Source organism: Moorena sp. SIO1G6 (assembly GCF_010672795.1).
In the GTDB taxonomy this organism is placed as follows: Bacteria; Cyanobacteriota; Cyanobacteriia; order Cyanobacteriales; family Coleofasciculaceae; genus Moorena; species Moorena producens.
In genome coordinates this window covers 1-57,671 of sequence record NZ_JAAHFZ010000022.1, presented here as the reverse complement: position 1 = coordinate 57,671, position 57,671 = coordinate 1, and the positions used below count along the sequence as shown (strand labels likewise).

The 57,671-nt window shown below is 43.6% G+C and carries 48 protein-coding genes, 1 tRNA gene and 1 pseudogene (1 of these 50 running past the window's edge); 28 read left to right on the top strand and 22 right to left on the bottom strand.

Annotated features, from left to right (window positions below; all coding sequences use genetic code 11):
- Positions 1-1,468 carry the 3' portion of a S8 family serine peptidase gene (locus F6K63_RS20860; protein ID WP_008185725.1) on the top strand. The gene continues 212 nt to the left of window position 1, outside the view, so 1,468 of the gene's 1,680 nt are visible here — the last part of the coding sequence; its start codon lies off the left edge, out of view; the stop codon is at positions 1,466-1,468.
- 166 nt (positions 1,469-1,634) lie between these two features.
- The gene (locus F6K63_RS20855) at positions 1,635-2,921 is read left to right on the top strand and encodes a tetratricopeptide repeat protein (RefSeq protein WP_229419060.1); all 1,287 of its coding nucleotides are present in this window, start codon (positions 1,635-1,637) and stop codon (positions 2,919-2,921) included.
- Between the two features lie 85 nt (positions 2,922-3,006).
- Here F6K63_RS20855 and F6K63_RS20850 read toward each other — a convergent pair whose 3' ends face one another.
- Positions 3,007-4,242, bottom strand: coding sequence for a methionine gamma-lyase family protein (locus tag F6K63_RS20850; protein WP_287313040.1), 1,236 nt, complete (start codon positions 4,240-4,242; stop codon positions 3,007-3,009).
- 76 nt (positions 4,243-4,318) lie between these two features.
- On the opposite strand from F6K63_RS20850, the gene F6K63_RS20845 reads away from it, so the two are divergent.
- Positions 4,319-5,140 (top strand): acyl-CoA desaturase, encoded by an 822-nt coding sequence (locus tag F6K63_RS20845; RefSeq protein WP_287313039.1) that lies wholly within the window; start codon positions 4,319-4,321, stop codon positions 5,138-5,140.
- Between the two features lie 333 nt (positions 5,141-5,473).
- On the top strand, positions 5,474-6,211 hold the full coding sequence (gene rpaA / locus F6K63_RS20840) for a two component system response regulator RpaA (RefSeq protein WP_008185733.1): 738 nt from the start codon (positions 5,474-5,476) through the stop codon (positions 6,209-6,211).
- A 135-nt stretch (positions 6,212-6,346) separates the two neighbouring features.
- Here rpaA and chlP read toward each other — a convergent pair whose 3' ends face one another.
- Positions 6,347-7,582 (bottom strand): geranylgeranyl reductase, encoded by a 1,236-nt coding sequence (gene chlP, locus F6K63_RS20835; protein WP_008185738.1) that lies wholly within the window; start codon positions 7,580-7,582, stop codon positions 6,347-6,349.
- Positions 7,583-7,950: 368 nt separating this feature from the next.
- A complete protein-coding gene (locus F6K63_RS20830; protein ID WP_008185740.1) occupies positions 7,951-9,771 on the bottom strand; it encodes a serine/threonine-protein kinase in 1,821 nt (606 codons plus the stop codon).
- A gap of 1,151 nt (positions 9,772-10,922) precedes the next feature.
- Between F6K63_RS20830 and F6K63_RS20825 the strand changes: the two genes are divergently transcribed.
- Complete coding sequence (locus F6K63_RS20825) at positions 10,923-11,921, top strand: glycosyltransferase family 2 protein (RefSeq protein WP_008185744.1); 999 nt, start codon at positions 10,923-10,925, stop codon at positions 11,919-11,921.
- 79 nt (positions 11,922-12,000) lie between these two features.
- On the opposite strand, the gene F6K63_RS20820 is transcribed toward F6K63_RS20825, so the two are convergent.
- Positions 12,001-13,239 carry a DUF445 domain-containing protein gene (locus tag F6K63_RS20820; RefSeq protein WP_008185745.1) on the bottom strand — a complete coding sequence of 413 codons (1,239 nt, stop codon included), beginning with the start codon at positions 13,237-13,239 and terminating at the stop codon, positions 12,001-12,003.
- 478 nt (positions 13,240-13,717) lie between these two features.
- Here F6K63_RS20820 and F6K63_RS20815 point away from each other — a divergent pair, with 478 nt between their 5' ends.
- Entirely contained in the window at positions 13,718-14,812 is a 1,095-nt protein-coding gene (locus F6K63_RS20815; RefSeq protein ID WP_008185747.1) for a RuBisCO accumulation factor 1, read from the top strand.
- Positions 14,813-14,915: 103 nt separating this feature from the next.
- Here the strand turns inward: F6K63_RS20815 and F6K63_RS20810 are convergent, their stop codons facing one another.
- The 10 genes from F6K63_RS20810 to tig form a co-directional block, all read right to left on the bottom strand.
- Positions 14,916-15,563: a class I SAM-dependent methyltransferase gene (locus F6K63_RS20810; RefSeq protein WP_287293620.1), complete on the bottom strand. Its 648-nt coding sequence runs from the start codon at positions 15,561-15,563 to the stop codon at positions 14,916-14,918.
- A 52-nt stretch (positions 15,564-15,615) separates the two neighbouring features.
- Positions 15,616-15,909, bottom strand: a complete 294-nt coding sequence (locus F6K63_RS20805; protein WP_287293623.1) for a hypothetical protein — start codon at positions 15,907-15,909, stop codon at positions 15,616-15,618.
- Between the two features lie 22 nt (positions 15,910-15,931).
- Positions 15,932-16,015, bottom strand: a tRNA-Leu gene (locus tag F6K63_RS20800).
- Entirely contained in the window at positions 15,994-16,863 is an 870-nt protein-coding gene (locus tag F6K63_RS20795) for a M48 family metallopeptidase (protein ID WP_287313038.1), read from the bottom strand. The genes F6K63_RS20800 and F6K63_RS20795 overlap by 22 nt, the downstream gene beginning before the upstream one ends.
- A gap of 190 nt (positions 16,864-17,053) precedes the next feature.
- Positions 17,054-17,410 (bottom strand): HesB/IscA family protein, encoded by a 357-nt coding sequence (locus tag F6K63_RS20790; protein ID WP_070394331.1) that lies wholly within the window; start codon positions 17,408-17,410, stop codon positions 17,054-17,056.
- Positions 17,411-17,663: 253 nt separating this feature from the next.
- Positions 17,664-18,776, bottom strand: coding sequence for a tetratricopeptide repeat protein (locus F6K63_RS20785; RefSeq protein ID WP_287313037.1), 1,113 nt, complete (start codon positions 18,774-18,776; stop codon positions 17,664-17,666).
- Between the two features lie 530 nt (positions 18,777-19,306).
- The gene (locus F6K63_RS20780; protein ID WP_044493593.1) at positions 19,307-20,146 is read right to left on the bottom strand and encodes an alpha/beta fold hydrolase; all 840 of its coding nucleotides are present in this window, start codon (positions 20,144-20,146) and stop codon (positions 19,307-19,309) included.
- 134 nt (positions 20,147-20,280) lie between these two features.
- Positions 20,281-21,627, bottom strand: a complete 1,347-nt coding sequence (clpX, locus tag F6K63_RS20775) for an ATP-dependent protease ATP-binding subunit ClpX (RefSeq protein WP_008185758.1) — start codon at positions 21,625-21,627, stop codon at positions 20,281-20,283.
- 13 nt (positions 21,628-21,640) lie between these two features.
- On the bottom strand, positions 21,641-22,333 hold the full coding sequence (gene clpP, locus F6K63_RS20770) for an ATP-dependent Clp endopeptidase proteolytic subunit ClpP (protein WP_008185759.1): 693 nt from the start codon (positions 22,331-22,333) through the stop codon (positions 21,641-21,643).
- Between the two features lie 314 nt (positions 22,334-22,647).
- Complete coding sequence (gene tig, locus F6K63_RS20765) at positions 22,648-24,084, bottom strand: trigger factor (protein ID WP_287313036.1); 1,437 nt, start codon at positions 24,082-24,084, stop codon at positions 22,648-22,650.
- Positions 24,085-25,185: 1,101 nt separating this feature from the next.
- Here tig and F6K63_RS20760 point away from each other — a divergent pair.
- The 8 genes from F6K63_RS20760 to F6K63_RS20725 all read left to right on the top strand — a co-directional run bounded on the left by F6K63_RS20760 (position 25,186) and on the right by F6K63_RS20725 (position 33,499).
- Positions 25,186-26,223, top strand: coding sequence for an aspartate-semialdehyde dehydrogenase (locus F6K63_RS20760; RefSeq protein ID WP_044493596.1), 1,038 nt, complete (start codon positions 25,186-25,188; stop codon positions 26,221-26,223).
- Positions 26,224-26,366: 143 nt separating this feature from the next.
- Positions 26,367-27,251 (top strand): 4-hydroxy-tetrahydrodipicolinate synthase, encoded by an 885-nt coding sequence (gene dapA / locus F6K63_RS20755; RefSeq protein WP_044493598.1) that lies wholly within the window; start codon positions 26,367-26,369, stop codon positions 27,249-27,251.
- Positions 27,252-27,601: 350 nt separating this feature from the next.
- Entirely contained in the window at positions 27,602-29,362 is a 1,761-nt protein-coding gene (locus tag F6K63_RS20750; RefSeq protein ID WP_008185769.1) for a ribonuclease J, read from the top strand.
- A gap of 905 nt (positions 29,363-30,267) precedes the next feature.
- The gene (locus F6K63_RS20745) at positions 30,268-30,645 is read left to right on the top strand and encodes a Mo-dependent nitrogenase C-terminal domain-containing protein (protein ID WP_008185771.1); all 378 of its coding nucleotides are present in this window, start codon (positions 30,268-30,270) and stop codon (positions 30,643-30,645) included.
- 60 nt (positions 30,646-30,705) lie between these two features.
- On the top strand, positions 30,706-31,476 hold the full coding sequence (locus F6K63_RS20740) for a hypothetical protein (protein ID WP_008185773.1): 771 nt from the start codon (positions 30,706-30,708) through the stop codon (positions 31,474-31,476).
- Positions 31,477-31,634: 158 nt separating this feature from the next.
- Positions 31,635-31,886, top strand: coding sequence for a hypothetical protein (locus tag F6K63_RS20735; RefSeq protein ID WP_008185775.1), 252 nt, complete (start codon positions 31,635-31,637; stop codon positions 31,884-31,886).
- 54 nt (positions 31,887-31,940) lie between these two features.
- A complete protein-coding gene (gene mltA / locus F6K63_RS20730; RefSeq protein WP_287313035.1) occupies positions 31,941-33,116 on the top strand; it encodes a murein transglycosylase A in 1,176 nt (391 codons plus the stop codon).
- A gap of 164 nt (positions 33,117-33,280) precedes the next feature.
- Entirely contained in the window at positions 33,281-33,499 is a 219-nt protein-coding gene (locus F6K63_RS20725) for a hypothetical protein (RefSeq protein ID WP_008185779.1), read from the top strand.
- Here the strand turns inward: F6K63_RS20725 and F6K63_RS20720 are convergent.
- Positions 33,496-35,142, bottom strand: a complete 1,647-nt coding sequence (locus tag F6K63_RS20720; RefSeq protein WP_008185781.1) for an ABC transporter substrate-binding protein — start codon at positions 35,140-35,142, stop codon at positions 33,496-33,498. The genes F6K63_RS20725 and F6K63_RS20720 overlap by 4 nt on opposite strands.
- Positions 35,143-35,700: 558 nt before the next feature.
- Here F6K63_RS20720 and F6K63_RS20715 point away from each other — a divergent pair.
- From F6K63_RS20715 to F6K63_RS20705, 3 genes are all read left to right on the top strand, one after another.
- Positions 35,701-36,867: a DUF6745 domain-containing protein gene (locus F6K63_RS20715; RefSeq protein WP_008185782.1), complete on the top strand. Its 1,167-nt coding sequence runs from the start codon at positions 35,701-35,703 to the stop codon at positions 36,865-36,867.
- Positions 36,868-37,151: 284 nt separating this feature from the next.
- Positions 37,152-37,946: an RNA methyltransferase gene (locus tag F6K63_RS20710; RefSeq protein WP_287313052.1), complete on the top strand. Its 795-nt coding sequence runs from the start codon at positions 37,152-37,154 to the stop codon at positions 37,944-37,946.
- A gap of 232 nt (positions 37,947-38,178) precedes the next feature.
- A complete protein-coding gene (locus F6K63_RS20705) occupies positions 38,179-39,651 on the top strand; it encodes a serine hydrolase (protein WP_287313034.1) in 1,473 nt (490 codons plus the stop codon).
- Positions 39,652-39,683: 32 nt separating this feature from the next.
- On the opposite strand, the gene obgE is transcribed toward F6K63_RS20705, so the two are convergent.
- Both obgE and F6K63_RS20695 read right to left on the bottom strand, forming a co-directional pair.
- Positions 39,684-40,733: a GTPase ObgE gene (obgE, locus tag F6K63_RS20700; RefSeq protein ID WP_008185790.1), complete on the bottom strand. Its 1,050-nt coding sequence runs from the start codon at positions 40,731-40,733 to the stop codon at positions 39,684-39,686.
- A gap of 146 nt (positions 40,734-40,879) precedes the next feature.
- Positions 40,880-41,581 (bottom strand): Mo-dependent nitrogenase C-terminal domain-containing protein, encoded by a 702-nt coding sequence (locus F6K63_RS20695; protein ID WP_008185791.1) that lies wholly within the window; start codon positions 41,579-41,581, stop codon positions 40,880-40,882.
- A gap of 135 nt (positions 41,582-41,716) precedes the next feature.
- Here F6K63_RS20695 and F6K63_RS20690 point away from each other — a divergent pair, with 135 nt between their 5' ends.
- Positions 41,717-42,097, top strand: a complete 381-nt coding sequence (locus F6K63_RS20690; protein ID WP_131827148.1) for an EamA family transporter — start codon at positions 41,717-41,719, stop codon at positions 42,095-42,097.
- 339 nt (positions 42,098-42,436) lie between these two features.
- Entirely contained in the window at positions 42,437-43,327 is an 891-nt protein-coding gene (locus F6K63_RS20685; protein ID WP_044493600.1) for a WecB/TagA/CpsF family glycosyltransferase, read from the top strand.
- A 413-nt stretch (positions 43,328-43,740) separates the two neighbouring features.
- On the opposite strand, the gene F6K63_RS20680 is transcribed toward F6K63_RS20685, so the two are convergent.
- Positions 43,741-43,938 carry a hypothetical protein gene (locus F6K63_RS20680; protein ID WP_287313033.1) on the bottom strand — a complete coding sequence of 66 codons (198 nt, stop codon included), beginning with the start codon at positions 43,936-43,938 and terminating at the stop codon, positions 43,741-43,743.
- 518 nt (positions 43,939-44,456) lie between these two features.
- On the opposite strand from F6K63_RS20680, the gene F6K63_RS20675 reads away from it, so the two are divergent.
- Both F6K63_RS20675 and F6K63_RS20670 read left to right on the top strand, forming a co-directional pair.
- Entirely contained in the window at positions 44,457-45,188 is a 732-nt protein-coding gene (locus tag F6K63_RS20675; RefSeq protein WP_287247386.1) for a hypothetical protein, read from the top strand.
- A gap of 380 nt (positions 45,189-45,568) precedes the next feature.
- Entirely contained in the window at positions 45,569-46,510 is a 942-nt protein-coding gene (locus F6K63_RS20670) for a glycosyltransferase family 2 protein (RefSeq protein ID WP_287313032.1), read from the top strand.
- A gap of 18 nt (positions 46,511-46,528) precedes the next feature.
- On the opposite strand, the gene F6K63_RS20665 is transcribed toward F6K63_RS20670, so the two are convergent.
- From F6K63_RS20665 to F6K63_RS20650, 4 genes are all read right to left on the bottom strand, one after another.
- Positions 46,529-46,672 (bottom strand): hypothetical protein, encoded by a 144-nt coding sequence (locus tag F6K63_RS20665; RefSeq protein ID WP_154659833.1) that lies wholly within the window; start codon positions 46,670-46,672, stop codon positions 46,529-46,531.
- A gap of 81 nt (positions 46,673-46,753) precedes the next feature.
- The gene (rpsU, locus tag F6K63_RS20660) at positions 46,754-46,954 is read right to left on the bottom strand and encodes a 30S ribosomal protein S21 (RefSeq protein ID WP_008185800.1); all 201 of its coding nucleotides are present in this window, start codon (positions 46,952-46,954) and stop codon (positions 46,754-46,756) included.
- 688 nt (positions 46,955-47,642) lie between these two features.
- Positions 47,643-47,945, bottom strand: a complete 303-nt coding sequence (rbp, locus tag F6K63_RS20655; protein WP_008185801.1) for an RNA-binding regulator — start codon at positions 47,943-47,945, stop codon at positions 47,643-47,645.
- Between the two features lie 205 nt (positions 47,946-48,150).
- Positions 48,151-48,450, bottom strand: coding sequence for a hypothetical protein (locus tag F6K63_RS20650; RefSeq protein WP_287247379.1), 300 nt, complete (start codon positions 48,448-48,450; stop codon positions 48,151-48,153).
- 833 nt (positions 48,451-49,283) lie between these two features.
- Here F6K63_RS20650 and F6K63_RS20645 point away from each other — a divergent pair.
- The 7 genes and pseudogenes from F6K63_RS20645 (at position 49,284) to F6K63_RS20620 (ending at position 57,563) form a co-directional block, all read left to right on the top strand.
- On the top strand, positions 49,284-49,430 hold the full coding sequence (locus tag F6K63_RS20645) for a hypothetical protein (protein ID WP_287313031.1): 147 nt from the start codon (positions 49,284-49,286) through the stop codon (positions 49,428-49,430).
- Between the two features lie 185 nt (positions 49,431-49,615).
- Complete coding sequence (locus tag F6K63_RS20640; RefSeq protein ID WP_287247377.1) at positions 49,616-50,056, top strand: transposase; 441 nt, start codon at positions 49,616-49,618, stop codon at positions 50,054-50,056.
- A pseudogene (locus F6K63_RS37350) lies at positions 50,029-50,194 on the top strand (IS66 family transposase); the annotation flags it as partial. The gene F6K63_RS20640 and the pseudogene F6K63_RS37350, both read left to right, overlap by 28 nt.
- A gap of 951 nt (positions 50,195-51,145) precedes the next feature.
- On the top strand, positions 51,146-52,108 hold the full coding sequence (locus tag F6K63_RS20635; protein WP_287313030.1) for a glycosyltransferase family 2 protein: 963 nt from the start codon (positions 51,146-51,148) through the stop codon (positions 52,106-52,108).
- Between the two features lie 96 nt (positions 52,109-52,204).
- The gene (locus F6K63_RS20630) at positions 52,205-53,644 is read left to right on the top strand and encodes an oligosaccharide flippase family protein (RefSeq protein WP_287313029.1); all 1,440 of its coding nucleotides are present in this window, start codon (positions 52,205-52,207) and stop codon (positions 53,642-53,644) included.
- A 402-nt stretch (positions 53,645-54,046) separates the two neighbouring features.
- Positions 54,047-55,372 (top strand): O-antigen ligase family protein, encoded by a 1,326-nt coding sequence (locus tag F6K63_RS20625; protein WP_008185811.1) that lies wholly within the window; start codon positions 54,047-54,049, stop codon positions 55,370-55,372.
- Between the two features lie 154 nt (positions 55,373-55,526).
- Complete coding sequence (locus F6K63_RS20620; RefSeq protein ID WP_287313028.1) at positions 55,527-57,563, top strand: GumC family protein; 2,037 nt, start codon at positions 55,527-55,529, stop codon at positions 57,561-57,563.
- The last annotated feature ends 108 nt before the right edge of the window (positions 57,564-57,671 follow it).

Below are 57,671 nucleotides of genomic sequence, written 5' to 3'. Positions count from 1 at the left end.
GGCCGCTATCAAGAATCGGACAGTAACTCCTGCGGGAGTATTTTATCGCAACACCCCCGCAAAACCGAATACCCATGTTGATGAACATGCGGCTATGGTAGCAGCTGTGATGATTAGTCGAGACAAAGCCTTTCGGGGAGTAGCACCTGGGGCAAAACTCTACGCTTCAGCAGTTGGTTCCCTGTCTAGGAGTGGACAACCGGAAGAGTGCCTCGCGGCTCAGCATATTGCTCAGCAAAATGGCTCCGATGTGCGGGCAATTAATTTTAGTTTTGGTGAATCCCTACAGCGGGACCCGAGGGAGGAAGCGGTGCTGGATGGCAATGCGCTGTTAACTCTATGTATCGATTGGTCAGCTAGGGTGCATGACGTCTTGTATGTGATTGCTGGCAACCAAGGCAAAGGGGGCATTCCGATCCCCACAGATAATTTTAATGGTATCAATGCAGCATACACAGCCAAGCGTCAGGGAGTTTTTAATAAGGTAGACTTTGCTAACTTGAGTGCTTTACCAGTTGGTATTGGTCGTCGTCTGATTCGGCAAGAAATTAATGTTGGTTCTCGCCGCTCGATTAATTTGGTAGCTCCTGGCAACAAGATATCGTTGTATGACCTCAAAGGTAAAGTGACTAAGGTCAGTGGTACCAGTTTTGCTGCTCCCCATATCACTGGTGTTGTAGCATTGCTACAGGAATTTGGTGATTCCGCTTTGCGCAAGCTGCGCTCAAGACAACAAAAACTATTCTTGATGCAGTCCCTCAGAGCGGAAACCCCCAATACCGGGCTGCATCGCTTGTGGATGAATTGGAGTACAGATTCCCGACGCCATGAAGTAATGAAGGCAGTGTTGCTTAATTCTGCTGACAAAATTCAAGATCTCGGTGATGGGATGCTACTAGGCATGAGCCGCACGATTCGGGCAAAGGATAATCACCACTGGTTAGAGTCTGATGCTTACCAAGACCCCAAAATTCCTCTGGATATGCAGATGGGGACAGGACATCTAAATGGGTTTCGAGCTTACCAGCAATTTAAACTCGGCCAATGGAGTCCCAGTGGCATTGGAGTGCCACCAGTGGGTTGGGATTACCGTACTGTGGAGAAATCATCTGATCGGGACTATGTGTTAACAAAACCCTTAGCAGAAGGAAGTTTTATCTCTTTAACTCTGGCTTGGGACCGTTTGGTAGAGTTAGAGGATGACAATAATAATGATGCTTATGATCTTGGGGAGAGTTTTAGCGATCGCGGTTTGAATAATCTTGACCTCTATTTAATGCCAGTCGGAGAAGAGGACATTACCAAAAGTGTCTGTGCTTCTATCAGTGAAGCGGATGCTGTGGAACATATTTTCTGCCAAGTCCCTGCTCAAGGTCGCTATAAAATTCGGGTTCAGTATCAACAACAGGTTAATCAGCCGTCTCAAGCTTATGCTTTAGCTTGGTGGACAGTTCCAGATCCCAAATGATAGGCAACAGAGGCAAGAGGGCTAAGCTGCTAGCTTTGAGCAAAAACTTGGCTCGAAAAATAAAAACTTGATTGGGGATTCATCCCATGGTGCCCTTACGGGTCAGATCTCAAGATTGAAGGCGCTAGAAGCTAAAGTTACAATCTAGCTAAAGTAGGAATGGTAGTTGATTCACAATAGAGTTGGAATGGAGGAAGAGTTTTACTACCGAGGAATAGATAAAATTCGTCAAGGAGACTTGAACGAAGCAATCGAGGAATTTGACAAAGCCTTAGAGATTAATCCGAACTTCGCCGAAGCCTACTATAAACGAGCTATGGCTCGCTTTGACTTAGGGGATCAACAAGGCGCGCTTGCCGATTATACTCAGGCTTTACAAATCAATTCTGAAAGTATTGAAGTTTATTTCGGGCGGGGTTTGGCTCGATTGGCACTGGGAGATGCCACTGGAGCAATAGAAGATGCCAATCAAATACTTAAGATTAATCCTAATCAGCCTGCAGCTTGTAAGCTTCAAGGTAGTGCCTACCGTAAGTTAGGAGATAATCAGGCTGCGATCGCATCATTTAAACAAGCAGCTCAGCTCTACCTAGACCAACAAGATAAATTAAATTGTCGTCGTTGTCTTGAGAGTATCAATCAAATTCAACAACAGCAAATACTAGCTTTAGGTCGAGCCCAGACTAACGATTTTTGCCATCAAGCAATAAATAAAGTTAACACAGGCAAGTACCGAGAAGCCTTAGAGGATTTCAACTGGCTCCTTGAGGTTGACCCCAAAAATGCCCAAGCTTATTGCTATCGAGGTATTGTTCACTGCAAACTCGGTGATTACAGGAGAGCCATTCAAGACCTTGGTCAAGCTATGGAACTAAATCCCCAAGATGCTCAGGTTCGTTACCATCGAGGATTAGTACGAATTGAATTGGGAGATTACCGGGGAGCTATTGATGACTTGACCAAGTTACTACAAAGTAATCCGGAAAATCGGGACGTCTTAATCCATCGGGGTAATGCCTATATCCAGATGGGAGACTATCGCCAAGCCATCGAAGATTATTCCCGAGTTATTACTCTTAAACCCAATGATGCTCAATCATATCGTTATCGGGCAACCGCTCGTGAAAAGTTTGAAGATCTACGGGGAGCATTTGAAGATTATCAACAAGCGGCAAACCTGTATTTCGATCAACAAGACTGGACTAATTATCGGAAACTGCTCGATAAACTCAAACAGCTACAGCCATTACAACTGACCGAGGGGTCGAGCAATCGAGAATCACAAGCACCATCAAATATCAAACCTAGTAGGGAGTTGCAACAAAGACTACTAAGACTGGTAGGAGGACAATCCGATATCGCCACACGCCTACTTGACTTGGCTAAGGGAAAATACCCAGGGATGCCAGAAAAATGGTATTGGGAGAAGGTGATCAAGGATTTAGAACGATAGCGCTATAATAATTGAAATATTGATAAAACTAGCGACAATTAATCATTCAGCTTATGCGCTACAGATGGTGCTACTTGAGGTGCTATCAGCTATCAGCTGTTGCGATTGCTTCAATGGCAGCTTCTAATGCGATCGCAATATGAGTCCAATGGGTTCCTCCCTGACAAAACACAATATAAGGCTCCTTAAGCGGACCATCGGCAGAAAATTCTGACGTACTGCCATCAATAAAAGTCCCCCCAGCCATCACTAACTGACTCTCATAACCCGGCATTGCGGCTGGGACAGGGTCGAGGTAGGAACCTATCGGAGAATGCTGTTGTATCCCTCGACAGAAAGCGATTAATTTTTCCGCTGAACCCAACTCAACTGCTTGAATTACATCCCGACGGGGTACCATCGGTGGGGGATTGACAGGATAACCAAGTTGTGCTATAGTATGAGCGATTAAATGACTCCCTTTGAGGGCTTCACCAACCATTTGGGGAGCTAGGAATAATCCTTGAAACAGCAATCGATTTTGATCGAAAGTTGCCCCACCTGAACTACCAATCCCTGGAGCAGTCAGACGACAGGTAGCCGCTTCAACTAAGTCAGCTTTTCCAGCTACATAGCCTCCAGCAGTAGCAATCGTTCCCCCAGGATTTTTAATCAAGGAACCCGCCATCAAATCTGCACCTACTGCTGTCGGTTCTTGCTCTTCTACAAATTCCCCGTAACAGTTATCGACAAAACAGATAGTATCAGGATTTTGTTGTTTGACAAGCTTGACAATTTTTTCTATTTCTGATATTGAAAGACTCTTTCGCCAAGAATACCCACAGGAACGCTGAATGAAAACCAGGCGGGTATTCTCTCCCACCGCTGTTGCCAAAGCTGACCAATCCAAACTTCCCTCACTAGTTAGGGACAACTGGCGGTAACGAATCCCAAATTCTAGTAGGGAACCTTGACCATCACCTCGTAAACCAATCACCTCTTCCAAGGTATCGTAAGGGGCACCGGCAATCGCTAGCATTTCATCACCAGGACGCAGTACCCCAAACAGGCAAGATGCGATCGCATGGGTTCCGGAAACAAATTGTACCCGTACAGCTGCAGATTCAGCTCCCATGACATCAGCAAACACCATGTCGAGAGTTTGGCGTCCTAAATCATCATGTCCATAGCCCGAAACACTAGCAAAGTGATGCACTCCTACACGATGTGCTCGAAACGAATCCAAGACCTTTTTGAGATTTTGCTTGACGGCGGTGTCAATACCATAAAAGATCGGAAATAGTGCTTTTTCTGCTGCTTGCAGCCGTTGAGAGCTGTTCATTCCCAAAATTCGCGCCTCGAAATTTTAGATCAAAGAGAGCGGGTTTTTACAATTTGTATCCTATTAGACTTACTGCATGACAATTGCTACTTCAGATAATCTTCGTTTAGATTGGGTCGTTATATCTTATATGGCCTTTATTCACCTAGCAGCGCTGTTTGCCTTACTTCCGAGCAACTTTAACTGGACAGCAGTGGGCTTAATGATCTTTTTCCACTGGGTGACAGGGGGCTTGGGAGTAACTCTGGGATGGCATCGCTTAGTGACTCACCGCAGTTTTCAGACACCCAAGTGGTTAGAATACTTCCTAGTTTTGTGTGGTACCATTTCCTGTCAAGGAGGAGTGATCGATTGGGTAGGACTACATCGCATCCATCATTTGCACTCTGACACCCAACCGGATCCCCATGACTCCCATCAAGGGTTTTGGTGGAGTCACATGGCTTGGATGTTGCATAAAATTCCTGCTGATGAGCAAATTTCTAAATTCACTAAAGATATTTCTGGAGATCGGGTTTATCAGTTTTTGGATAAGTATTTTGTGCTTGTTCAAGTGGTTCTAGGACTGTTGCTGTATGCCATGGGTGGCTGGCCATTTGTAGTGTGGGGGATTTTTGTGCGGCTAGTACTGGTGTTTCACTGTACCTGGTTTGTCAACAGTGCTACTCACAAATTTGGTTATCGCACCTATGAGTCTAATGATTGCTCAAAAAACTGCTGGTGGGTAGCCCTACTAACCTATGGCGAAGGCTGGCACAACAATCACCATGCTTATCAGTATTCTGCAAGGCATGGCATTAAATGGTGGGAAATTGACCTGACTTGGATGACGATTCAGTTCCTACAACAGCTGGGTTTAGCCAAAAACGTGAAACTGATTAGTCCTGAACAGACATAAGTTTCCCTAGGGTAGTACCTTGAGTGCTACCCTGCCAGTTGCCGAGCGGCTTCAGTTCTGAGGGCGGCTTAGTTGTAAAACCTCCTGAGCAGCAGAGTATACTCCGGTTTCCAAAGTGCAAGCACCATGGATTTATCCTGTCTACTTCAGGACTTATGACTCTAGCACTGAGGCTTAGGGAGTTTCTGGTAAAATTATAAAATATTAAAAATTCTTAGCTTTTGTTTACAAAAAACGTAAAGTCTGCCTTTATAATCGTATAAGTATTGTTACTAATCTCAAATTGTTCTTATCGAACGTTAACGGATACACCTTAGCAACAACTCCTTAGTGATGCCCCGGATACTGGTCATCGATGACGACCCCGCAATTTCAGAATTAGTCACCATCAATTTGGAGATGGCTGGCTACGATGTTAGTCAAGCAATGGATGGCATCAAGGGTCAGGCTCTAGCTCTGCAACTGCAGCCAGACCTGATTATGTTAGACTTGATGCTACCCAAGGTAGATGGTTTCACCGTCTGCCAACGGTTACGTCGGGATGAACGCACTTCCGATATTCCAGTATTGATGTTGACTGCCCTAGGTCAAACCCAAGACAAGGTAGAAGGCTTTAATGCTGGTGCCGATGATTATCTCACCAAACCCTTTGAACTCGAAGAAATGCTGGCGCGAGTGCGAGCATTACTACGGCGCACAGACCGAATTCCCCAAGCTGCTAAGCATACGGAAATACTGAACTATGGTCCTTTGACCCTAGTTCCAGAAAGGTTTGAGGCGATTTGGTTTGATAAAACCGTGAAACTGACCCATCTGGAGTTTGAACTACTGCACTGTTTACTGCAGCGCCATGGTCAAACTGTTTCTCCGAGCGAAATCCTTAAAGAAGTTTGGGGGTATGACCCTGACGATGATATCGAAACCATTCGAGTGCATATTCGTCACCTGAGAACCAAGCTAGAACCTGATCCCCGCCATCCTAAGTACATCAAAACCGTTTATGGAGCAGGTTATTGCTTAGAGTTACCCAATACAGAAAAGACCCTAGAAGTGACTTCGGCGACTGCCTAGGATGAAATTGGTAATGTCAGAGGTACTACAAATCTACCTTCTTAAGCTAGAGTGGAAAGCCCCCGCCCTTAAGCCGGGGGTAAGCTTTCTCACCGTTAGTCAGTTGGCTAATTCTGATCAAAAATTGATCAAGTTCTAGGGAGCCAAGGCATTGCCCCGCAACAAGCTACCAATTGTCTTCGCTGTAATCTTCATTTGGATAAGAGGATTAGCAGGTACAACGGTTTTATAGAGATAGCTATCGAAAGTCAGCCGCTGCACATCCTTGTCAGCACACATCTCTACAAAGGCTTCTCGGCTAGCATCGGAGTTATAGAAAACTCGTTGTAGAATATCTAGGACTTTGTAGGTCATGCCGTATTTCTTATCCCAGCGCTTCAGGTAAAGCTTGAGGTCACTCTCTGTGGGGATACGGCTACCGCCATTAGAGGTTTCCACAATGGTTTCAGCACACATGCGAGCTGATTTAGCCGCAAAGTAAATCCCTTCCCCAGAGGATTTAGTTACTGTTCCAGCAGCATCACCTACCAAAGCTACCCGACCAACTACACGTCTAGGTCTGGGATGCTCAGGAATCGGATGGGCTTCCACTTTGATAATTTTTCCACCCACAAGTTTTTTAGCCGCACGGGCGCGAATCCCTGCTTGTAGCTTTTTGATCAGGGATTGGTTGACCCTCATAGTGCCGGTGCCAACAGCAACGTGGTCGTATTTAGGGAAGACCCAGGCGTAGAAATCAGGAGAGACATCATTACCCACATACATTTCTGCCAGGTCTTGGTAGTAATTCATCATGTTCTCTGGCAAACTGATGCGCTCTTGGAAAGCGATCGCATAATTGTAATCCCCAGCATCAATTGCTTTGGCAACCCGGGAATTTGCCCCATCAGCTCCAATCACCACATCTACTTTCAAGGTTTTGTGGGTTCCCTTGACACTGCCATCAGAATGGTCAGAATAATAGATGGTATAGGGTTGAGAGTTACTGGTGGGAATATCGAGTTTATAAACGGTGCCATTAATTAAGTTAGCCCCCAACTCAGCCGCACGATTGCGCATGAACCCATCAAGCACCTCGCGACGGCACATCCCAATATATTCGTTTTCCTTTTCTATATGGATATCAACTTCAAGATCAGACGGTGAGATCATCTTCATGTTTCTCACTTGCCGGTCAATAATTTCTGGTGGCAGGTCAAACTCACTCACCATACATAGTGGAATCGCACCACCACAGGGCTTAGCATTGTCCAGCTTACGCTCAAACAAATAGGTTTCGATTCCTGCTTTAGCTAACGTCTCGGCAGCAGAAGAACCTGCTGGTCCCGAACCAACTACTGCAACCCTTAGTGCTGGCATGTTTTCTCCCATGGTTTTTTAAGCTACGGAATGCATACTATCATGGACTTTCCTGTGATCTGAAGCTTCCCTAATATTTGGGGTCAAGTTGCAATACACCTTAACAAAAGTTCGTCACATTACTTAACAATTACAGCGGTGATTGGTCATTTTCATCGTTACCGATTAATTGTTAAGATTAATTATTAATTATTAATTATTGTGTAATTTTTAGTAATTGTTATTGTTAATGGTTAATTCTTAATTAGACCGAGCTTAGACCTGTTGGGAAATAAGAGAAAATATCGATAGTGTAGGCAAATCGGTAAAGTAATACCAATTCCTCAAAGTAGGACTACAGATGCAGATGATCCGAGAGTCGAGTTTTGGAACTACTGAATTTAGCGTTGCAGTTTCTTCCGTGCCTGCTGACGTAGCTTCAGGGCATTCCGGTGGTTAGGTTCAATCTGGAGTGCCTTATTTAAAGAAGTGATTGCCTGATTAAAGCGTCCTAGTGTCATCTGAGCTTCCCCCTTAGTCATCCAAGCCTCTGCCAAATTTCGTTGAAGTGCGATCGCTTTCTCCAAAGCCGTAATCGCCTCAACAGAACGACCCAACTTTTGGAGGGTTATTCCCTGTGAAAGCCAAGCTTCCGTTAAATCTGGCTTGAGAGTAAGGGCTTGGTTATAGAGTCTAAGGGCTTCTACAGACCTTTGCTGTTGGTCAAAGGCTTGACCAAGGCTCCACACAGCTTCTGGATAGTTAGGTTTGAAATGTAAGGCATCATTACAAGCAACAATTGCCATCTCCGGCTTTTGGAGTTTATTCAGACTGTAGCATCTGCCCCAATAGGCTTCCGCAAAATCGGCTTTTTTAGCGATCGCTTGGTCGTATAGTTTGAGAGCTTCCTGGTACTGTCGAGATTTCCGCAACTGCTCAGCTTCCTCTAAAAATTGCTCTTCTGTAACCGTAGCCTCAGTCTTATAGTCAGTCTTATAGTCAGTCTTATAGTCAGTCTTATAGTCAGTCTTATAGTCAGTATTTTCACCAGTCGGTTGAGCAGATAGAAAAGTTTTCCACAGCAGCAAGCTGACCCCCAAGATAGTTATCGATACAGTAATTAACCCCAACTTCACCAATCGTTGCGGAATAGATACTGTTGTCAAGTTAGTTGCTGAACCTCTCGAATGTTCGGTGAGGTCAAGTTGAGGCGTAGTTCTACTTTGACTCCTGGTCATCATTGACGAGTGGACTGTAGTTTTTGGTAGGTTCCTAATGTCGGGAATTGGGAGTTCCATCCCAGACTGGCTTTCCCTGGTAATTTCCTGAGTAGGGATTTCTTCCTCAGCTTCAGACAACAGTTGCTGTGTTGGTAAACTAGCCAATACCTCTAGAGCGTCAGTTGCTGTCCGATAACGGTCACGGAAATCATAGCGCACCATAATGTCAAGAATATGGGCCAACTCTGGGCTAACCTGCTTTGCGTAGTGTTGCCAATCAATTTCACTAGTTATGGGATTTTCCTTCAAGTTTTTGGGATGAACCCCAGTTAATGCCTGGATACCAACCATCCCGACAGCATAGATATCACTGCTAAAGCGGGGCTTTCCTGCCAATTGCTCATGGGGCATATAGCCCTGGGTGCCTATAGAAACCGTTAAATGAGTTTCCCCGGTTTCAGGATTAATCTTTTGGCTACTGACTTGCTTAACAGCACCAAAGTCAATCAGCACGATTTTCTCGTCCCCTTGGCGGCGGATCAGGTTAGAGGGCTTAATATCCCGGTGGATAATCTGTTGTTGATGAACAAAGGCCAATACCTGTAGAATGTCTGTTAATAAAGCAATAACTCGCTCTTGTGAACACGGATCACCCTGGACAAGTTCTCGATTCAAAGGTTGTCCTTCAATCAATTCCTGAACCAGATAAAACTGCTGATCTTCCTCAAAATGTGCTAGTAGGCGAGGGATCTGGTCATGATTACCTAGCTGGTAGAGAAATCGAGCTTCTCTATCGAAAAGGCGTCTTGCCATTTGCAGCGTTGCCGTCTGTTCGGTTTGGGGCAAAAGATGTTTAACCACACATCGGGGTTGATTTGGCAAATGTATATCTTGTGCCAGGAACGTTCGACCAAACCCACCAGATCCCAGTTGGTTGATAATTTTGTAGCGTCCGCCTACTAGGGCTTTTGCAGGTTTTGTCTGTGCAGATAAGCGGCTCATCGAGGGGTTAGTGATGACTACCTAATTATGATTCCAAATTCAGTAAATATACCATTGATTTGGATCCTAAAGCCAGTTATACCACAAAGAAAGTTAACATTACCAGTTGTTTAATTAACCCTCAACTCCCTCGTCTTGGTGCCCGTTCACGCTTAGCTTTTAAAAAGCGCAGGGTCCCACGGCAACATTAACTTTTTCCTTGACTATCGGACATTAAGAGACTTGTCCCTTAATCAGCTCAACTAACGATAAGTGACTCAAATGAGGGAGTAAGCTGTCACCCATTGAAATTGTGCATGGGGCTGATGGTCAGATGGTCAGATGGCGAGATAGTCAGAGGGTAGACCGGCTTTTGCAGAAGTGGCTCGGACTGAAATTTCAATAGAGCTCTGCGGAAAATACTCAATACCTCTGTGCAACTAGCTCTAAAAACGCGATCGCCAATTTCAATTACCAGTCAGTTTCTAGCTAAAAATAGGTACTTGAGCTAATTGATGTTAATAAATCAGCCTTTTAAAGAGGGTTATACTCATTGTTTATTTCGACAAAAAAAGTAATCAATTATTATAACGCCATTATATTGGGGGGATTAGTGCCCCAAATCTTAATCTCAATAACCCCAAATACAGCTAATTATCTGTTCATACTTCCTGGGATTCTTTATCGATGATGTTTTGACAAACATCATATCACCCATCAGCAACCAAGATGCGCTGCTCTACATAGATTTGAATTTGACCATAGCTGAACAAAATCCCATCAGAGTGCATAATACCCATAAGACCAGTATTAAACCAGCCTTAAAACCCCCTACCCCCTTTTAAAATTACCAATTCATCGAGTATGCTATGGCTATACCCTTTTGTCAGGATAGTAGCTTGGCCGCAAAACAAGCGGTTGCTTAGGTCTACTTTCTGAGATCTTCTTCCAGAAGTGGTACAAAAGCGTACAAAGTACGGCTGGCTATCGCCTTTTGGCTCTTAGCTCAGAGATTACCTCTGGGATGATTTATGTCAGTCGATAAAATCATTACCTTAAACCAGTATTTTTCGACCAAACTTTTATAAATTAATCCAAGACTACCAACCAGATAATGCCAACAAAATTTGGTCATTACTGACTTTTAACCTATGGTATAAATAATTTATTTCATGAATACATCTGTCTCAGTAGTTATCACCACCTTTAATAAAGCCCAGTACCTCGAACAATCAGTAAAGAGTGTACTAGCGCAAACATTTTCCCAGATTGAATGCATTATTGTCGATGATGGCTCTACCGATAATACCCGCCAAGTTGCTGATCAGTTAGTCCACTACCACCCAGAGATACAGTACTTTTATAAAGACAATGGAGGGGTATCGTCTGCTCGTAATTTTGGCGCTGATAAAGCCACTGGAGAATGGATTCAATTCTTAGATGCTGATGATTGGATTCATGAAGATAAAATCAGATTTCAATTGAGCTGTTTAGAGGGAACTGGTGATAATGTAGTATTTTACTCCGACTATGAACGGGTCTATGTTGATCAAAACGAAAACATTATTGAAACCAAGCCTCATGTTGTTGGTGCTCTCACCAAAGAACAGCTCATCGAACGACTGCTAATTTGTCCAGATTTTCTGGCAGATTCTCCTTTTCCCTTGTTACAGCAATCGATGCTGTTCAAGAAAAAACTCTTAGACCAGAGAAATTTTGATACTCGCCTGAAAGCCTGTGAGGATCGAGAATGGGTATTAGAACTTCTGCAACGGAACGTCAGATTCGTCCATACTCCAATCATCGGAGCCTATTATAGAAAACACCGCTTCAATCTCACCGATAATAGCTCACTGATGCGGGAGTCTTACATTAAGTATTTTGAAATTGTCTTGACAAATCACCAAAAATTAGTTAGCTTATGCCAGAAAAGTATTAAGTATTTGATAGAAAAAAGTTTTGAGGAAAAAGACCAGGAAAGTTTTACCAGATTAGCTAAATTAGTGGAATTACCAGTAGATCTGCTCAATGGCAAAATTAAAGTTAATCATCGTTGGTTATTAAATTTACTCTATTGGCTCAGAACGATGATACCAAACTTTTTACTATACGAAAGATACCGAGGTCCCCGTTCTCGTAAACTTTTATCCATCATTAGCCGTCGGTCTTAGCATAAACTGGGATAAAAGTCCCGTTCCGTAGAATCAGCCTCAGGATAAATCCTAGAGAGCATCCTGATTAAATTCCTGATTAAATTCCTCCTGTCAACAGCAGCAACACTGTTTGAAATAGTCCCACCATCACTCCTAAAATACCCCCTAAATTCACAATAGCTTGTAATTCACTTTTCACTAAAGTCTGAATCGTGATTTCCATATCTTTTGGAGAAGTAGCGTTTACCCGTTCAACAATCACCTCATCAATAGATAAAATCGGAATCACTTCAGTCATGATTTTTTCCAAATCCTCCTCCAGGTAGCGCTCTATAACCAAAGCGAGTTCCTTGCTAATCATTGTCAACGATGTAGTCATAATTGCTGAATCTCGGAGCCGATTAACAATTAAGGCAGACACTTTTTCCCAGTCAATAGATTGATTTAATCCTTGTATAAATTCAGCACCCCCCTCTTGAATATAAGCACGCACCGAATCCCGCATAGTTTTCCGTAGTTGTCTCACTGTTGACAAAGGCAGATTTTGCAATGAAACATTTTGCAACCATTCCCGCAAGCGATCGCGAGTTCCTAGAGCCACAATTAACTCTTCGATGCGAGCATTAGTCGCTTCTTTTTCGTCAAGGCAAAAGCTTCGCAGGCGGATCAAAGCATTGCGTATACCAAATAAATTTGCCACTACCCAGTATGTCCCACTGGACTTTTCCCGAAAGTCTTCATCAATGATTTGAATGTTGCGGTCAGTTAGGAAATCAATAACTGCCTGTCGCAAAATATCTGGGGGGAGTACTACTTTTAATATCCACTCAGAAAGCTTCCGAGCTTGTTCTTGATCCAGTCGAAACTCCAATAAAATCTGGTCAAAAACATGGTTAAGTTGGGCTTCTAGGAAATCCTTACGACGGGCTAAGACTTTTAGCATACGTGGCAACGATTCCCCGATCAAGTCTCGGAGAATCCCAGCAAGAATATGAGCTGTTTTCTGTTGCTTATCCGACCGGACTTGATCTAGCGCTAGGTTTAATAGCCACAAGATCGCTCCTTCCACACGTTCAGTATGGAGCAGACGCTTTGCCAAACGCTGTAACTCTGTTGGCGTCAGCAGAGAACCCATAATAGTGTCAGCAACTCGCCTAGCCAGCCGTTCCTGGTTGCGAGGAATTAAACCTGGTGTAAAAGGTAGCTGACGCTTACCGATGTAAATTGGTCTGTAGGGACGGAACAACATTTTGATGGCTAAATCATTGGTGAAATAGCCAATAATTCCCCCAGCTATGGGAGGAACAAACAACAATAATAGGTTAAACAGATCCAAAACAAAAATCGAGTTGTGTAGAACTTAAAAAGCAGGTAATAGGTAAGTTTAAAGTATGATATAAAAAGTCATAAGTTTACACTAGTTATAGCATTTATTAAATAGGTGAGGTACCACGCTCTGGGGGGTTTAGGGAGTATATAGTAGGGAGTAGGTAATAGGGAATAGAGAACTTCCGTTAAGGGAATAGGGAAAAAATCCTGTGTACCTCATTACTAGTAGAAACGCTATATATGGCTGCGGTTCCTTAACAATTATTAGGTTTGAGGATTAATTTAAAGATGCACCATCCCTCACCTTTATCATTATTGCTGCCTTTACACTTGCTATCTTCATCTTTTATACTTCAAGAATTTATTTAATGCCCAATCTCTATTGTAGGCTTTTTCCAAAAGTGACATCCTGCTACACTAAACCCGAACGGGATATAATACACATTGCCGTTGATGGCACTGTTCGTTTTCTTTTTCTTTAAACCATGACTGAAGTACCACCAGGCTCTCCTGAAAGTCACCCTCAAACCAATTCAGAACAGATAAATGCTGAAGATTTATTAACCTTACTGCGGCGCAAAGAACGCAACTGGGTGGAGTGGGGTCAAGCCTGTCAGCAGCTACAAAAAGCTGGCTACAGTTCTCAGGTAATTTTTGAAGAAACTGGGTTTGAGCCAATTCAACAGAATCAAGTGATGGTGGCATCTCAGGTTTACACAAGTTTGATTACAGTCGGGGTGTCCGATGAAGTGCGATCGCGTTTTGAGAGTACTGGTAGCGATTCCCTGTACGAGTTGCGGATTCTCACCCAAGAGGAACGAGCTGCTGCTGCTGAATTTCTCGTTGCTAGGAACTTGAACTCCGAAGGAGCCCATGAAGTTGCCAAAGCACTCAAGACCTTTTCCCGCAGAAGCCGTCCACCGGAGGGATTCACCAATCATCCTGGTGATGCTGTTGCCTATCAGTATTGGAAACTTGCCAAACAACACAATGATTTGCAAGAACGTTCTCGTTTGATTGCCCGAGGCTTGATGTTTGCTCATACTCAACAAGCCCGGCAACAAATCGAAGAATTACTCACAGGAGCGTTTGGTAGCACTCAGCGTCCAGCCCCCAGATTACCCATATACCGCCTCGAAGCTGAAGAAGATTTGCCCCGTTTGCTTCCGGTAGTGGGTGCCTTACCCCTGACAATAGCTGATCTCAACCAGGTTCCTAGAACTGACTATAAGGGCACTTTTAGTATAGTTAAGGGGCTTCGAGAGCAGATGTTCGCCGCAGTACCGGGCTGGCAGGTAGTTTTGAAGGCACAAGATCCAGTGGTGATTTTGTGTAACAGTAATCAGCTGCCTATTCAACAGAATAACAAACCTGAAGAGATTTTGCTTATTATTGACCGCTCACAGCAGCAGTGGGATGGGGACAGCTACTTTTTGGTTGAAGAATCAGGACAGTTAGAGATTAAGTGGTTTCCAGATTCTCCTGATATTAGTTTTTTGGGACGCCTCATCCTAGTATTACGACCGAAAAAAATTCTGGATGAAGCATTAAGTCAAGATGTCTGGCAAATTGATGAGTAATTAGTCATTAGTTATTAAGTTAGTTAATTTCTGTTTTGTTGACTCTTGACTCTTGGCTGTTGACTCTTAAAAATTACCCTCAACAAAACCCTTTTCATCAGGCTCAAGTAGTTCGATTAGCCAGTACTGCATAGAATGGATCGCCTAAAGTGATCCCAAGCTGTAGCAGAAAAGTAGGAAGCGGGGATGGTCGAGCAACAACCTCAGGCGAACTAAATCCAGGAATAGACTGGTAATAGGTTTTCACTAACTCCACTCGACTTGTCTCGGTCCCATCTCGCCAGGACTGAATCGCCTTTTGAAAAAACATTCGGTTAGAAAAGCTAATAATTGCCATTCCCCCTGGTTTTAAGACACGATGAATCTCAGCAAAAACTTTTTCAGGGTACTGAAGATACTGAACTGAAACAGCAATCAGCACAGCATCAAAGTCTTGGTCAGGCAATGGCAATTGCTGGTTTTGATTCAAGTCTTGGATAAAGTAGTGATTAAGTCTAGGATTTTTGACCAATTCTTCCAGATTCATCCCATGCCCCTCAACATGAGCAAACTCCATGTCTTCTGGTAAGTGAGAAACCCAACTGCTCATGAGATCGAGGATTCGCGTGTTGGGTTGTAGTCGTTCCCGGTAGAGGTTTACCAGCTGATCGATAAAGCCCTCATCGACATGAGTCACAAACCGTGGAAATGAATAGAACAGAGCATCATCGCTCTCATCCAATTTACTGCGTTGAAGGCGCTGGTAGCTCATTTTCTGATATGTTACGTATCTTACTCACGAATATTATAAAGATTTATGAAGTTTATGGTAAGTATTTCTGAATTTGGGTTATTGCAAGGAATATTTTGAGGCGGTTAGACAGGATTCTACAAAAAAAATAGGGAAGAGCATTAATATCTCTTCCCCATTGTTGATTTTTGTATTGATTTTGGTTGTCTTGGCTTCGGTTTTGGAGTGCTTTCCGACTTTGCTTAAGCTTCCGGCGCAGCATCTGAGTCTGTTTTTTCAGTTGTTTGCGCCGCGCAGAGCCTCCTTTTCCTTTCCAGTTACGTCCTTGTCGGCGGGGCGATTCCCACCGTTTTAGTCGTTGTGCCATCAATCTTGCCCCTTAGTTACAGTGGGCGGGGAGAGACTCGAACTCTCATGACCATAAGGCCGCCACATTTTGAGTGTGGTGCGTCTACCAATTTCGCCACCCGCCCGTTTGGGCATCTCCATTATTATAACTAATTAACCGCTGATTTAACAAGGACTGATAAGATTGAGAACTTGCCCAACGGTCAATTTCTCGCGCCCGTAGTACAGGTAAGGGATGGCTCAGTTGAGAGATCTGCAATTGTTGGAGTACTTGACCCAGCTCAGTATCACCAACACTATCGTAAGCCCTAGCTTGAGCAATAAACGCATCTAGGTTCAGTTGTGGTGCCAGAGTTGGCGAACCACCAGCTAGTTTCATCAATACAGACATGACCACTCTCGGATTTTGAGTAGCCAGTAAAGCAGCGCGATCGCAACTAAATTCCGCACATCTTAGCCACTCTAACATCTTCTCCTGTATGCTTTGAGCAATGAGCATCCCCCAATTGGGAATTAAACTAGCCGCTAATACCATGATATTGAGCGGTGTCAGGTACACCCCATGTTCACATTTGAGATGACCCAGTTCATGGGCAATAACCGCCTGAATTTCCTCTGGTGTCAGGAGATCAATTAAAGAGGTGTGCAAAACAATGAAAGGCTGTTTACCCCGCATAGCGAAGGTATAGGCATTGGGAGCGGGATTTTGCTGCACATAAAGCTGAGGCGGCTCTAAATCTAAAGTTGTGCAGGCATCTTCGAGTAGTTTATGAAGATGGGGCAGTTGATTTTGCCCCACCAAGATACTAGCAGCGATATTGTTCAGGTAAAAAAACTGTTCCGCCACAGGACCTAGTAAATTTCGCACCACCAAGTCTATCCCTGGCAACTGTTTCAGGGCTGTGGTTGCTTCCAAATCTAGGGGATGACGAAAATGATCTGCCTTCAGACCAAATAGTGATGTTTTAGTCATTAGTCATTACTTATTACTCTAGGACTTACCCAAAATCTCTGGCTCAAGCCTAATCTATTGTAGGGGTACAAGCTTTGCGGCCTAACTAGATATAGCGCTACCTATAAGCGCAAACTATATAGCGCCACTACCTAAGTCCTCTATTCCTTGGTGGTGGTCTTGAACTGACAGACTTTCAACTAACCATGCCCTAAACGCTAAACGACTTACCACAGCCACAGCTTTGATTGGCATTGGGGTTGGTGAATTGGAATCCACCACCAATCATAGCATCGCTGTAATCCAGTACCAGACCGTAGAGATAAAGCAGACTTTTTGGATCACAGATTATTTTGAAGCCATCGTAGTCAAAGATTTCATCATTCTCCCGAATGTTACTAGGTTCTTCAAAATCCATCATGTAAGACAGTCCTGAACAGCCTCCCTGGCGAACACCAACTCGCAGGTAAAGGTCTTTTCCTTGACTTTGTTGCAGGGCTAAAACGTGCTTTAGAGCTTTGTCTGTCAGTTGAATACCTTTTTGCTGTGACTCAGTTGCTTGTGCCATTGCTTACTTTTGACTCCTAATTTTGCTTGGTCTTAAGTTGTTGTGCATCTTAAATAAAGATAATTATCAGGCTCTAACCCAAGATTTAGCTTAGAGTGTCTCATCAAACTAGATCCTTCACAGCTTATAGCTGAATCAGCTCTGCCAGTTCACAGTTTTGTTGTTTATCGATAATTATCTAATTTGCGTGAAATGGGAATTATCGGGGGTTTAGATTTTAATTGTAACGAGTCTTTAGGCTACCATGCATTAATCATTCTACGTTATGGTTTAACCTTCCACCGTGACTAAGATACTGGCTAATCTCTTCTTCACTAACTCGGTAACCACAGTTAATAATCATCTTCTGTACTTGTTGGCTGCACTGCACCCCTTGCTCAGATATACCCAGACAGTTATAAACTGTCCTGAGTTGAGAGAATTCAGCCTTTTCATGGAACAAGCTCTCCCCCTCCCCAGGATGGGCGATTTCTTGCCAAAGTCTTAAGGCTTGTAAGTGATACGCTAAGGCATGGGGGTAATTTCCCAAGTGGTAGTGAACCGCTCCGATATAATCCAAGCTTCTGGTGTTACGATGAAGTGATTTACTCAGTTCCTGACCAATCTCCAAAGCTTGATGATAGAAATCCAATGCCCGTAGTTCCTCACCTAGTCGGAAGTAAACTGTGCCAATCCTCTCAAGAGTAGTTAACTTCCGACTAGAGTAACGAGAGGATGTTTTTTTTTCGTGAATGCTTAGGGCTTGCTCCAAGACAGCTAGAGCTTGACGGTATCTTCCAAGCTGGGTATAAGCTTCCCCTATATTTTCCAGTGCTCTGCCTTCGCCCTCAACTGAATTGCCCGAGTTTTGAAAAATCTTCATCGCTTGGCGAAAGCATCTCAGAGCCAGTACTGGTTGATGCCAGCTATTGTGAATTTCCCCTAGGTGATTAAGGATTTTAGCAATTTCTGAATGATCTTGAGTTTTTTGGAAAATCCTCAATGCTTTTAGATAAACCTTAAATGCCTTATCATCCTGGTTAGTCTGGCAATAAGCCATTCCGAGATGATGAAGAATGACGCCTAAACTCTTGGGCGAACCAATATCATTGGCCATTTGTAAACTTTGCTTGAGACACTTGATTCCCCAGGCATACTCTCCCAAACGGCAATGAACTAACCCAATGCGTTTGAGAGTATCCACTTGACCAGCCAAATCTTCCTTAGTTTGACAAATTGCTAAGGTGTTTTGCAGTGTTTTGAGTATATTTTGTAACTGACTTTGGCGATACTTACGAGGTTGAGGCTGGACAGGGTCATCTCCTGCACTCTTGTTTTGGTGTTGCTCGACTTCCGTTTCAACTAGATTCTGAACCAGATGTGCCATAGTAATATTGCTCCCTGATGTAGATGGGGGGGATGATGGAGCCAAAGAAACTTGAGTAGCCCATCTCCCTTGCTCATTTTCAGCAGTTATGTCTCTGTTTTACCTCGGTTACCAGAGATAAGATTACTCACAACTTGCTGTATATTCCTAAATATATTTTTCAGTAAGTTAAGGAAATTATTGAGCTATTTATAAAAATTAACATCAGTAGCCTGTGCACACTAATCTGGAAAGACCTAGTTGCCGTCATACATACTACCTTCTTTCCCAATGTCCCCCTCAACAAGTTGCCGAGGATGCGCTTCTTGAAGCGAACTCACTCTCAAAATCTGTCCGGAGAAGCGTCATACCTACTCGAATAAGGAAGTAGTAGATGCACCCTGATCACCGCCCCCAGCTTTTACAGCTTGGGGGTTTCCTGATTTTTTAAGCTATTCCTCTGGTGTTCAGTTTTCTGAGCAATAACCACTTATTTCCCCCGAAGAGTAGTAATTTCTTTAAGCCTCAGCTAACACAAATAAACTCAAGCCTCAGCTAACACAAATAAACTCCCGCACCTGCTCTAGATAAATCCCTGGAGCCTCCAACATCGGAAAGTGAGCTGTATCAGGAATTTCAACATACTTGACTTTTTGACTTAATTGTGATGCTCTACGTCCTAGTGCTGAAGGAATAATTTTGTCGTATTCACCAGAAACTAGCAGGGTTGGCACCTTTAACTGAGCAAACTTATTAGGCATTACCTCCGCCGCATACTTACTAACCGCAGTCAGCATTGTTCCCAAAGCTGCCTCATGATCTGCCATTAGGTAATCTGCCAAAAAATCCCGGCTCACTGCCCTAGGTAGGGGATGGTGCAAAAATCGCATCATGAACAGTGTACTGGCCAAGGGAATATTTAACAACCAACCGGGGCGGAACTTTACTACTAACTCACCAACTTTGTGAAAAGCGGTGAAGGATTTCTCGTCATAATCAAAAACACCGCTATTATTCAAAATTGCCTGCTCAACCCGCTCAGGATAACGATTGAGAAACATGGTAGCAGCAGATGCGCCTAGGGAGTGGGCATTGATATAGATACGACTAACTCCCAGGGTATCTAACAACACCGCTAAATCTTCAGCATAGTCCTCCATCTCATAGGTCAAGTTTGTCCCCTGTTGGGGTAATTTTGACCTACCAAACCCCTTTAGGTCATATAGGAGGCAGTCAAAGGTATTGGATAGAGCTTTAGCGGTACTTTCCCAGTAGCGAGACGAACCACACCAGCCATGGATAAATACCATCACAGGTTTATTTCCACAAGCTGTTGACTTCTTTACCCATTCATAGTAGTGTTCTACACCCCGAATTTGAATGTAAGGCATTTTTCGACCTTTGTCCTTTGTTAATTGAAAATCAACAATCAAAAATTAATAATAAACAATTAACAATCAACAATTAACAAGCAATAAATTTTATTTTGACCAATGACAAATGAAAAATTACTACTATGCTACTACTATGCTGATTCTGGCTTTGGCAATGAAGAAGGATGAACCAATAGTTCAGCAGTGGAGCGCTTCTCTACCATTTCCCTAGTGATTGTACAGCGAGTGACATCCTTACGAGAAGGCAACTCGTACATCACTTCCAGCATCAATTCTTCCACAATGCCCCTTAACGCCCTAGCACCAGTTTTACGACGGTAAGCTTCCTGGGCCAGCGCTCGAATTGCATCTGGCATAAACTCCAAGTTAACATTGTCCATCTTCAACAGCTTCATATACTGTTTGACCAGTGCATTCTTGGGTTCTGTCAAAATTGCCATCAGGGCTTCCTCATCCAGGGGTTCAATGACCGCTACCATTGGTATGCGACCAATGAACTCAGGAATCATGCCGAATTTCACCAAGTCATCTGGCTGCAAGTGTCGCAGAATATCTGCTGTGCGCTTTTCCTTCGACTGATTCTCTCCAGGCTGAATAAATCCCATGGAACGCTTGCCTAGGCGTTGCTCAACCACCTTATCCAAACCAACAAACGCACCACCGCAAATAAACAGAATATTGCTGGTGTCAATCTGAATGCAGTCTTGATAAGGATGTTTGCGTCCACCTTGAGGCGGGACATTAGCAATTGTTCCTTCTAGCATTTTCAGTAATGCTTGCTGGACTCCTTCCCCAGAAACATCCCTGGTAATGGAGGGATTTTCACTCTTGCGGGCTACCTTATCGATTTCATCGATATAGATAATCCCTCGCTGGGCTTCCTCCACATCCAGATCTGCCACTTGCAATAGTCGCAGTAAGATGTTTTCTACATCTTCGCCAACATAACCAGCTTCTGTCAGGGTTGTGGCATCTGCCACAGCAAAAGGCACATCTAATATTTTGGCTAAGGTTTGGGCGAGTAATGTTTTACCACAACCAGTAGGACCAATTAGAAGAATGTTGGACTTTTGTAGCTCTATGCCATCATCGATTATTCCCTGACCCTGACCCTGAGCTTTAGATTGGAGCAAGCTTAGGCGCTTGTAGTGGTTGTACACAGCAACTGACAGAACTTTTTTGGCTTCCTCCTGACCAATCACATGGTCATCTAGATACCGTTTAATTTCCCTGGGTTTGGGAATCTGATTCATGGAAATGCGGTTGGCACGGGGACGACGTTTCTTGGCAGGTTCTGGTCGAGGAGCAGGCTGGGGAGCAGGCGCACCGGAATCAAGTAACTCCTCATCTAAAATTTCATTACATAAATCAACACACTCATCACAAATATAGACTCCGGGGCCAGCAATTAATTTGCGTACTTGCTCTTGAGACTTACCGCAGAAGGAACATTTTAGATGGGAGTCGTATTTAGACATAAGAAGCCTCTTTCTAGATAGAAGCGACAGCTGCTTCCTGGTTAGGAAGATTCTGCCGGGAGATCACCTGGTCAATTAAACCATAGTCTTTAGCTTCCGCCGCTGACATGAAAAAGTCGCGTTCGGTATCTTCGGCAATTTGCTCCACCGGTTGACCGGTGTGATTAGCCAGTAATTGGTTAAGGGTTTGCTTGTGGTATAGAATTTCCCTAGCTTGGATTTCTATATCCACCGCTTGTCCCTGAGCACCGCCTAGGGGCTGGTGAATCATAATCCGAGAATTGGGCAATGCCATCCGTTTACCAGCAGCTCCCCCTGCTAGGAGAAATGCGCCCATACTAGCAGCTAAGCCATAGCAGATGGTAACCACATCAGGGCGCACTTGCTGCATCGTATCATATATTGCCATCCCTGCAGTTACCGAGCCACCTGGGGAGTTGATATACAATTGGATATCCTTTTCCTCGTCTTCAGCTTCTAGGTATAACAGCTGGGCAACAATTGAGTCAGCTACCACATCATCGACCTGGGTTCCCAAAAAGACAATGCGTTCTCGCAGCAGCCGCGAATAAATGTCAAATGCTCGTTCTCCCATTCCAGACTGCTCTACCACCATTGGTACAACAGTACTACTGGAGGTGATTTGGTATTGGTCTAGAGAACTTAAGCTGGTGATTGAGGAATGAGGGGACACAGATTGCAGCATAGGATACAACTCGTCAAGACCTCTCGATTTATTAATAAAGGTGCTATCTAACAAGGGCACGAATAGGCATAAAGTCAAAGTCTCTATAGAAACTATTATGCCTTAACTGTTTGCTTGTTGGTGCAAGAGTTTACGGTTAGAGAGTTGAGGCTTATCTACAAGCCTAAGCTGTTGAGCTAAGGTGTGTTTATTCTAAGCAATCTAAGCTGAGCCTTGGGTTTCAGCCTCAGAATTATGAAAGTTAAATCCGCAACAGCTTAGCCACTCACTACCACTTCCCCTGGGCAAATCACCAACAAGGCCAACTCTAGGATTTACTCAGAAACTGGTTCAGCTGGTACTTCAATGGTCTGGGAAGCCGCATCGGTTGTTTCTAGTTCGGTTACTGTAACGGCCGTGTCTTCTGCTTCAGTTTCTTCTTCTTCGGTGATGGTTCCTTTGGGAACCAGCTCTATAGTACCGTGATCTTCTAACCATTTAATGGCTTTGAGTTTGAGCAAATCGGACTCGACGAATTCCCTCAGCCGATCCGGATCTACCTCTTGACCAGCCAACTCCTTCATCAATTCTTTACTTTTCGCTTCTATTTCCGACTCTTCAACGGTTAGGGATTCACGTGTAGCTATTTCCTTAAGGGCTAGGGATTGTCGGAGGCTTTGGATGGCATCAGGACGTGATCTTTCTCGCAGCTGTGGTAGATTCTCTTCGGTAAACAGCCTTTTGACATCCATTCCCAACTGTTGCATCTGGATCGCTGTTTGGGTCAAAATTGTTTGGAGTTCCTGGTCAATTAGCGTTTCAGGCAAGTCAACTTCAACCTTTTCCAGGAGAGCGTTGATTAAAGCCTCCTCCTTGCTGGCTTGCGTTTCTTGATCAGCTTTTTCCTGAAACTCCTGCTGTAAATATTCCCGTAACTCTGCCAAGGTTTCTTTATCACTAACTTCTTGAGCGAAGTCGTCATCTAACTCTGGCAGCTCTTTTTCCTTGATTTCTTTTAGGGTGATGCTAAAGACCGACGACTTGCCAGCTAAATCTTCTAGGGGGTAATCTTCAGGAAACGTTACTGGTACTTCTTTATTCTGATCAGGATTCATACCAACGATGCCTTGAAGAATGTCCTCTAGGAACTTGCCTTCCCCAAGTTCAATTTCAAAATCCTTAGCCTCACCGTTAGGTATTACTGAGCCTTCATCCTCTTCGCTATCACCAGTAAATCGACCGACATAATCCACCACGACCACATCTCCCATCTGAGCTGGGCGTGATTCCACTGGTACTAGGGTAGCCTGCTCAACACGCCGTTCTTCGAGAAAATTCTCGACGGCATCCGGTTCAACCTTAGTTTCCTCAGCTGTCACACTTAAGCCATTGTATTCCCCTAAATTAACCAATGGTGGCACATCGACCGATGCGGTGAAGGTTAGGGGTTCCCCTGGTTTGAACTGGCTGAGCAAATCTTCTAAGGTAGAGGTTAAATTATAGTTCCCTAGTGCCTCAATTTGGGCTTGCTCAATCGCCTGCTTTAGACTACTGTCTAGCAACTCTTCGATGGCAGCAGCTTTTACCTGTTGGGCACCAAGACGTTGTAGCAAAACCTGACGGGGTACCTTACCTTGGCGAAACCCAGGAATTTTGACGGTGCGGGAAAGGTTCTGTAAAACCTTTTCATAGGCTTGTTTGGTCGTTTCAGCCGGAATTTCAATTTTCAGACCAACCTGGCTAGCGGGAAGTTTTTCCTGAGTTACTTTCATTGACGCTTGGGTGTGAAGAGTTAATTGTTTAATGAGTCGGGACAGTGGATAATCAACCAGGCTGAATCAAAGATTCGACCTGGGGACTCCTATATTACTTTAGGTGTTGCCTGCTTCGACCAACAAAATTCACCAAAAAGATTTACATTGTTTCAGCCAAGGTATTTATCCACATGCACTAGTTGCCCTAGCCGACGCGCCATCAGGGGGTTTGGCAACAAAGTCGCTAGCCACGAATTTCTCAAGGGGTTTGAGTCAAAACGCCGATCTCCAAAGGAGTAGAGGTGAACATTAACCGTTATCGAGTATCGATACCAGGGTAAGCGCAAGAATCAATAAGCCGTGGCTTATTGACAAAAACACCGCGTCATTCTCAACAAATTAACTCTATTGCGAGTAAAGTTCTACGAGATTATAGGGGTTTCGAGCGACGCTCAACCGATATCCAGCCAATGCACATTATGAGCCATTTTTTCTTGCGCTTACCCTGGTATCGATACAGATGGACAACCTCTACTTCGGATTGAACTAGACGGGAGAATCCAAAGCAATTATGGTATGCTGATCCTAACAACCAGTAAAGCGTGAAGCACATCTACCAGTTCCTTTACGGCAGTAGACAGAACTATCTATAGGTGGTTACTACAGCCTTTAAGCCAGCTCTTAGTCGATCAGAGCTTTTTAAGTGTACCTAACACGCCAGTCGATGACTCTGGCCCGGGCTAAATAGGGCAGTGTGAGCGATTACACTCGCGCTAATTGATAAGTTTATTATTTATGTGGTAATTCCAGGCATTTTATTAAGACGCCAAGGGAAGATAGGGAACAGGGTAAGGCCAAGAATCAATAAGGAGGCATTATTATCAACAATATTGAGACAAAAGTGCAATAGTACTGAGAATCAAGGCTTATTATGGTCATAACCCTTGGGCCATATCACATTTTGGATCAATTTTTATTGCGCTTACCCTGCTATAGCGAACCGTTATCAGAGGTTAAATACCTAGTAAGGGAAAAAAAATTTAGATACTCTTAAAGAATGCACTGATGAAATTATCAAAATATTTACTATGTTGAATTGAATGAGTGGAGGAAAGTCATTTGTCTAGTCAAGTTCGCGTTGCCATCTTAGGCGCAACGGGTGCCGTAGGTGAAGAACTACGGTTACTCTTGCAAAGCCGAAACTTCCCACTGGCTGACCTTAAGCTGTTAGCCTCACCCCGCTCTGCTGGTCGTGTCATCCCCTTTCAGGGAGAAAAGTTACCAGTGGAAGCGGTGGGAGAGCACTCTTTTGATAAGGTAGATTTGGTCTTAGCATCAGCTGGGGGGGCAACGTCGAAAGCTTGGGCGGCTATTGCTGTAAAAAGTGGTGCAGTGGTCATTGATAACTCCAGTGCCTTTCGGATGGATCCACAAGTGCCTCTAGTGATTCCGGAAATCAATCCAGAGGCAGCAGCAAATCATCAAGGAATTATTGCGAATCCCAATTGCACTACGATTTTAATGGGTATGGCAGTATGGCCATTACATCAGGTACAGCCAGTAAAACGCATAGTGGTAGCTACTTATCAATCCGCTAGTGGTGCTGGAATGAAAGCAATGGAAGAATTAAAATTACAGACTCAGGCAATTTTGGAAGGAGGAACGCCACCAACAGAAAGCTTTCCTTATCCCCTGGCATTTAACTTGTTCCCCCACAACTCCCCTTTAAATGAGCAGGGGTACTGTCAGGAAGAAATGAAGATGGTCAATGAAACCCGCAAAATATTTAATGCTCCACAGTTAAAAATTAGTGCTACCTGTGTACGGGTTCCCGTACTGCGTGCTCACTCAGAAGCAGTTAACTTAGAATTCGACCAACCCATGCCAGTGGCTCAGGCAAGAGAAATATTAGCCACTGCCCCTGGAGTAAAACTAGTAGAAGATTGGCAGGCGAACTACTTCCCTATGCCTATTGATGCGTCCGGTAATGACGAAGTACTAGTGGGTAGGATTCGACAAGACCTTTCTCACCCTTGTGGTCTAGAAATTTGGTTGAGTGGAGACCAGATTCGTAAGGGTGCTGCCTTGAATGCAGTGCAAATTGCTGAGTTATTGGTAGCCAAAAATTGGCTAAAGTCCTTAGTCCCTAGTTCTTAGTCCTTTGTCGGGTTTTGTCAAAAGTCCTTTGTCGCTCGCAAAAAGTATTCTGGCACAGAAGCTACACCAATGACTAATGAATAATGACTAATGAATAATGACCAATGACCAATGACCAATAATTAATGAGGAGTTAGAAAAGGGTGGTCAATTTTGGACGTGTGCTAACGGCGATGATTACGCCGTTTAGGGAAGATAGCAGCGTCAATTATGCTGTGGCAGAGCACTTAGCAGCTCATTTGGTTGACAATGGGACAGATACTTTGGTCGTATGTGGTACGACTGGGGAATCTCCTACCCTTACCTGGGATGAAGAGTACCAGCTATTCCAAGTAGTCCAAAAAGCAGTTGCAGGTAAAGCCAAGGTAATTGTTGGAACGGGTTCAAATTCTACAGAAGAAGCGATCGCTGCTACTGAAAAAGCTGCTAAACTAGGGTTAGATGGATCATTACAAGTTGTACCGTATTACAATAAACCGCCACAGTCAGGACTATACCAACATTTCCAAGCGATCGCAAAATCGAGTCCTGACTTTCCCCTGATGCTCTACAATGTACCGGGTCGCACAGGACAAAATCTCCAACCGGAGACGATTGCTCGTTTAGCCCAAATTCCTAATATCGTAGCTCTCAAAGAGGCTAGTAGCGACTTTGAACAGACTAGTCAAATTAGGCGTTTAACCCCACCAGATTTTGCCATCTATTCTGGCGATGACTCCTTTACCCTAGCCACCCTGGCACTAGGAGGAGCAGGTGTAGTTAGTGTAGCCAGTCATCTGGTTGGCTCCCAAATCCAACAGATGATTCAAGCTTTTGAGGAGGGTAAAACTACCGAGGCTACTCAAATTCACCTCAAGCTTTTTCCCTTATTTAAAGTACTCTTTTGTACTACCAATCCTATCCCGATCAAAACAGCACTAGAACTTCAAGGTTGGCAGGTGGGTAGTTTTCGCTCACCCCTGTGCGAACTACCCTCTGAATTAAAATCCCGTTTAAAGGAGGTTCTAATTGAGCTGGATTTAATTTAAATCAGTACTCATTTTTTGGTAACAATTACCTTTGATCAGATCTATCTTCGCTTTGTAAGGGAGGAAAGATGAATGACTGCTTAGCGAAGACTATGTTAGGGATTGCGAGGGAGATTAGTTAGCTATAAAGGGTTGATTGAATTTTGGCTTCCTTTATCCCGAATTTTTTACTATTTTTTTATTTTATATTATTTTATTTCCTATTATTTTCACGTTTATTTGCTAATAATGATTTTAGCATAAAAAGCTATACATCATTGCTTTATATGTGTAATTTATATCTATATTAAAAAGGTAATTGGTATCACTTTTATCAAATTTTTACTATCAAAAACCCCCCGAGGATTCAAATGACTAAGCAAACATCTAAACCAGCTTTAAAAATTATTCCCCTAGGCGGACTCCATGAAATTGGCAAGAACACTTGTGTTTTTGAATTCAATGACGAAATCCTGCTCTTAGATGCTGGGATTGGCTTTCCTAATGATGAGATGCATGGAATTAATATCGTCCTCCCCGATATGACCTATTTACGGGAAAATCGTCACAAAATCAAGGGCATGATTGTCACTCACGGTCATGAAGACCATATTGGTGGCATTCCCTATCATTTAAAGCAGTTTGATATTCCCGTGATTTATGGACCCCGCTTAGCCATGGCATTACTTCAAGGCAAGCTAGAAGAAGCTGGTGTAGCTGATCACACGGAATTGAAACCTGTAATGCCCCGTGAAACGGTACATATCGGTTCTTCATTCCTTGTAGAATTTATTCGCAACACTCACTCAATTGCTGATAGCTTTACCATTGCCATTCATACGCCAGTGGGTGTGATTATCCATACAGGTGATTTCAAAGTTGACCATACCCCTGTCGATGGAGAATTCTTCGATTTCCAAACACTAGCGGAACATGGGGAAAAAGGGGTCTTGTGCTTGATGAGTGACTCGACTAACGCCGAAGTTCCCGGACATACTCCATCTGAACGTTCGGTTTATCCGAATCTAGAACGGGCCATTGCCCAAGCACCAGGACGAGTCCTAGTGACTACCTTTGCCTCCTCAGTTCACCGGATAAGTATAGTCCTGGATATCGCCCAAAAACAAAACCGGAAGGTGGCAATTGTGGGTCGTTCCATGCTGAATGTGATTGCCCACGCTCGTAGCCTGGGTTACATTAAATGCCCAGATAACTTGTTTGAGCCGTTAAAAGCAATTAAAAATATAGCGCCAGAAAAAATCCTGATTCTGACAACGGGTTCTCAAGGGGAACCGCTAGCCGCAATGACTCGGATTTCTAAAGGGGAACACCGGGAAATTCAAATCCAAGCAGGGGACACAGTTGTCTTCTCTGCCAACCCCATTCCTGGTAATACGATTGCGGTGGTGAATACCATTGATCGGTTAATGAAGCTGGGAGCCAATGTAGTGTATGGTCGTAAGCATGGCATTCATGTTTCTGGTCACGGTGCTCAGGAAGACCATAAACTGATGTTGGCTCTAACACGACCAAAATTCTTTATGCCGGTGCATGGTGAACATCGGATGCTAGTTAAACATGCCTTGATGGCTCATAGTATGGGTATCCCTGTGGAAAATACTGTGATTACCGACAATGGGGATGTAGTGGAGTTATCTGAGGACAGCATTAGTATTACAGGTAATGTCCCCTCAGGTATTGAACTGGTAGACCGCACTGGTATTGTTCATGACAATGTTATGAAAGAACGTCAGCAGTTGGCTGGAGATGGAGTAGTGACTGTAGCTGCAGCAATCAGTTGGGATGGCAAACTCCTTGCCAAGCCAGAAATTCATCTGCGGGGTGTGGTCTCACCGTTAGAAACATCCCTCCTGCAACAGTTGGTGATCAAAAGAATTGAACGGACATTAAGCGATCGCTGGTCAGATTTTGATAAATCCTTGACAGGGAAACCGACGGAAATTGATTGGGAAGGCTTGCAAAAGCAAATTCAAGCTGACCTCCAGCGTTTAGCTCGCCGGGAACTCAGAAGTCGTCCGCTGTTGGTGTTCTTGCTGCAAACCCCAGAGGAACCACCAGTTAAGGTCACAGGTACACGACGTCGGCGCTCTACTGCCAAGGTGGCATCATAAGCAGAAGGGTGAAGGTTCGCCCTTGGCGTCCTTTTTGCCTTATTTTCGTTCTTAATTCCCAAAAAGACTGACTTCAACACTCAGGAAACAACTCAATGTTGAAGTCAGTCTTTTTTTTTATGACATTAGATTCACTGATGAGTTATTCTAATCAGTGTGATGAGTTATTCTAATCAGTGTGATTACTCAATCCCTATTGCCAAATTGCCAAAGTTCCGTAAGACTGACCAAGCTTGGTCATTACGGATCTTGGCAGCATATCAGTAGATGCAGTTAATTACACAGATAAGCTAGTTTCACAGATAAGCTGGTACACACTAAACTGATCTATTGGAATTGATCACAGCTTGTTGGCAGTTGATCCTTAACCCTTAACAGTCAACTATGCTTTAAGCGCGCTACTGGAAAAGCTGCGCTTGCCAGTTATCAACTCTGATGCCCCTGTAGCGAAGGAGCTGAGGCTGGATTACTAAACCAAAAGCTCAGTTTATGTCCCTCGGAACTATCGCGCACCAATGGCTGCAATTGAGTAGCGTAAATGGGTATTAGCTTACCTGGTTTACACTAACTGCTATCTATAGGATTTTTCCAGGATTTTTCCTGACCTAGCCATGTTTGTGTCGATTGACTATATATATTTAATTCGATTTTAAGATCAGCTGCTGATTTCCAGCGGCGAAGAGACCCTATTCCAATAGTGATAGGGTAAGGACAAAAAAAAGGCGGTATGCCTGTAATAACCACCAATATCGGCTCTCCTCAGGCAGAGGGGGGGGTGTTATCTTGCTCTGGCAAGATATGCATAAAAATGATCCTCTGTCAATCCGGTATGAGAAAGATATCTTGTGTAGTTATATTACAGGCGACTGGATTACCGCCTACTAGTAGTATCACAGGTAAAAGACATGAGTGTATCTGATTATACAATAAGTAAGCTAATCATTACAAGCCGGGTTTGGATTAACCCAGGAACAGATTCCTCCAAGGTTACAATTCCTGCCTTACCCGGCAAGACCAGGAAGACTTTTGATCTGCTGGAGTCATTACGGCAGTGGCTGAACCAAATTGAGGTTGATAACCCCAAATTAGCCCACCGTCTCTGCCGACTAATTCCAGCCCAGTGTCCTTTTGAACGGCAGATTAAACTGTTCAATCGCACTCTACTTCGGATTCCACCATTGTGTAAACTCAATCCTGTCTATGATGAAGTGGTAGCCCTGCGCTTCCGAGCACTGTCTTATCTGGCGGATGAATGTGGTGAAGATATCACCTGTTACTGCTAAAATTCCGAAACGAGAATTTTAGCTGCGGGCGTCGGGAAACCGTGCCTATTAGAAAACATCATGGCCATTATTGCCCTAAAAGCCTGGTATCTCCAGAAATACGAACCCATCAAAGAATTGGAGAAACGCCACCATGACCTGCGTTTGAGCAAAAATAGTTTGCTTAAGTCAGGCTTAAGAGCAGATTTTTTGGATGATAGCCAGGATGTGAAAAACTCTGAATGGTTTAAGCGCTACCTAGCAGGGGAAACGGTGGAGTTCTACATAGAAGGTAGTGGGGGCTATGCCATTTCCAATATTGACTTGATTTCTCACGAGATTTACTTCACGAAGCGAGAGGTAATGGCACAACTGTCGCCAATAATCTTTGTGAGTTACCAGACTGAATACAGTGCCTCTAGTGAGGCTTTGCGTAGCACCCTGTCAGATACCCTAGACACCTTTAATCAGCGATCGCGTTTACCCCTAACCCTAGAAGAATCCCGACGCCCAATTGGTCAACCAATGCGCCTGGGGAGTACCCAGATGCGTAAAATCCGCAAAAGTCTGGTATTCATTGCTGATGGCACCCCGGTGGCTGGTCTAGCAACGGAAAACAAACCCTTACTTATCCCTAGTCCCTATGTTTGTGTGGAAATCGGCTATGCTTTAACGGCTAAGCCGACGGAACAGATTTTGCTGGTGAAAATGGAGCGACCAGATTTACCAGGACAGTTTCCTTTTGATCTGCCTAGCTACCAGCAGCTGATCTACCAAAGTCCACAGGAACTGCGCCAAATGTTGCCAACGGTGATGGAAAATTTGCTGAAACGGTTTAATTTATCAATCTAAGTAATCTGTAAATCTCAAGCAAGACTGGTGGATAAAGGACAAAGGAGGTGTAAGGGGATTTGGTGTATTGGGAATCCCTTTGAACTTGGAGCAATGACTTTTTGCCTTCCCCTTCAAGGTCGCTGATAATAGTTGGGATGGATTAAGGAGAATTTTCGATGCCAAGAACCCCAGACGAGTACGCTGTTCACATTCTTTTGTCAAGTGGTCACCGGGAAGAAGTACGGTTTGCCACAATTAAAGAGTTTCAAAAGTGGTATAGTGGCGAACTTATCCCAAAATCTAACTCTGAAGACTTCATTAGCGTACCCATTAAAAATGTTCAAGGGGAGTACATGGTAGTACGTCCTGCTCGGATCGCTGCTATCCGGGTGGAACCTATTTTCTCTGGTAGCGTCGAACGTTTTTAATGCAGCTTGACTGCTTTGACTCGGCAATAGCTGGTGATTGAATTCTTGGCAAGTATGAGAAAAACTCTAACTAGGATTTCCCTGACCATAGGAATAGCCATCCTACCGATTAGTGGTGCTGCAGTTGCTAGTGTTCCGCTGCAAGCGGTTCAACTAGAGACTGTTCAGTTCAATCAGGATCCATTGGGTTTAGATGAACAGCTTTGGAAGCGTCCTGGTGGTAAGTCAGGGGACTGGCGAGCCATGTTGAGGGCGATAGACAATAGCTTGCGTTATCTGAAAACCCCTAGTGCGGCTAAGGCTTACCAAAACTATTCCGTACCAGGAGTAACTCGCGATCGCGTCCGCCGTTCTCTAGTCCGTTTCCGCCAACTCCTGATCAAGTCCCCTACTCCTAAAGCGCTGCAAGCAGCCATCCAACAAGAGTTTGTCTTTTACAAGAGTGTGGGGAAGGACAATCAGGGAACTGTTGGGTTCACGGGTTATTTTGAGCCAGTGTATGCTGGGAGTCGCACACCTAGTGCTGAGTATCGCTATCCCCTTTACCGACTACCTTCTGATTTCCAACGTTGGCAAAAACCTCACCCAACCCGTGCGGCATTGGAAGGATGGGATGGTTTAGGGAAAAATAGCCCACTACGAGGGAAAGAACTAGTTTGGTTACGCGATCGCTTAGAGGCGTTTTTGGTTCACGTTCAGGGTTCAGCGCGAGTTAGAATGCCGGATGGCACCTTGATGAGCGTGGGCTATGCCGGTAAGACGAGTCATCCCTACACTAGTATCGGGGGACAACTGGTTAACGATGGCAAGATGGAGCTAGAAGGGCTAACCCTGCCTGCGGTGATCGATTATTTCCGCACTTCACCGACGGAACTGAGTCAATATTTACCCCGCAATAAAAGTTTTGTGTTCTTTCGGGAAACCAGGGGGGCACCTGCTACCGGTAGTCTTGGTTTGCCAGTAATGGCTGAGCGCTCGATTGCTACCGATAAATCTATCATGCCTCCAGGAGCCTTGGCCCTTATCCAGACTAGTATCCCTTATCCCAATGCTGTAGGTCAGTTGGAATCTAGGCTAGTCAGTCGCTATGTGTTGGATCAGGATACTGGTAGTGCGATTAAAGGGCCGGGTCGAGTGGATATATTTATGGGTACTGGTAAATTAGCAGGTAATCGGGCAGGGCTGATTAATGATACGGGAGAGTTATACTATTTGTTGCTGAAAAATTAAGACCTCAAAATAGGCGTCAAGCTTTACCTATAAACTTTAATTATAAAACTATACATAAAACTATACATAAAATTATAAATAAAACTATATTCGAAAACACACCTGATCACCTACATTACCCGTTGAAACTGAGAAGAAAGGCTAAAAAAACGAGGTAGGTCAATATGAGTCGTTTTCAAGGGTCAAACCAAAATTATTTCAGTCAGCTTGATGTGGTTGCTGTGATGTTTTTCAGTTCTTTTGTACTTGGCTTTATTCCTATTAATATTGGTTTTAACCAAAACTTACCAGTTAATGAAGATTTTGTCAATCCAACAGAAGTAGAACTTTGGGGGGTTGAACTTTCCCCCGGCTTAAAGCACGGGGGCAGCCCGTTAACCTAATTTCCCTTATCAATCTCCCACAGTGGCAATTGTTGAATTGGGTCTAACTGGACATTCTTTAACCCTGACTGGGCAAAAGCATATTCCTTTGGTTGCCATAAGGGTATTAAGGGTACATCCTTTGCTAACAGTTCTTGGATCTCAGCAAAAATCTGCTTTCGAGCGGCTGGATCTGATTCCTGACGCTGTTGCTGAATCAGTTTATTGATGCGATCGCTATAGTAAAAGGATCCTTGAGAACGACTGGCTCCGGCTTCACACCCTTTCCCTTCCGAACCTTTAGTACAACTGACTAAGGGCTGAATAAAGTTATCGGGGTCAGAAAAGTCAGGATACCAATCGACTAAAGCACTCTGATAAACTCCCTTACCTAGATTGCCAAAGAAATTCGCTGACTCCACAGTTTGGGGCTGGATTTCCACAATTCCCCCAAGTTCCTGGGCAGCATATTCTTTCAGAAGACTCGCAAGTTGTTGCCGGGTTGCTGAACCTGAGGAATACCAAATTTCTAATGTCAACGGATTGTCTTTAGTAAATCCCGCTTTGGCTAGCAGTTCTTTGGCTTTGGCAATATTACCGTCACCGTAGGCGTCTTTAAAGGTGGGCTTGGAGACATCAAAGCTAGTGGGAATGATACTAAAGGCTGGTGCAGCTTGGTTTCTTAGCACCCGGTCGTTGATCAGTTTACGATTAACAATCGCAGCGATCGCTTGTCTGACTTCTGGTTTATCCAAGGGTGCCATCTGAGTATTGAGCACCATGTAGTTAATATTATTGCTGGGAGATTCTATGACTTGCCAACCACCAGAAGCTGCTCCTTTTTGCAAACTGAGGATTTGATCGGGATCTAAACTTTGATAACCAATGTCTACAGCACCGGTCTTGATGGAATTGAATAAATTAGCCGAATTGGTGAGGATTTGAACGTTTAATCCCTGATTGGGGGGTTTTTTACCCCAATATTCTTCAAACACATCTAGGCGAATCCCATTAGGACTAAACTTGACTAGCTTATAAGGACCAGTGCCTACAAATTTGGTCGGTTCAAATTTACCACTACCAATTTCATAGGCATTGGGGGAAACAGCACAGGTTCCAGAAAAAGCTAACAGTGCTGGAAAGGCAGCGAAGGGATTTTTGATTTTAATCGTCAGTTCGTACTCTCCAGAGGGTTCAATCGAATCTACCAAACCTTCCAGTAGAGAAGAGGGCTTGCCACCATTTTCGATAAACCGACGCAAGGAAAATGCCATGGCTTCAGCGTTAAATGGGGTGTTATCATGAAAGACTACACCTTGGCGTAGGGGAATGGTATAAGTTAAGCCATCCTTGCTGATGGTAGGCATAGCAGTTGCCAGTTGTGGCACTAATTCTGAGGTACCCAGCTTGTAGGTATAAAGGCGATCGCCTAAGCTGTAATGGATGTTACTAGCTGCTAGTTCGTAGGCATCGGCTGGATCGAGGGTTCTCGGTTTTAGGGTAGTACCGATGGTGAGTCTATTACTGTTACTGGTGATGGAGGAACCTGTCTGTTGATTGCTCGGAGAACCACCACAACTAATAATTAGGAAACAGCTACAGAGGAATAAAGCTAGGAATTTGGTAGTTGACCAGTGTTTGCGGGATAGGGTAAACCAGTTCATGCTTTGGTAATTGTGATTAGCGACGAGTAATTTCTTATCGTAGCTATCTTATAACCAATTTCAAAAAATCTAGCGTTGTAGAATACAGCGATGATTGATCGAGAGGGGGGTTCTTCCGTAATTAGTATGCTAATTTAGCCTAAAAAATAAACTATCAAAATATCAAAGCTATATAACGTAGTAGGTTTATTTAATTTAACTTATTATTTTAGCAGAAAATGTACCGAATAGCCATATTATTTAATCCTCAATCCTAAGCAGTCAAACACAAGCTGATAGCTGTTCGCGTAGCGTGCGCGTAGCGCATTACCTAAGAGCTTACCTAATACCTGAGAGCTTACCTAATTTGTGAATAATTGTTACAAAAAAACCTACTTTAGTATAAAAACACCCAGCTTAACCTGAATAACTAATTAGATCCCATAACTCCTAGCTAACTACCGTTGGATGAAAACACTTCCCCACTTACTACACTCAGCACTCAGCACTCAGCACTCAGCACTCAGCACTATTGTCAAATCGGGATTAAATGGGAATATAAAACACAGATATAGCGATATGTGGCAACCCAACATAAAACATCTTACCCCAGAGCAAGAGACTTTAATTTCATTTTATCAAGAAAAATGGCACAACTTATCTTTTTTAACTGGAGTTATTGATCGTCACGAAGCAACACTAGCCATAAACGCTGCCTATACAGCCATTGGCAAACCAGTACCAGATATTGTTTTTTGTGATAGCCCTTACGGTTTTTTTAAAATTATCCTGAACCAACTCCAGCAACACATTGACAGCCAACTAGAGAGTAAACTCCAGCCACGACTAGAGAGTCAATTAATCAGTCAACTACGGCAACATCTCAACACCCAACTCGGCAAAGAACTCCAACAAGAGCTACTCTACCAACTCGGGCAAAAGCTTAACATTAAACGGATTAGCCGTCAACTTGAAGAGAAACTGTGGCAACCCTTGGACACGTCCATGGGAACCCAACTACACAGGCAATTGCAAAACCAATTGTTATATGAACTAGATACCTCAAAAGTTAGCCAACAGCGAATTCGACTGGGCTTGCAAGTACTTGAACAACTTGGGACTGAATTGAGACTATTCATGTCACCCTTATACTGGAGTATTTACAGTAGTCGGTTTGACTTTTATATTTCCGTCTTAAATTGCCCTCACCATCAAACCACATGGCAAATATTCCAATCCCTAGCCAAACACTGTAGTTGGATGTTCCCATTTGAAAACATCTGCTTCGTTTGCGATCGCCCAACCAAGCTCTCCTTTGACACTCAACACCGCCTTCATAGAGAAGGACAGCCAGCCATGGAGTTTGCCGATGGATTCAGCTTATACTCTTATCATGGCGTGAAATTACCAGAAAAATACGGTAAAGTCAACCCCAAGCAGTGGCAAGCTGGGTGGCTTTTAGAAGAACCCAACGCTGAACTTAGGCGAGTCCTGATTGAGGGGATTGGTTACGCCCGAATTTGCCAAGACCTAGAAGCACAGCGATTAGATTCCTGGGAAGAATACACCCTATTAAAAATTAATAACGATATCGATATCGAGCCAATTTTTCTACTCAAGATGACTTGTCCTAGCACCAACTTTGTTCACATTATGCGAGTGCCGCCTCATGTAGAATCAGCCCGTGAGGCAATTCGCTGGGTAAATTGGAATACTGATCCAGAGGAATTTTTAGTCCAGACTTGAGTCCAACTCAGGTTAATATCAAGTGGTTAATACCAAAGTTGCCTTCAAACATAGCACCATTCCCATCACCAGGGATAAGAGGGAGCAGGACTTACGGAACGACTCTAAGGGACTCTAGCTGTAGGGTGCCTTAATAACGCAGCCTACAACATCAGCGCGTTTGTTGCCCAGTTTGGCGTAAGTCTTGAACTTGCACAAATGGTGCAACTGTTTTGTGGTTGAAGGGTGACCTTCAACCTACCCAACAAGGGACGCCTGGGCAAGAACAACCTTCAACCTTGAAAATGTATATGGGAGTCAGGATTGTTTTAGTAGAACCCGCTGGTCCATTGAATGTGGGTTCTGTAGCACGAGTGATGAAAAATATGGGGTTATCGCAGCTCGTGCTAGTGAATCCTCAGTGTGACCATCTCAGCCAAGACGCACAGCAGATGGCAGTGCACGGGGTAGATATCTTAGAAAAAGCCCAAGTCGTAGCAACCATACCAGATGGCTTAGTCGGGTGTCAAAGAGCGATCGCAACCACTGCTCGTAGCCGCGCCATTCCTACTACTCTCGAACATCCCAGAACCGCCTTACCCTGGTTATTGTCAGCTGGCGTAACCTCTGCCCTAATTTTTGGCCCTGAATATAGGGGATTGAGCAATGATGAACTCAATCATGCTCAGCGGTTTGTGCGTATTCCCACTAGTTCCACCTATCCAGCCTTAAACCTAGCCCAAGCCGTAACAGTCTGCTGTTATGAACTTTATCAATATCAACTTTATCAAAGTACACACCAGCCATCACCGGTCCCAAGTCAACCCTTATCCTCCGCTCCCCCCTACCAAGATTCTGCTCCTTTGGACCTGATAGAACGCTACTCTAACCATCTAGAAGCCCTATTATTGAAAATTGGTTATCTTTATCCCCATACCAAAGCAGCACGGATGGAAAAGCTGCGACGTCTATTAAACCGAGCAACCCCCACCACAGAAGAGATCAACATGCTCAGAGGAATGGTCCGCCAGGTAGAATGGGCGCTACAATTTTTGCCAAAGTCTGGGGTAGATGATCCATCAAAACCAAACCAGTCCTAAAATAGGCTTGCATAGGTTCTATTGGAGGTGTGATAGATGGGCGCTTCAACTGTTGATACTAGATCAAAACTCTGTAATCGGAAGACTCAAGAAAAACTGAAAGGGAACCTTGATAGCGCTACATTCATTAAAGTTCTCTCCCTTATGATTAGACCATACTCAGAAAATTCCGAGAACTAGCAGATTGTTTCGGGTTTTATGTATCTGGTAAACCTCAGCCTAAGATTCAGCAGTGGAAAAACAACAGAAACCAACCTCCTCCCGCCGCCGCCCGCGTCGCCACGTTAGCAAACAGCCACAAACTAAGGACATTAAACCCTCCAAATCCCAACCAAAACAGAAAGCGCGCCGCCAAAGCTCATCCGCAAAATCACATAAATCTCGGTCAACCCCGCCACCTACCCCCCGTACCCGTGCTCGTCTATCCCGTTCACCAAACCCTTCTACAATTCGCTCCAGTCAATCCCAACTGAGGGTAGCATACCGAACACCCCATTTACCAAACCTTCGTAGAAGAGTCAATCCCTTTGCCACACCAGCGTCCTCATCCTTGCCCACCATAACCAATGCTCGTAATCCAATTCGGCAACGTCCTCAGCCACAATTGGTTGCTGATTTATCCTCTAAATCCTCCAAACCAAGCCGAATAAAGGCTAGCCTACCCCTCCCCAATCCCCTAAATCATCAATCTGTACAAATTCGGAGAACTCGCCGAGAACGCCGTTCCGAAAACTCCTCTACCCGGCTTTGGATTTTGATTATCCGTTTGCTGATTGTAGGAATTGGTCTCGGAGCGATCGCAGGTACCGTATTATCCAGCTTGGGTACTGCTAGCCAACCATCTACCAAAACCACAGACAATGCTCCCATTGAAGTCCAGCAGAGTTTGAGTCAGACAATTAGTTCTCAATTGACACCCCTGCTGCTGAACAAATCTCCCTTACAAAAACAAATTCAAACTCTAGTAAAGCAACACCCCCAATTGCAACCGGGAATCTTCATCCATGATCTTGATACCGGTGCTTTCCTAGAATCAAATAGCCGTCTAATTTTTCCTGCTGCTAGCACCATTAAGTTACCAATTCTAATTGCTTTCTTTCAGGATGTAGATGCAGGCAAAGTTTTATTAGATGAATATATAACCATGAAACCAGAGATGATTGCTGGTGGTTCTGGAAACATGCAATATCAAAAACCAGGCAAACAGTACAAAGCTCTGGAAGTAGCCACCAAAATGATCACCATTAGTGATAACACGGCTACGAATATGCTGATTGAACGTCTTGGTGGCATCGAAGTTCTCAATCAACGATTCCGCTCTTGGGGTTTGAAAAAAACTGTACTGCGCAACCCCCTACCAGATTTGCCAGGAACAAACACCACTAGCCCAAGAGAACTAGCTAGTTTGATTTTTAACCTTGAGCAAGGTAAGTGGATTTCTCCCCAATCTCGTACTGACCTGATCGATATCATGATCCAAACTAAGACCAACACCTTATTACCCCAAGGACTAGGTAATGGTGCCACCATTGCCCACAAAACTGGCACCCTTGGCCGACTACTGGCCGATGTAGGTTTGGTAAAAATGCCCAACGGCAAGCGTTACATTATCTCTGTAATGGTCAAACGCCCCTTTAATGATGCCAGTGCCGAAAAACTGATTCGCACCATTTCTCGACAAGTCTATGACTACTTTAATAATTAGCCATTAATAATTAGTCATTTCTTAATTACCGGTTAAACCTTGACAGTTGACTGTGGAAGGTTGACTGTTGTCTTTGAGCAATCTGCCACTGACAACTGATCTAGAGATTGCCAGATTTTCGATAACAAAGCATCCAAGCCGATTTTAGCAACAGCTGAAATCGAAAAAACTGGTACCTGAGTAAGCTGATTTAGGTAAGTAGAAACCTCTTCGATCATGTCTTGATCAACCGCATCTACTTTATTAAGGGCAAGAATTTGGGGACGCTCTGGCAATTCTCTGCCATAGGCTTGTAACTCCTGTTGAATGGTTTGATAATCAGCAATCGGATCAGCAGCAGTAATATCAATCAAATGCAGTAACAAGCGAGTGCGTTCGATATGACGTAGGAAGTCGTGACCGAGACCAATACCTTGATGAGCTCCAGCAATCAACCCAGGAATGTCAGCAAATACAGTACCATCCCCAGTTGGTTTACGAACCACACCTAAATTCGGAATCAAAGTGGTAAAGGGGTAATTGGCTATCTTGGGTCGTGCCGCTGAGAGTGCTGAAATCAGAGTAGACTTACCAGCATTAGGTAGACCAATAATGCCCACCTCCGCCAGTAACTTCAACTCTAAGCGTAACCTCAATTGCTCTCCTGGTAGTCCAGGTAACGCATGCTCTGGTGCGCGATTGTGATTACTCAGGAAATGCCGATTTCCCAAACCTCCTTTACCACCCTTGGCAACACAAAGCATTTGCCGAGGTTGCACCAAATCCCCCAGCATTTCTCCCGTGTCAGCATTGTAAACAACCGTGCCACAGGGAACTTCAATAATGCGATCGCTACCATTTTTTCCCGTCCGATTATTAGGGCCTCCCCGACCCCCATTCTCAGCTCGAAAGCAATGGGCGTATTTAAAATCTAGCAACGTTTGCAGGTGCTCTATAGCATTCAAAATCACGCTACCCCCCCGACCACCATTACCCCCCGCCGGTCCTCCAGCAGGAACATACTTTTCCCGCCGAAACGCCACAATTCCATCGCCCCCGTTACCAGCGACAACTTCAATTTCTGCTTGGTCGATAAATTGCATAATTAGTTCTTAGTCCTTAGTGTTTTCTTGACACCAGTCAGTTGACCCCATTCTCCTTAATCAATCTAACTACGAATGACCAATGACTAATGACTAGTCACCAATGACTAATGACTAATCACCAATCACCAATTACCAATCACCACTTATAAATAAGATGAAACATCTTCACCACAATCATCGGCTAAATAAGATAAAGCCCGGAAGCGCAAGCCGACTAACTGATCATAGAGAGGATTAAGCTTACACATCGGTGGGATGTGGACGATTTTGTGATTAAATAGCTTCACGTCCCGTTCAAACGGACACTGAGCAGGAATCAGTTTGCACATAAATCGAGCAACACGTGGGTCATTAACATCCATACCATCTAACCAATCCCGTACTGGCTGTAGAATATCCGAATGGGGATGGTCAGAACTTCCTGGTTCTTGAGCTAACGCATCAGCAGAATCCCTTTGCTCAGTTGCCTTATCGTCATAAAGAGTTACCTGCAGTGATTCAAGAGCCTCAACCTTATGACCTAGTGCTTCACAGAACTGGTCTAGAACATCAGCTTCAGTCGCAGAGTACACCCCATCTGCCAAGGCTACCATTACAGCAGTTCGTAGAAAATTCTCTGCCGTTGTGTTATCCTTACCTAAAGCTGCTGCCAGTTCTTCAGGAGTAATCGGTTGATCAAAAGACTGCAAATCAGTACCAGGAGCCAATGTCTCCTGGGTGATTTGAGCCATAACCTCTTGTTCTTCAGGGTCAAAGTGACCATCAGCCCAGGCAACGGCAAATAAACCCCGCAGCCAAGCTGAAATCTGTTCTTCGGTGTAGGTAGCAGTGCTGGAAGTAGCCATAAATACTTAAAATCAATCTCCTAACACTATTTTAGGAGCAATCACAATAACTTAAGCTCCTGAAGGTTGAAGCCTATAGCATCAAACTAGCAATCGGATTAAGAAGCATCGACCACTTGTAATTCTGAGATATTCGTGAATCTAGCAGAATTTAGTCTTTTCTTAATGTCAGTCCTAACCAGTGCTACTGGACAGTTCTTGCTCAAAACTGGAGCCGAAAAGCTGGAAAAAGTTAACGCTAGCAATTGGCTAGATCAGATTTTCAGTATACCCAAGACCCCAGAAATTATAGCAGGGCTAAGTTGTTATGGTTTAGGGGCACTGGCATACATTTTGTTGCTGACGCGGGTAAATCTCAGCGTTGCTGGTCCTTCAGTATCCTTGACTTACGTCTTCTCCGTACTGATGGGCTATTTTTTCTTTAAGGAAACCATCCCCGTTAGCCGTGCCGTGGGGTTGGGTTTGATTATCTGCGGTGTAATGTTGGTAATTTGGAAAAAATCAGTTAGTCATTAGTCATTTGTCAAGACTATGGATGTAAGCCTCTTGTTTACCCGGCTTTTTTAGGGGGGTAATGGGGGGATACCATCCAACCATACAAGCCTTTTACCTACTCAGGACTTACCCACTCAGATCTGTAAAATCAGATCTGTAAAACTGCTGTAATTCCCTATTCCCGGTTCTTTCCAGAGCCGAAGTTCCCTATTGGCTAAAACCTTAATTTCTCGATCAGCTGCGTAAGTCCTACTTGTGATACACACACATAACTTATTCATAAGTTTGACATCGTGAAAACGCGATCGCGAACAACAGGTGGCAATACTGTAAATAATCACTAGTCTAACTATTACGGCAATGGCAATAAAAAATCAACGGAATGAATTAGATTATTTACCTGCTATTAATGTACATTTGCTAGAGCGTAGAATATCTTGTGTAACCGTCCCTAGGATTGTAGACGCCATTCATGCCGCTTGCGTTGAAGACAGAAAAATAACCGTAGCTCACTATAACGTACATAGTTTTAATTTTTCAATGCAGCTCCCATGGTTCTATGAATTTATCCAAAGTGCAGAAATCGCCCATTGTGACGGTATGGGTATATTAAAAGCCCTTCAGTTTATGGGGTACAATTTATCCCTAAAATACCGCGCATCTTACACACTATTAATGCCCAAATTACTGGATAATTTTAACCAAAATAGTTTGTCAATGTTTCTGCTGGGGTCAAAGCCTAAGCATCTAGAAACAGCCCTTAATAACCTTAGACAACAATACCCCAATATTATTGTCGATGGTCATCACGGATATTTTGATAAAGAAGACCCCAGCCAAAATGAAGAGATAATTAATAAAATTAACCAGGCAAAACCTAATATTTTATTAGTAGGCATGGGTATGCCAATTCAAGAAAAATGGATTTGGCAGCATCGTAGTCGTATTAATGTCAATGTGTTCATGCCTTGTGGTGCAGTGATCGACCGATTAGCAGGTTTGGTTCCTGACTGTCCAGAATTTATTTCCAATCTTGGTGGAGAGTGGCTTTATCGTCTATCCCGTGAACCCAAACGTCTCGCAGCTCGCTACTTACTCGGTAATCCAGCCTTTTTCTTTCAACTTGCTCTAGCTAAATTTTATGCACAACCTTTGAGAGTAGAGAAGATGGGGTACATGCTAAATGGACAAAAACACAGTTTAGACGAGCCTGTAAGCCTTCTTTCACCATTACCTCAGGGAATGAACTAGCAAAATCAGGATGTACCTGATGTGTAGCTGTTAGTCAGTTCTAGCCAGTCAACTCAGAATAACTGAGAAAATTAATTTTATTAATTTTGTCTCAGTCATGGTGCAATAACACCATGATCGTGATTCATACCAAGTGATACTAAGTTGCATTCATACTTAGCACTTTCTTCCCATCACCCCATCACTCCCATCACCCCATCACCCCATCACCTTTTGAGGAAGATACTATCTTTGATCCCAACTTAGTATCAATTGCCCATTAGCTACGGTTGACATTTACAAAGCACTTCGTATATTGCAGGTATATTTCCGTATTTTAGAGTGTCGGTTCACTGATCACTATTGACATAGGCAAAATGCTGTGAATACCCTGGCACCATCCCCCCACTAAGCCTGCGGCTAAGCTGGGGGTCTTATGTAGTGTATGGTTGTATCCCAATTGTATAGGCACCACAGAGGTAATTCACCAACCTTCCAAGATCGGGAGAAAGTTTTGGAGTTTCCACAAAGACACTGCTTTCATGATCGATAATTTTTCTGCTTGAGAGTAATAGTGTTACTTTTTCTTCACTAATGGGAATTCTGTCATTAGATAGTCTGAGATTTCTCACTTAGCCAGGGCAATGCTTTTATTGCCCGTTTTCTAATTACTGCTTAGCTATCCTTACTGGGTGCATCTCACTTTTGTAAATGTTCGTAGGGTGCGTTAGGGACGGGCGAGCCCTTATTTTATTGGTAGCCAGTGTTAGGACAATCCGTCCCGTAACGCACCACCTGGTCAAACGGCAAAAATGAGATGCACCCTCCTTACTTGAATAGGAAAATCAGAGTAGTCAGGAAAATATAAATATAGCAAGGCAAACCCAAAACTGGATTAGTTTTTTAGCAGCTTAGCTTCAAGATAGGTCAGATGGATCACACACTAGCCAAGATCATCAGTAAATCAAAATACGTATCATTTGATATCTTTGATACCGCAATTATACGCAATGTTTTAGAGCCAAGTGATGTCTTTACACTGGTTCAAAGGCAGTATGAGTATTGTCATTCCGAGTTATTACCAAATTATCCTAAGCTTAGGCAAAAAGCATAAAAAAAATCTAGGGAAAAACTCTGGAGACGAGAACAAGTGTCAGAAGTTACCTTGGATACCATATTTGAGTGTTTGGTAGAATATTTTGGAGTTAATGACCAAACGGCACAAATACTCAAAAAAATTGAAATAGAAACCGAAAGGGATGTTTGCCGACGTAATGAATTTATTTTTTCGGTCTATAACTATTGCCGAGAAAATCAAAAACAGATTATTTTCATCTCAGATATGTATCTCCTATCGGTGATTAATAAAATTCTTCATGCCGCAGGCTATGATCAGAGTGACAATCTATTTTTGTCTTCTGCTATAGGGAAAACTAAATTTACGGGAGATATTTATCCATATGTTCTTGAACAGCTAGGATGTACCCCAAATGATATCCTTCACATTGGTGATGTTTTGAATGCCAAAGCAAATGGCTTATTAAGTTATTTTTATGAAAATCAAAGAGAGAGAGCTATTAATAATTATTGGTTTCAAAAGGAAAAATTTCATCAGCTTATAACAAAAAAATATATCGATAGTTCATTTTACCTAGCAACCCTTATCAATCAGTATTATAGCAGAAGTCAAAAGTCAGAAGTCAGAAGTCAGAAGTCAAACTCTTGCGCTTACTTAGGTTTGAGACTTTTGTCATGTCCTAACTGCCCTGGCGACTGCTATATTGTGACCCTCAGGATAATCAAACGGGTGCATCTCATATTTGTAAACAAGCAGGGGCGGGGGCGCGGGGAGTCTGGAGATTTTATTATAATTTTTGGCTAATTGCAAAAGTGAGATGCACTCAATCAAACTAGCTGCGAGGAGTAATTTTGCTATAACTTCGGGTTTAATAATTTTGGGATCCTTTTTTTTTGTTTCATGAATTGACTGATATCCCCCTACTAGTATTGAGATTTTATAAATTATTCAGTTAATTCAAATAATCTTATTGGCGTAGGGGCTATATAAAGAGGTTGTTAGCTAATATTTATTCCTTTGAGTACTTACAAATTTGAGTTGGTTTTGGTCCCCTAATTACCCAAGGGTAGCCATGCTTAATCAGTCCCTAAAACTGGTTATTTTTTCAAAAAAATATTGCCAATCATTAGGATTTATAATCAGCAGAAATTTTTCATTTTACATATCATCAGGAGGATATAACCTTGAAACCCTTAGTTAGTGTCGTAATACCTACCTATCGCAGACCAAAGTTAGTTAAACGAGCTGTTCAAAGCGCTCTAGCTCAAACCCTTAGTCAAATCGAAGTCATTGTTGTCATAGATGGTCCGAATGAGGCTACTTGTGCCTCACTCGCAGAAGTGGATGACTCCCGGCTAAGGGTGATTGAACTGCCCACCAATCAAGGTTGCACTGCCGCTCGTAGGGCGGGGATTGCTGCAGCTCAAGCCCCATGGATTGCTCATCTAGATGATGATGACGAATGGATGCCCCAAAAACTTGAACTGCAACTGGAAGCGGCTAATCGTTCCCAATACAAATACCCCATTGTTACCTGTTACCTAATTGCTCGGACTCCCCAAAACGATTCCATTTGGCCGAGAAGAATTCCCTCTAAATCAGAAGAACTGAGTGAATATCTGTTTGTTCGCAATACCTTCTTCCAGGGAGAAGGACTAATTCAAGCTTCAACTATTCTTACATCCAAAGAGTTATTGCAAAAAATCCCCCCCGGAAGCAGCGGTAAAATTCACGAAGATTGGGGCTGGGTGTTACGGGCGACTACTTTGGAAGAGGTAGGAATTGAGTTTGTGACTGAACCATTGTCAGTGTGGTATTTAGGAGAAAACCATCCTAGTATTAGTAGCACTACTAAATGGCGGACTTCATTAAACTGGATTCAAAATTTACAAGAGTTAGTTACACCCCGTGCTTACGCATCCTTTATCTTGACACAGGTAAGTTCAAGAGCTGCCTTCGCTGGTGAGTGGAAGGCATTTTTTCCCCTTCTCTGGGAAGCCATTTGCCATGGCAAACCCCTACCTATGGATATAATTTTGTACTTCGGTATGTGGCTAATCTCTCCCAAGACTCGACGCTGGTTGCGGAATTTACTGACTAAGAATCCTCAGCCATTAACAACTTGAGCAAAACATCAGGTTATATCAAGTCCGTTTTTGTCGTTTGTCATATTTAGTGTTCATAATGTAGTGTTCATAATCCAAGGTTGTTTTGGGTAATGGGTCACGGAAATAGGCAACGGGTAATCGGTAATGGTACAGGAGTAATCGCAATTGCCAATTACCCATTACCTCTTACCTATTACCCACGCCTTACAATAACGATGCTACCGGAGTGGATCTAAAAAATTAATCTAGCAATCTACCCTGCTAGAACCGTCTTCTACGGTTTCGGAGTCTTCGACGTTCCCGATGTCTCGCAATTTCTTTACGTTTGCGTTTTTGTGCAAATGTCTCAAAATGACGATTCTTTTTCATATCGGCAAAGATGCCAGCTTGGGAGACTTTTCGCTTAAATCGACGTAGGGCTGACTCTAACTGCTCATTTTCACCAACCACCACTTGGGTCATTCAATGTCCTCCTGTTTTGATCGCTTCCGTGGTCGAATAACAAGTCATCATTCATCCCATAAGTACAGGACAGGGCAAACCTCTGATTGACTGAGAAAACTCCTACAACTGACGGAAGGTGTTGGCATCTGGCCAGTTTTTAAAACGAATGGCTTATATCTCAAGTCCGTTGAAAATCATAATCTTGCACCTGGATAGCCTGCACTCGTCTATGGCAAAGAAATCCGAATTAAGCCTGCCAAAAGCAGGCTCTCAAATCCTTATTTTTTCCTTACTCCTTGTCAAGTGGACTGTGATGGTGTACCTCCACGCTTCAGCCTGGAGAGTTTGCTACAATATCTCCCTTAAAACTGACTTTAGCTATGAGCCGTGGAATTAATGATATTGTTGGTTAACTCACACACTACAACTAGTGTGATTCTCGATCTGAACACTGCCTATTTGGGTTTTCCTACTTTAGGTCTTAAACGTTCATACTTGTCTGAATCAAAAAGTTTAAGATGCCTTCAATCGACTGATAGACAGCAATCCTACCCACACTAGTATCTTCCAACTAGAGTTCGAGTTTGCTTTACCCTACCAGGATTACTCCCTAAATTCTGACGCGCAGGGTAGAACTAGACAGGGGTAAAACCCCTGCCCTGGGCTCAGACCTGAGAATTGGGTTTTGATTTAGATCAAAGCGAGCTTAGTAGCGACGAGCGCCGAAGTTATCACCTTTGCGACCGCCCCCAAATGAGTTTCTTTTTTCCCGAGGCTTGGCTTTATTGACTTTGAGCTCGCGCCCCATCCATTCAGCTCGATCAAGCTCTTCAATGGCCTTCGCTTCTTCCTCCTCTGTGTTCATTTCCACAAAAGCAAAGCCCCTTAAGCGACCTGTTTCGCGATCGGTGGGCATGTGAATTCGCTTGATTTCGCCATATTCTTCAAACACAGATTTCAGATCCTCTTCTGTCACCTCACGTGCAAGGTTACCAACATAGACAGACATACAATATCTCCAAAATTTGATTTATGTAGAGATAGAAATTTCGGAGGCATGCTTAGCAATATGAAACAGAAGAAACCTGTCAACACTGAAAACAAAAACTGCAACCGATACCTATACTCGCTTTTTATGATAACATAGACATTAACGTGACTAACCTCCTACTTGGGTTGTGCAATTAAGTTGTGCAATTAAGCTGTTGTGGATTTTAATTGCATAGTTGCCAGTTTTGAAAAAACTTTTCATACCCACTCCTCATCTCTCCCTCTCCCCTCACAGCGGTTTCATTATAGCCGCAAATCTCGATAAACCAGGGCAGGTGACCGAATTTGGGACTGAGCTTTTGACGGACGCTATCAGCGTGTCGCTTATCAGCCCATTTGGTGATCACCTTTTGCTGATCAGTAGTCGGACCAAAGTTTTTATCGCTATGTAAATTTTTGTAAATTTTTATGGGATCTGCTTGGAGTAAGGATGGCAAATTTTTTAACTTTTCTTCATGTAGCACCGTTTATTTTTGAAAGAACTTCAATTTGTAATACATTAAGTAATACAGCGGTTGGCCATTGGGTGAGGTACAAATTCTTGGGTTTTAGGGAACTTCGGATCAGGGAACAGGGAAAAAATCCTGAGGTGCGACCCGAAGGCGCGACCCAAGGCCGGGTAACCCGGCCTTGGAGGCGCGCAGCTAATGGGAATTTAATAATTAGATGCGGAAAGCGCACCTATGTACCTTATAGTTATGAAAAACGCTGTATATAAAAACCTCATCCTGAGTGATCATCCCAACTAGAAATACTTAGAATTATTTAACAATTTGCGATTAGCCCTTCGGGCGATAAGGTCAACCCCATTGCAAAATCCTCAAAATTCGTAATCTTTTAGAACTACACAATGTAGTGAGTAATTTTTGTGACAAGATGCTCACAAGTGACCCAAACAGAACCCAAACCACTCGCTATTGCATCAAAACGGGGTAATAAACTTGAATGTTTCTCATAACTGAAGTCACACCGTTCATTTGTACTACTTTCAGCCTCAAACTCTCTTACTGTAAACGATGTAGCGATTGAGTTTCCCAAATATGTACCCATGTAGGTTTTGGCTTGATGCTTGCAATCATGGTACTATGCACAAAAATAGCATTCGCTTCAAATCCTTTCAAATGCTTTTCAGGAGTCGCTTCTAAATGTACCCAGTAGCGGTAGCTTAAAAATGGCTGGAAACCTCTCTAGGCAAGGGTTTTTATGAAATCGCTAAGGGTAACTTCAGTCGTAACCGTCCCAGCCTCCAACGAAGAAATGTGGGTTTCAGTGGCGATTCTGTGGTAAGATTGGGTTTATGAGTGTAGAGATTAACATCCCAGGGATTCAAATTCCTTTGGGAGATTGGGATGCCACCCCAGGGAGTGTAAAAGCGGTGGTAACAGTTTTGAGTGAGCGTTTGGCCTATATAGAAGAGCAACTCAAGCAAAATTCACAAAATTGATCTCGTCCCCCCTCAAGTGACGGTTTTGGTCAGCAAGATTTGTCAAACCCCCAGACTCTCAACAAGAAAAAGACAAAGAAAAAGAAAAAGTCTAGCAGTGATGGCTGATCCGAGAAAACACCACAGCTCTATCCGCTCGAAGCCTGTAGCGAAGTCCATTCCCATGTACCAGATATTGGTCAGCATTGTGGAGAGCAGTTGAGGGGCAACGACCAGCGCACCCTTATCGTGATCAAATCGTTGATATTCCGCCGCTATCGGCCAAGGGAATTGAACATCAACTGCATCAGTTGGAATGCACTTGCTGCGGCAGGAAGAACCGTGCACCACTCCCTGCCGAGGTACCATCATTAGGCTTAGGAGACCGATTAGCGGCAGTGGTTGCAAGGTTTAGTGTAGAACATCGCCAAAGTCACCGGATGGTGAAGTCCTTACTTGCTACAAAGTTTAGTGTTCAGCTTTCCCGTGGGAGCATCAATCGTCTTCGTCACCAGGTGAGTGAGGCGGTCGCAGCTCCAGTGGAACAAGCTCAGCAGTATGTTCAAGGCCAGGGGTTTGTTCATAGTGATGAAACCAGCTTTAGCCAAGGCAATGGTGATGGACTTTTGTATATGTTCCAGGGGTAGAGCCCACGAATAATGCCGCAGAACGTGCCCTACGCACTGCCGTGATTTGGCGGCGAACCAGCTTTGGTTCCCAATCTCAAGCCGGCAGTGAATTCGCGCACGAGAATTTTGACTGTGGTGACATCCCTCAAAGCACAGCACCAAAAAGGGATTAGGGTTATCGGCTCCATCCCTATTACCACAAACTCTGATCAACACTCAAATACCTATGGTGGCGTAAGGCCATGGGACGGTTACCTTCAGTCATAAGTATGAGTAAGGCTATATAGCGTTGATCGCAGTTATGAGGTACAGTCTTTTTTGACGTTGATTCCCTGTTTTGATGCAGCGCATTCCTCTTCCCTCTTCTGATTTCCCAGATCCGCTGTTCCGGTGATCCGCTGTTCCCTAAAATCCCGAAATTTTGTACCTCATAGCTATGATAATTGCTATATACCGCAATTATACGTAATTTTTACGGGTTTTTACCTAATGAAAAAATGTAGAAAAATAGTAAATATATCGAAAAATAATCTAAAGTATTCACACTATAATTAAATCAGACAAATTGATGAATATAAGTAGGTTTCAAAAAAATAGCTATTTTTGAATTAAAGCTAATTAAAGTCAGCAAATTATTTTTGCATAAAGTAAGATCTACTTAGATTTAGCACATGTTTATAGATGAATGAATGAGCAGATATAGATCAGACCTCGCAGCATTAGTATTGTCTTGATGCAAAGCAGGGTAAAGGCATCTTGTCAATACACTGGGGATAGTTCTCAATAAACCCAGCCTTATTGTGCTTGTTGACAAGGGATTTTCCACATATAGTGTTTATTTAATTACAAAAACATTATATATAGGAATCAGCAAATTAGATACGTTTACCCTGTGATTCAAAGCACGAGTGGGGAGGGGCTGCGTGGCTCGATAGTGGTACACAAGTAGTGATTTTAGCACCGGAAATCATGACCAGACCTTAGCCAAATCACTACATCTTTTGAACTTCAATAATATTCTTCACCCGATGACCCCATCATTTCATCATCATCTGTATTATCTGTAGTCTGAATAAGTGAAATAGATATTAGAGATAGGAGTTTTGAATGATTACTTCACCAAAAGTCAGTGTTGTCGTTCCTGCTTATAACGTTCGCTCCTACATTTGGGAAGCGCTAGTCTCTCTTGAGGGTCAGTCTTGTCGAGAATTTGAAGTCCTCATTGTTGACGACGGCTCTACTGATGATACCGCTGAACTGGTTAAACCGTTTTGTCGGCGGGATTCACGCTTTCAGTTATTGCAGAAGTCCAATGGAGGACTCTCATCGGCTCGTAACTATGGCATCCGTCATGCTCGTGGTAGCTACATCGCTCTACTTGATGCAGATGATGTCTACAAGCCGGACAAACTAGCTAACCATGTGGCTGTACTGGATCGTGAACCAGAGGTAGGGGTTGTCTACAGTGCCTCACAAGCAATCCGTGATGATGGAAGTCCCACGATCATGCGTCTGAGTGGTAAGCCAGTTATGTCTGACCCACTCCTAGCGCTACTGTGCAAGAATTTCATTGGTCATGGTTCTAATGGTGTATTCCGAAGCTGTCTAGTGAATGAAGTCGGGGAATTTGACGAAGGGTTACGCAGTTCAGAAGATATAGATTTCTGGTTAAGAATTGCCGCTACGGGACGCTGGCGTTTTCATCGGGAGCCAAAAGTCCTGTGTTGCTACCGAGTTCGTCCTTCTGGACTCTCTTTTAACATAACACAAATGCAGCATTCTCATGAACAGGTACTTAAATCAGCTTATCAACGCTCTCCAGAATTGGTAGAGACAGTATTGCCGACGGCTTACGCCTATATGTATCGCTACCTAGCTCGATTATCCCTAACTGCTGGTGATGCAGCTAAAGCTGTTCACTTTATCAACCAAGCGTTAGCTGCCAATAGCTCAATCTTCTATCGGGATCCGCGATCGCTTCTGACGCTCGTAGCTGTACGTCTGGCACCACTAGCCAAGCTGGTGATTAAGCGATCGCTTGGCTCCGTAGAATACAGAGCAAACAACTAAAAATTTTGTATTAGTCATCAGTCATTGGTCATTGGCCTTTGACGTGCAAGCCTTTTACATGCAAGCCTTTTGTCCCTTCCAAACCTTGCTAACCTAATGAAACTCAGCTCGTTACTCACAAGTGGGTTCTGGACAACATACGGAGCCCTCGGGACACGTCTGCTGGTATTGCTAAGTAACCTGATACTAGCAAGGTTGCTGTTGCCATCTGAATTTGGGGTGATTAGCGTTGCCTATATTTTTTGGTCTTTCCTGAATTTGTTCACCCAAGGCACCATCAACTCTTTTATTGTCTACAAGGGCATTGAAGACCAGCGTTATTTAAATACAACATACACAATTGCTATTGCCAGGGGATTGATGTTGGCAGTGGCAATGGTGGCGATATCTCCCCTAGCGGCTAACTTTTTCGGTGTACCAGACCTGGTATGGATTCTGATCGTGTTCGCCTTTAATCTGGTGGTGGCTTCTATCCAGTCTGTTTATCAGGGAGTACTCACTAGACAGATGAGGTATCGGGAAATAGCCCATGCGACCATAATCGCCTCGTTAGTGCGAGTAGTCTCTACCACTGGTTGCGCCTTTATCGGTTTGAGCTACTGGTCATTTGTAGTGGGAGATGCGGCTTTTTGGTTTATAGAGTATTGGATTAGTCGTCGTCATGTAGAACACAAATTCCGCTTACAGATTGATCCACAGGCTAGCTCAGAAGTCTTGTCGTTCTGTTTTGGTGCCACTGGCTCCAGTTTGGGGTTTTATGTAAATGCCAATGGTGACAACTTTGTCATTGGTAAACTGCTGGGTAATACTAATTTGGGATACTACAACTTTGCTTACCAATTGACCCAGACAATTAACACTGTAATGGGTGAGGTGATTAATCAGGTAGGAATGTCTTCATTCGCCCAGTTAGAGAATGACGAACAGCAGCAAAGTGTTCTAGTCACAATGGTTGAACAAATGGCTTTCCTGGGGGCTCCTCTATACGCCTTATTTTTTTTAGTGGTAGACGATCAGCTCATCTCTATGATATTTGGCCAGAAGTGGGTGCCAGCCTGCCAGGTGATTCCTTGGTTACTTGTGTTTGCTTACTTTAGGCTGATCAATAATTCACTGATTAATATGCTTGCAGCAAAAGGCAGAACTGGGATTAACGCCAAGGTTAACCTTATGATTGCTCCGGTCGCTTTCTTGAGCTTTATCATTGGTGCTGAGCAAACAGGACTAATTGGGGTGGGAATTGCAGTTGCTTTCGTGCTAGGAATTGTCTGGACAGTCTACTGGTGGTGGGTAGGTTGCCGAGCACTAGGTTGGCCATTGATGAAGTTTTTACTTCCGTGCTTTAAAGCTGCTCTGATTGTACTGTTAGCCATTGTCAGTTGTCTAGGTTTACCAACAATCCTGAAGCCCTTCCTATTTATGAGTCTCTATATCGTCTGTATGCGCCTGATCGCTGCCAAACAATTTTTGAGTTACCAGTCTCTACTAGGGAAATTGGCTAATCAGCTGACAAAGTTAGGTAAAAGTCAGTTATAAGCTAATAAATTCAGTAAATTTACTGAATGTTAGGTTAACCGAATTCACTGTTTAATCCGTAATTTTTCTAATCTAAATTAAGGCATTAAATAGGCACAATGTTATTGTAGCTGCTCATATATAGCAGTTATCACTTGAGTAATGGAAAAAGTCATGGATTGTAGGGAGTAGGAATCCCCTCTTCCTTAATCAGGGGGGAAGAAAATTGACTGTACCTCATAAGTATGATAAACGCGATCAAACAATACTGTTATGGAAACGGCAAAACCTTGGGAATATCAATAAAAATAAAAAATGACAAATAACAACCAAAATAACACTATAAACGAACGAAGCTAGTAGATTTGAATCACTCTCATCTAATGAACGTGCTCTAAAACATCAAAGTATGGACTGTTAACTATGACCTCTAGCATACCAGATTTCCACACTAGAAACTTTAAACTGGGTGCCATGTCATTTCCAGAAAAAGTTATTTACTGGGTGATTGTGCTAACACCGCTCTGGTGGTTGTTGGGAATACAAACACTCTTCTACCCAGCGGTAGTTGTTGGTTTCTTAGGAGTCAACTTTGACATTGACAAACTCACTAGAAGATCGATACCCGCCTGTATCTGGGCTTGGTTAGGTATGGCTCTAGTCATGGTCTGGACTGCTACGTTTGGTCTCAATGACGTCGGGTTTGCCTTGCAGAAAATTGCTGCTACGTTCGTAACTTTTTTCAAGAGCTACTGTTTAATTTTTGCCGCACTGCTCCTACCATTTTGGCATGCCATCAGGGTTAAGGTGGTGACCCGTGCTGTAGCTTGGATGGCAACAGGATATTTAGTGACTATCGCCATTGAGATGCTCATGCTGGTAGTGGGATTAGGCAAAGAACCTTTTCTACCGCCCTTAGCCCGTCTAATTCCGGGAGGTGCTTTGAGTTTGCAAGTTACATTTGCTGACTTACAACCTTTTTTTGGTATCCCTTTACCCAGGACAGTTCTTTACACCCCCGACCCCCCCATTGTAGGGGTGTGTTCCATTCTAAGTTTTTTCATCTGCTTGGGTGAAGAAAACCGCCGCTTACGTCAAATATCCGTAGCGGGTTGTTTAACCGCTCTGCTAATTAGTTTTAGTCGTTTATCCTGGGTTTCCTTTGTGATGGCATTGGTGATTACAGCTTGTTTCCGCAGCAGTTTGGCTCGTCAAGGTTCTTTATGGATTGGTTCATTAAGCTCATTACTTTGTGCTCTTTTGGGAGGTCTGACCTTCAGTGATTTAGTGAAAAAGCCCCTAGAAATCTTCAATAGTGCTCGTGCCGAATCCTCTAAAGACCGGGAACTGGTGGTTACTAAAACCCTTGAGGCTTGGCAAGAACGCCCTTTGATGGGATGGGGAATTATACAAGGCTCCGTCAAATGGTTTATCTACGACATTGCTTTGGGTTCCTTTTCAACCTACGCCTCAGTTCTTTATTTGCACGGCATCATTGGCTTTATCTTTTTTATAGGTGCCCTAGGTTCAACCCTTTGGAGTACTTGGATTCCAGCGATTCGTGGTAACTATCATTGCCAGTGGGCATTTGCCAGTCTGGTGGCTTTGTATATGCTTCTCAACGGAACACCCTTGAGCTGGATGGCAGTGTATTTGTGGTATTTTTGGGTCTGGTTAGGGGCAATTCTTGCCGAAATACAGCGAAATGAGCAGTTTGTCTCTCGATGGGAGCAGTTATCTAGAACTTGAAAATGTTTGATTGAAAATTAAAAATCAAAAAAATAGACTTTTATTTATTTTTTGAAAATTAGTTATTAGTTCTTATTTATGAAAATTGCTATTGATTAAATTAATCATTATATAAATTAAAAATTGACACAAGATTGTATTAGGAATATATCTTATGAAAAAAGTAGTTGCGATCCTGAATAGACATTGGATACTTTTATTAGTTTTTAATTCTTTGGTGCTTGCAGCTAGCTTTGGAGCCTTTTCTTTATTAAAGCCTTTTTGGATTGCTAAAGCACAGCTAATTCTACCGGAAACAGGCAAGTTACAAGCTAGTTTAGGAACCCTTGGGTCATTAACTAAGGGGGATTCTGAATTGTCAGCGAAGAGTCATCCTCTGAATATGCAGGCATCTATTCTCAAAAGTGATGCTTTGATGAGGCGCTTGTTGGAGTCTGACCCAGAGAAAACGGATTTTCAAAGGTTAGTTCAATACAAGCAGTTGTTCGCGGTATCTCCTCACCAGGAATCGACGACCATCTGGTTGAATGCGACTGGGGCTAGTCCAGAATTAGCAAGAGATCGAGTCAGGGCACTGATCAGTGCGTATCAGGAGCGCCTGAATGAACTGCGTCAAGCAGATGGTACCACTAGGGTTGAGTTTAATAAGAAAGCGCTCGACCGAGCTAAGCAAAAATTGGATCAGTCTCAGGAGGCATTAGCAAAGTTTCAGGAATCCTCTGGTTTAGTGAATAGCGAAGCCCAAACTGAAGGACTGGTGAGGGCAATTACTGATCTGAGTATTAGCCAAGCTCAGGCTCAAGCTGAAGCTCAAGCTAGTCAACATCAGCTTCAAATCCTATCGACTCGTTTGGGTCTTACTCCTAAGCAAGCAATCCGCTCTCTAGGTCTAGCAGAAAACCGGGATTACCAGTTTGTGCGGCAGCAGTTGACTGAACTGGAAGCGACTTTGGTCAAAGCTCAAGCTACTTATACTTATGCTCATCCTGAGATCCAAAATCTGCTGCTACAACGTGAGCAGTTGCAGCAGCAGATTCAACAGTACATCTTTCTAGCAGCTGGTGATACGTTAGTAGACCCGACGCTAACTGATAGTGCTCAAGGAAGAGCAATGTTAATCCAGCAACTGATTCTGGCGGAAAGTGCTGCTAGTGGTCAACAACAACAAGCGGAGCAATTACAGCAGCAGATTGACCAGATGAAAAATACTTTAACGGTGATTCCTGTCCATCAGTCTAGGCTGCTGGAACTAACGCGACAGTACGATGTGGCTGCGGGAGTCTATAACGGTTTAGTTGCTCAAATGGAGCAAGTCAATCTTGATGCGTTTAGTGCTTATCCCAATGTACAGGTGCTTGACCCTCCCACTGTTGACGAGAAGCCTGCTGGTCCGAAGAAGTTGTTAATCATAGCTAATGGTTTTCTGGCATCGGCAGTGGGTAGTATAGCGCTGGTATTGCTTCTAGAACGGCGCAACCCACTGCTGAGTCCCAAAGACCTACAGGCAATCAAGTTCCCGATGGTGGTCAATATCCCTCATCTGAGGCACGCTGGTATGGGATTAGAGCTGGGTACAGAAACGGATGTAGAGTTTCAGCGACTAGCATCGGTGATTAGCTTACGCTCTGGGGAGGACCGTCGCATCTTGATTACTAGCGCGATGGTCTCAGAAGGCAAAACTACTGTCACTCTGGGATTGGCGACAGCTCTGGTAGATTTAGGGTTTCGGGTCTTGGTAGTGGATGGAGATTTCCGACAGGCAACCCTTTCTCAGCGCTTGGGTCATCACCATGACCCCCTCAAACCCGGACAGCCGGTGAAGATCCAACCGAGTCTTGACTTACTGCCTACCTCCCACAAAAAAGGCAAAATTGTGGAGCTGGTGACCCAGGGTAAATTTGAGCAGAGCCTAGCTACTGCGGAGGAATCGGGTGACTATGACTATGTTTTGATTGACAGTGCTCCAGTCAGTATGACCAGTGAAACTGCCCTGATGGCTGCTGTCATCGGTAATTTGTTGTTTGTTGTTCGACCTGAGATTAGTAAGCGTGACTTTGTCAGTGACAGCTTGGAACAACTGGCTCAGCACAATGCTCAACTGTTGGGTTTGGTGGTGAATGGGGTAGAAACTAAGTCCAAACCCTACTTATACAGATCTAGTGATAGTTTAGTAGACCTCTTGCAAAAGTAGCGATCGCTAAATTTTTTCTTTGTCCTTCGGACAGGCTTCGCCAACAAACAAAGTTCGTAGTTGTATATAGCAGCAATTAAATTAAAGCGCAAACCAAATCTTTTTCTT

Coding starts and splice junctions, on each gene's coding strand:
- F6K63_RS20850 (WP_287313040.1), bottom strand. CDS start 4,242: ATGAACAGCTCTCAACGGCTGCAAGCAGCAGAAAAAGCACTATTTCCG.
- F6K63_RS20845 (WP_287313039.1), top strand. CDS start 4,319: ATGACAATTGCTACTTCAGATAATCTTCGTTTAGATTGGGTCGTTATA.
- rpaA (WP_008185733.1), top strand. CDS start 5,474: ATGCCCCGGATACTGGTCATCGATGACGACCCCGCAATTTCAGAATTA.
- chlP (WP_008185738.1), bottom strand. CDS start 7,582: ATGGGAGAAAACATGCCAGCACTAAGGGTTGCAGTAGTTGGTTCGGGA.
- F6K63_RS20830 (WP_008185740.1), bottom strand. CDS start 9,771: ATGAGCCGCTTATCTGCACAGACAAAACCTGCAAAAGCCCTAGTAGGC.
- F6K63_RS20825 (WP_008185744.1), top strand. CDS start 10,923: ATGAATACATCTGTCTCAGTAGTTATCACCACCTTTAATAAAGCCCAG.
- F6K63_RS20815 (WP_008185747.1), top strand. CDS start 13,718: ATGACTGAAGTACCACCAGGCTCTCCTGAAAGTCACCCTCAAACCAAT.
- F6K63_RS20810 (WP_287293620.1), bottom strand. CDS start 15,563: ATGAGCTACCAGCGCCTTCAACGCAGTAAATTGGATGAGAGCGATGAT.
- F6K63_RS20805 (WP_287293623.1), bottom strand. CDS start 15,909: ATGGCACAACGACTAAAACGGTGGGAATCGCCCCGCCGACAAGGACGT.
- F6K63_RS20795 (WP_287313038.1), bottom strand. CDS start 16,863: ATGACTAAAACATCACTATTTGGTCTGAAGGCAGATCATTTTCGTCAT.
- F6K63_RS20790 (WP_070394331.1), bottom strand. CDS start 17,410: ATGGCACAAGCAACTGAGTCACAGCAAAAAGGTATTCAACTGACAGAC.
- F6K63_RS20785 (WP_287313037.1), bottom strand. CDS start 18,776: ATGGCACATCTGGTTCAGAATCTAGTTGAAACGGAAGTCGAGCAACAC.
- F6K63_RS20780 (WP_044493593.1), bottom strand. CDS start 20,146: ATGCCTTACATTCAAATTCGGGGTGTAGAACACTACTATGAATGGGTA.
- clpX (WP_008185758.1), bottom strand. CDS start 21,627: ATGTCTAAATACGACTCCCATCTAAAATGTTCCTTCTGCGGTAAGTCT.
- clpP (WP_008185759.1), bottom strand. CDS start 22,333: ATGCTGCAATCTGTGTCCCCTCATTCCTCAATCACCAGCTTAAGTTCT.
- tig (WP_287313036.1), bottom strand. CDS start 24,084: ATGAAAGTAACTCAGGAAAAACTTCCCGCTAGCCAGGTTGGTCTGAAA.
- F6K63_RS20750 (WP_008185769.1), top strand. CDS start 27,602: ATGACTAAGCAAACATCTAAACCAGCTTTAAAAATTATTCCCCTAGGC.
- F6K63_RS20745 (WP_008185771.1), top strand. CDS start 30,268: ATGAGTGTATCTGATTATACAATAAGTAAGCTAATCATTACAAGCCGG.
- F6K63_RS20740 (WP_008185773.1), top strand. CDS start 30,706: ATGGCCATTATTGCCCTAAAAGCCTGGTATCTCCAGAAATACGAACCC.
- F6K63_RS20735 (WP_008185775.1), top strand. CDS start 31,635: ATGCCAAGAACCCCAGACGAGTACGCTGTTCACATTCTTTTGTCAAGT.
- mltA (WP_287313035.1), top strand. CDS start 31,941: ATGAGAAAAACTCTAACTAGGATTTCCCTGACCATAGGAATAGCCATC.
- F6K63_RS20725 (WP_008185779.1), top strand. CDS start 33,281: ATGAGTCGTTTTCAAGGGTCAAACCAAAATTATTTCAGTCAGCTTGAT.
- F6K63_RS20720 (WP_008185781.1), bottom strand. CDS start 35,142: ATGAACTGGTTTACCCTATCCCGCAAACACTGGTCAACTACCAAATTC.
- F6K63_RS20715 (WP_008185782.1), top strand. CDS start 35,701: ATGTGGCAACCCAACATAAAACATCTTACCCCAGAGCAAGAGACTTTA.
- F6K63_RS20710 (WP_287313052.1), top strand. CDS start 37,152: ATGTATATGGGAGTCAGGATTGTTTTAGTAGAACCCGCTGGTCCATTG.
- obgE (WP_008185790.1), bottom strand. CDS start 40,733: ATGCAATTTATCGACCAAGCAGAAATTGAAGTTGTCGCTGGTAACGGG.
- F6K63_RS20695 (WP_008185791.1), bottom strand. CDS start 41,581: ATGGCTACTTCCAGCACTGCTACCTACACCGAAGAACAGATTTCAGCT.
- F6K63_RS20685 (WP_044493600.1), top strand. CDS start 42,437: ATGGCAATAAAAAATCAACGGAATGAATTAGATTATTTACCTGCTATT.
- F6K63_RS20665 (WP_154659833.1), bottom strand. CDS start 46,672: ATGGGTAATTGGCAATTGCGATTACTCCTGTACCATTACCGATTACCC.
- rpsU (WP_008185800.1), bottom strand. CDS start 46,954: ATGACCCAAGTGGTGGTTGGTGAAAATGAGCAGTTAGAGTCAGCCCTA.
- rbp (WP_008185801.1), bottom strand. CDS start 47,945: ATGTCTGTCTATGTTGGTAACCTTGCACGTGAGGTGACAGAAGAGGAT.
- F6K63_RS20645 (WP_287313031.1), top strand. CDS start 49,284: ATGAGTGTAGAGATTAACATCCCAGGGATTCAAATTCCTTTGGGAGAT.
- F6K63_RS20635 (WP_287313030.1), top strand. CDS start 51,146: ATGATTACTTCACCAAAAGTCAGTGTTGTCGTTCCTGCTTATAACGTT.
- F6K63_RS20630 (WP_287313029.1), top strand. CDS start 52,205: ATGAAACTCAGCTCGTTACTCACAAGTGGGTTCTGGACAACATACGGA.
- F6K63_RS20625 (WP_008185811.1), top strand. CDS start 54,047: ATGACCTCTAGCATACCAGATTTCCACACTAGAAACTTTAAACTGGGT.
- F6K63_RS20620 (WP_287313028.1), top strand. CDS start 55,527: ATGAAAAAAGTAGTTGCGATCCTGAATAGACATTGGATACTTTTATTA.